This is a genomic window from Shigella dysenteriae (assembly GCF_022354085.1).
Lineage (GTDB): Bacteria > Pseudomonadota > Gammaproteobacteria > Enterobacterales > Enterobacteriaceae > Escherichia > Escherichia coli.
The window spans coordinates 4,142,469-4,199,298 of the sequence record NZ_CP055055.1 but is presented as its reverse complement, the minus strand read 5'-3'; the positions used below and the strand labels follow the sequence as shown (position 1 = coordinate 4,199,298).

Below are 56,830 nucleotides of genomic sequence, written 5' to 3'. Positions count from 1 at the left end.
AAAAGCGATTTCACCCGGCGTTGCCACAATGTACACCGCATCGACACGACCGCCATTATTGGTGAACTGGTCATCGGTTGGCGTGGTTTGCAGCGTTGGATTGTTGGTCGTCATGCCGGAGTCGGTTGTCGCTCTGGGAGTAATCGGGGTACCCGTTAAAGCGATACCAGAACCGCCGTTAACACCCGCGCGTAATTCGCTGGTGGAACCAAATTTTTGTTGCAGAACGGTGCCGCCGCCCAGTTTCTGCCACTCTTGCGCAAACGCATTGGCTACGCGATCGCCCAATGAACTGCGTGGGATCAGCACCAGCGGCGCTTGTTTACCCTGGTCACGAATATGACGCGCTGCATCGCGCGCTTCGTCTTCCGGTGAAAGCGCGAAGTAACAAATATTGACGCGATTTTCGATATTCTCCGGCTGGTTCAGTGCCAGTACGTTCAGCGGAGTGTTGCTCTTCAGCAACTCTTCAACGTTATTTTTCAGCAACGGACCGACCACAATACTCGCGCCATCCTGCTGAACCTGGCTTAAGATCTGGCTAAGTGGTTGTGATGAGGTATCGTAGATTTTCAGCTCAGCGGATGGATTTGCGGGTGCGCTTACCGCTGCGGTGCTTGTCGCCGGGGCGCTTACAGGCACCGGCTGGGCTGCAGGCTGTTCACCGGTCAGATCGCTAACCGAGGCTTGTGCCGGGCTGGCAACGCCATCCACGGTTTGAGGTTGAGGTTGTTCTGCTACGTCTGCGGCAGGTGCGGCAGCTACCTGAGCTGCCACTGGCTGAGTGCCGATATTTTTCGCCGCTTCAAAGCCTTGCTGAATAGTGCGACCAAATACCGCTGCCTGGCCATTCAGTGGCAACAGCAGGGCGATTTTGTTGGTCGAGGCTGGTTTAAACGCTTTTACGTTAACCAACTGCGTTGGCAGCATTTTCGCGCCCGGGTTGTTCGGATAACGTTTCTCCCAGTCGGCGATCCCGGCTTTCATCATGTCGGGATCGTTACGGTTATCAAACCAGACGCGCTGCAGATCCAGCCAGCCTTGCAGAATATTTTCGTCGGCGTTGATCACCAGCGTATTCGCCTGTTCCTGAGTCATGGAGGAGAGCGCCTGCCAGGTGGCATCAATATTCTGCTGTTTTTCTTTCGCGCCAAGCAGCGGTTCCTGAGCAATTAACGCGCGCAGTAAATCAATGGAAGGACGCCCCTGGCTGGCATCGATTTTTGCCTGCCAGTAACGGACTTGCTGGTTTTGTTCTAAATCGGCGGGTGTAATTTTCGCCAGCAAGTTTTGCGCGCCAGCAAAATCTTTCTGCGCCAGTTTAATCTCTACCGCCAGCAGTGTTTTCTCGAGACGCTGAGAATCATTCAGTTCTTGCGGTAGTTGGTTAAACAACTCAACCGCCTGCCCGGTTTTACCTTCTTTCACCAGTGCACGAATGGCGAGTAATTGCCAGTTGATCCTGGTATCATCAGAGCTTTGCTGCATCTGCTGAAGATAAAAGGCAGAATCAGCCTGCGCCGTGCCCTGCATATAAGCAGTGGACTGATCGGGAGTATGGGTGCCACAACCGGCGAAAATCAGGGCTGCCAGAACAACAGGCAGACAACGCGCGGCTTTCAAACGAGAAAATGTTGAGGGTACCATAATGTATCCAGTGATATTTTTTTTACGCAATGCTCAATATTAAATCGGCAATACGGACGACACAATGAAACAACACCAATCGGCGGATAATTCTCAGGGCCAGCTTTACATTGTACCGACGCCAATCGGCAATCTGGCGGATATCACCCAGCGTGCGTTAGAGGTATTACAGGCCGTTGATCTGATTGCCGCCGAGGATACTCGTCACACCGGTTTATTGCTGCAACATTTTGGGATTAATGCCCGGTTGTTTGCGCTGCACGACCATAACGAACAACAAAAAGCCGAAACGCTGCTGGCGAAGCTGCAAGAGGGGCAAAACATTGCACTGGTTTCCGATGCCGGAACGCCGCTAATTAACGATCCTGGCTACCATCTGGTGCGTACCTGCCGTGAAGCGGGGATTCGTGTGGTGCCGCTACCCGGACCGTGTGCTGCTATCACTGCGTTAAGCGCCGCGGGTTTACCCTCTGACCGTTTCTGTTACGAAGGCTTTTTACCTGCCAAATCAAAAGGCCGCCGTGATGCGCTAAAAGCCATTGAAGCGGAGCCGCGCACGCTGATTTTTTATGAATCTACCCACCGTCTGTTAGATAGCCTGGAAGATATCGTTGCGGTATTAGGCGAATCCCGCTACGTGGTTCTGGCACGTGAGCTGACCAAAACCTGGGAAACCATTCACGGCGCGCCCGTTGGCGAACTGCTGGCGTGGGTAAAAGAAGATGAAAACCGTCGCAAAGGCGAAATGGTGCTGATTGTCGAAGGTCATAAAGCACAGGAAGAAGACTTACCCGCCGATGCCCTGCGCACGCTGGCGCTGTTGCAGGCAGAACTGCCGCTGAAAAAAGCGGCGGCGCTGGCAGCAGAAATTCACGGCGTGAAGAAAAATGCGCTATATAAGTATGCGCTGGAGCAGCAGGGGTAAGAGTGCCGAAGCGTTGCGTTAATCAAAACGCAACGTCTTCTTTTACCGCACGATGACGGTAATGGTGGCTGTGCCCTGAAATTTTCCTGTTTCCAGCTCACCACCGACCAGATTAACTGGCCAGGCGCGCATATTGACGGTGCCATGCCCGGAAGGATCAACGGGAAGGATACCGTTCTGAAAAGGAATATTTGCAACTCCGCCGCCGAGATTTTCAATACGAATACCGACATCGGGCACATTGTCTGAACTTCTTCGCCTGGCGACCAGGTTGTACTGGTCTACTACCCCAGTTGTACCGTCGATGCGCATTTGCAACGAGTTTTTAATCTTTGAAGTATCACCACAGTCATAAGTGATATCAAAGTCTACTGGAGTAAAACCGTCTGGCATGGCATTGCGGGTGGTAAACTTCTGACCATTGATGAATCCAAAATTAACCTTAATAACATCGCCCTGATTAATTTTGCACGACTGTGGGGCGGTGAGATTTCCCTGTATCGATAACTTAACTAAATCATGGAAGTCACCTGTAGACGGGCTTCCCATTCCATCGACCCACGCGCCTTTAATGACGGCAATATCCGTTTTCGGAATGGTCATCGAGCCGAGAAATGGCTTGGTGACATACAGGGTAAAGGTGGTGTTCGCACCAATATTAACGGGTCCATAACGAGACGTGTCACCCTGGCAAACACCCGTTTGGGTTGCAGCAGAATATACGGTGCTGCTTTTTATCTGTGTGAATCGGGTGTTAACAGAGACAACCTGGTCGGTTGTGAGTCCTGGAATGTCGTTTGCCTGTAATGTGGTTTTAATATCCAGGCTGTCATTGAGTTTGTAATATCCTGTCTGATGTCCAGTGGTGGTAAGTACGGGGCTGACCATATAGACAAGTTTAACTGCCTTACCCGCAGAGCAGGAACAGGCGTATTGCCAGTTAGTGCTACTTAGCGTTGCAGAGGTAAACTCCCGTCCTGTCACGTTATCTGTCTGGTTCACCGTAACATCATCAACCACACTGCTGTAATTTGTCGCACCGCTAGTGCTGTCGGCTCCACACCCTCCTGAGGAGGCATAAGCGCAGGATGTGGATATCAACAAAAGTCCTGTCATAAGAGGCGCTCTTTTCATTTTTTTATCCTTAATGGCACTGCGCCGTGCCTTGTAATACAGAGGTTGTTGGTTCTGAATCCGGTGTACTAAAAGCAAACTGACATTGTTGATCAGCCTGATTTCCCCAGCGTACAGTCCAGCTTTGTGATTTACTCGATATCCCAGAGAGATATAGTATGCCGCCCTCATCGACGATACTTTGTTGCCCCGTCTCATCGTTGCTGGCAAGAGCGCCAAAGGGCAACGGTTTACCGTTGCGATCGCTGACTGTAACAAGTACGCGATAACCGATATTGGCGTTGAAACGCGCCGCTACCATTGCACCTCTATTGGGCACCACAAACTGTGTTGTTTGTTCAAGATCGACGTTATCGGGCAGCTGCGTAGTATCTACCGAGAGACGGTTTTCCTGATAAGTTGTGAGATAAGGAACCACTGCATAGCCAAAGGGATCGGTAGCAATCCCCGGATAGTTTTGTATCCTCACGCCAGATGCCCCGTTAGCATCGATAAGCGCAAAAGCGTTGCCCAGATATTGCGAGAGCGTCACGCCATGAGGATGGATAACCACGCCGCCGGTAACGCCGTAATTGTATTGGCTGCTGTCATTACCGTAACTGTATCCGGCACTGAAGGTTCCATAAGGTGAACGGTAACTGGCGTTCAGGCTACTGTTATGGTTGTTATCGTCATCCAGACTTTGTTCCAGGCTATAGCTCAGGCGACCATCATCCAGCAGTGAGCCATCAAGACGCATTTCATGTTGGGTTGGGCGATCTTTCTGGCTGGTCATCTGATAGGAAACCCGGCTACGCGGTAACCAGCGTTCTAACGGAATACTGAGATTCAAAGAGAGTGCGCGGTCATTATTTTGATCAGTGTAGCGGCTGTATTGATAATTCAGGCTGTAACCAATTCCCCATTGCTGGCCGGAAACCCCAACAGAGATATTCCTGTTTTTCTCGTTATTGCCCCAATAGTCTTGCTGCGAACCGGAGGCATACAGACTTACCCCATCAAATATTGTCTGGCTGATGTTGAATTGAATTTCACTTTTTTGGCGACTGTTATAGTCCCAATTGCGGGTATTGGCTTCATCAAAACTAAAATAGCCATCGTTGGTATAGCGATAGTAGCTGACAGCGATATTGGTGTTGGTTTCCGGGATATCTTTGATGTACTGCGTACGCCATTGATAGCCATGAAAAGAGTGCTGGTTATCGAATTGGGTGTCAGCTCTGTTGATATCCATCGACAACGCGCCCAGTGCGCCAAGTGTGCCGCCGATACCGATCCCCAGCGCATAATAATCTTCAGAACCGAGCAGGCCGCCATACAGCGTAAAAGTATTATTCAAACCATATATTGCCGTGGCTTCAGCAAATTCGGGTTCCTTGCTATCACTGTTTGCATCAGCGCGATAGCGTCCAGCGGTCGCGCTATACTTTAGATGCCCAGGTCGCTGCATCATGGGTAATGAAGAATAAGGCTGGATAAAGCGACGTTGTGTACCGTCACTTTCTTCAATCGTGACTTCTAAATCGCCGCTGTTGGAAGAGGGGTAGAGATCGTTAATTTCAAAGGCACCCGCTGGCACGTTGCTTTGATAGATCACATAACCATTTTGCCTGATAGTCACGATTGCACTACTGTTTGCGATACCGCGTACCGTTGGGGCAAATCCGCGCTGGCTGTTTGGCAACATATTATCGTCGGAAGCGAGTTGCACGCCAGTAAAGGTGTAGCTGGAAAAAATACTGCCGCTGGTGGCGCTTTCTCCCAGAAGCAACTGAGACTTCAACGCCTTGATATCACGTTGTAAATAACTACTGATAGTGTTCCAGCTTGACGCCTGATCGTTGCGTGTCCACGTAGAATAGTTACGTAATCGCCAGGGGCCAAAATTGGCACCATTTTGCATATTTAGGTACTGTCGTTGGCTACGATTGCCCTGGCGGTAACGGTTATCAGAACCTGTAAACGAGTAGTTGGTAAACAGCGTTGGTATACCATCGTCCCAACGAGAAGGGGAGACGTAACCTCTTGCATCACGGTACAGTGCAATTTGGGGAATGCTCAAATTAAGTCGCTGATGATTGAAATCAAATTCAGCAGCTGTACCGGGAATGATTTGTTCAAGCGAGTTGATCACGCTATCGTCATCTTTTTCAGCCAGCGCCGGGATTTCATCCACCTTAATACCCAGCTCACGTAGTTGTTCTACCGTAAACTGTGGCTGCAGAAGTTGCTCTGCATTGGCGGTAAATGTAATTTTTTTCTGTGAAACCTTCTTTTTATTCAGCCAGATATCAACCTGATAAGTTCCTGGTAGTTGTGCGTATTTTTTTGAAAAACGTGACAGATCGGTTGTTTGCATACCACTTTTTGTGGTTTCCAGCATAATGGGGTCGAAATAATACTCTTCGGCGTTAGCGGTAGTGCAAAGCATGCCGCTGCCAGTGAGCACCATCGGCAAACAGCGTTTGATAATGAGCGCCAACTGTTTCGGTGTGCGTTTATGTCCCTGGTGGTGTCGTTGTGGCATTCCCTGATGACCTGTGTTTTTATATTTGTTATTGCAGTGGACGAGTTTCTGTCCCGGAACTGCCGCCATAATCATTGATCGCAGCCCATTTCACGTTCTTTCCGCCAGATGCTGGAAGTGGTAACTGTTTATGTTCTCCGGGCGCGATATATTCAATTTTGCTTGTGAGATCGGCTTTATCGACTGCCAGTCCGGCAAATACGACGTAATATTCAGTTGGGTTATATATATTGAGTGAATGATCACTACGTTTAAATTCCAGTGATTTCCACGCATCGCTTACCCGTCCCTTCAGGTGTGCGGGGCGATAAAACATTTTGATCCGTGTTTTAAATACCAGCGTCAACTCGTTAGCATTAACATCATCTGATTTTTTCTTTGCTGGAATGGCACGAACATTAATGTAGAACAGCGACTCTTTATTTTCAGGCAGGTTATCAGCTGTTTTAATAATTCGCAGTGATGAATCATCGCCAGCTTCAAGACGAAATAGCGGTGGGGTTATAATAAATGGGGCACGGCTTGTACCATCTATATTATCTACCCATGATTGCAGTAAATAAGGCGTTTCTGCGCCTTTGTTTGCGACAGGTAACGCAGCCTCTTTGCGGCTGGCATCATAGATCACTCGCGTTCGCTGTAAAACGATACCCCCTGCAAGCGCCTGGCCGATACAGAAGCTACACAACAAGGTTATTATCACCGCGAATGTTCGTTTTGACATAGTTATTTTTCAACCTGATACAACGAGAAAGAGGAAGGAAAAGGGCGTTATCTGAAAGGTCAGATAACGCCGTAACGTATTAACGGTAATCCAGCGTTACGTTAACGACAGCGTCTGCTTCCCCTGGGGTGATTTCTGATGCTTCAACGGTTGATACGTAGTAAGCGATGAGGTCAACATTAACAACTCCAGCGGAGTCCGCAGGGATCTGATAAACCGTGTTATCATTGCCCATAGCATTTAGTGGCATAAGATTTCCGCTTTCCGCATCGTCAATACGGATACCCACACCTGTTGCTGCTGTGCCAGCAAAAGAGCCCACTTTTGCCAAGTTAGGGAAGTTAGGGACGGTACCATTATCCCGCGTTTCCAGCCATAAACGGAAAGACGCTTCAACGTTGCCGTTATCGTGCTCCCACCCAGTCACTGGGCAGTTAACTAAAGGAATAGTGAATGGAATTTTTGGGCTACGATCGCCTACAGAACGAAACTGTTCGGCATTATAGTGACCAAGAGCAACTTCAATTTTCTTATCAGAGTCATTGATTTCACAAGCGGATTTTAAAATCTCGCCATCAAAAACTATTTCACCATCGGTTGCAGCGGCATTACCTGCGAAAAGCGCAAGTAAGCCCGCAATAGCTGTTTTTGTAACTTTATTCATTTATAACCTTATCCTTGTAACAAGTACATAATCATATTTAATGTGAATATATGTTCAACATCTTTAAAGATTATACAGGTAGAAATATTTCATTGAACATTAAATAGACTAAACTTTAAGATTATATTTATATGCAAATATTTGATATTTTCATTATATTGATATCAATTTTCTATGTATTCAAAAGAGTATAAGTGCATGACTTTGCTGCGCCAGGGGGCGAGTCAGAATACGAGATGGTTTATTAATAGAACAAGTTATATGTATATCTAAAATTAAATTGTTGAACATAACTCCTTTTGCTATTGGCGTTATGTTCAACCCAGTCAAATGTTATTTAATATAATGCGTGACTGTTGCATAAGTTAATTTAAACATTTTGAGCAAATTTTTCATCTGGTTAGGTATTAATTAAACAAATAAAGTTACTGTGCAGCCACAAAAACGAAGCCGGGATAGAGGTAGAGACTTTAGCCGTGAGAAAACGTTCTGTCGCATCCTGCTTTCCTTCGCCAGTCACCAGTAACAAAACCTCGCGGGCATTGAGAATATCCTTCAGGCCTAAGGTGATCCCACGAGTCACGGGGCGACCCGCGGTTTTTAACATCTCATGTTGCTGTGTTCTGGCATCAAGTTGACTGATATGGCAGGCCGGTTGCAGGTTTTCTCCCGGTTCGTTCAGCCCAAGATGACCGTTTTTCCCCAATCCGAGAACGCATAAATCCAGACCGCCTTTGCGCGCAATCAGGTTCGTTACCCGTTCGCACTCTGTCTCATTTATCTCTTCGGAGCGAAAGCTGATGAGCTGGTCTTCACGTAGCCCCAGCGGCTGCACGATATGCTGTTGCAGGAAAGTTTCGCAGGTGCCAGGCATAGTTAATGGCAGATCCACCCATTCGTCGAGCTTGACGAAGGTCAGCAGGCTGACATCAACCTGCTGCTGGTGGATTTTTTCTACCAGATAATGATACGTCAGTAATGGCGTGGCTCCGGTCGCCAGGCAAATCACGGCATCCGGTTTGCTACGGATCACGGCCAATAAATATTCGCTGGCACGTTCACTTAACGCCGTATAGTTTTCAACTTGCTGAAGGGTTTGCACAGGATGAAATTCCTTAAGTAAAGAGGCACCGCCAGACGCAGTGCCTCGTTCCATTTACAAAATGCCGAATGCGGAACAAACAATAGAGAGCACAAAAGTCACGCCGATTAACAGCACCGGATGCGCTTTTTTCACCCGCAGGAAGTAATACATCAGCAGGGTGTAGGCCATCGGTAAAATGTTCGGGAAGACTTTATCGAAGAAATCCTGTTGCAGCGCGACGCTGTGGGTACTGTCGATGGCAAACGATGTCACCACGTTAATATGCACATACGAAGCGATCAGCCCGCCGATTACCGTGATCCCGAGGATGGTTGCCGAGCGAGCAATCATCTGCGAGTTCTCTCGCACTTTATCGATCGCCTTCACGCCGACTGAATAACCGACGTGGGTCCAGCCGACGCGCAGGAAAAAGATAAGCAGGTAAACGGCGAAAAATAGAATCGGCCCCAGCAGGTTTCCCTGGCTGGCAAATGATGAGCAAATTCCCGCCATAATCGGCAACAAAGTAAACCAGAAAATCGCATCGCCAATCCCGGCGATTGGGCCAAACAGTGCCACTTTGAGGCCTTTAATGGTGTCGCGGTTTTCTCCTTTTTCTTCCATCGAAATTAATAACCCCATCAGGAATCCGACCAGATTCGGGTGGGTATTAATAAATTCGAGGTTATCTTTCATCGCTGCGCTTAGGCCCGGTTTGTCATCCTTATAAATCTTTTTCAGGATCGGCAACATCGCCCAGGTAAAACCGCCCGCTTGCATCCTTTCGTAGTTAAAGCTCGCTTGCAGCAGCGACGAACGAAAGCCCAGACGGGTGATATCTTTTTTACTGATTTCAGATCCCATTGCTGTAGTCCTCTTCTTCATTTTTACTGGCAACGGGCTGCGGTTGCGCTTGCTGCCGGGATTTCGCATTGAAAAACTCATACACCGCAAAGCCTGCGCCCAGTACGGCAACCGGCAACAGGTTGCTGACCTGGATGTAGCAAACAAACAGGAAACCGGCGATCAGGTAAGGGATATATTGTGCTTTGAACATCACGCGCAGCAGCAAGCCAAAACCAACGGCAGGCAGAATACCGCCAGCCACTTCAAAGCCGTGGGTCAGCCAAGCGGGCATCGCTTTCACCAGCGCCTGCATCGCCCCTTGTGCCAGGTAAGTACAGAGGAAAGCAATCACCGCATACGCTGAAGCGACGATGAGCATCGTTGTCCAGTTAAGTCGGGAAAACGCTGCCGTATCCGCCTCTTTCGCGCATTTATCGGCTTTGGTCATAAATAATGAGAAAGCAGAATAGAAGAACAGAATGACGTACTGCATTAACAAACTAAACGGCAGGCCAAGACCAATTGCCGTTTTGGCATCAACGCCCGTAGACCATGCAATGACGGTGGTCATCAGACCCGCCATAATCGGGTTGGGCGGCTGAACACCACCTGCAGGGGTTAATCCGGCGAAAGCCAACTCTGTCAGACCACCGGTAATTAAGCCAGTCTGAATATCACCGAGAATAGCGCCAGTTAGGGTACAAACGATTATCGGGCGGAATAAAAATAAGGCTTCCAGCCAAAAATCAATCCCCAGAACGAAAACTAACGCCGCCAGGGATAATCCCTGAAGTAGGGTTATTTCATGCATTTTTATTACCTCAAACCAATATTAAGGCGATTTTAGATTTAGTCAGGGATTTGTTCTTTTTGATCGCCAGGGACGTCCTGAATGAAAACATTCACGCCACGTTGTTTAATAAAACGTAAGTCCGTGAGATCCTGGTCATCGACATAAACTTTACTGCTGATTTGCTTTTTCCCTTCCGAGAAATGCATATTGCCGACGTTGACATCTTTCAGGTCAATGCCACCTTCTACCAATTTACGTACCGTTTGTGGCGTACGGCAAATCAGGAAGATCTTCTGATGCGGTGCAGCTTTGCCGATGACGTTAATGGTTTTTTCGATAGTAAAGAAACGAATGCCAAAGCCGTAGGTTTCTGCGGTAATACCCATTAATTTCTGTTGAATATCATCGTTAGCGACAACATCATCCACGACTACCAGCAGATTCGCACCGATGGTGGATGTCCAGGTCACGCCAACCTGACCGTGAACCAGACGGTTATCAATACGGGTTAAGAGAATATTTGGACTGCTCATTGTGTAATCCTCACCATAAAGTTGAATAATATAATTTTTTTAAATATATTATTGTTGCGATATTGTACTGATCTATTTATTAAGGTTTAGTCATCTCCTTTTCCATTAAGGCACTCCCCGATATTAATCGGGAAGTACATTGGGATAAATCATAAAAAACTAATGATTATGCTGAAATTCGATTCGCTGAACCACAGACATTAATTTTATTTCTGACAACTTCTTTCATCGCATCCATTCCGACGCGCATATAATAACGAGGATCATTACCCTGCGGATTTTCCGCAAACCAGGCTTTAACCGCGCCGGCGAAGGCTATTTTTAATTCTGTGGCAACGTTCACTTTTGTGACGCCAAGTTCAATAGTGCGACGGACAAATTCATCCGGAACATCGCTGGCACCATGTAGCACCAGAGGAACATCCACCACTTCACGAATTTCCGCCAGCCGCTGGAAATCAATCTTCGGCGTTTTGCTGTATAAGCCGTGCGCCGTACCAATCGCTACCGCCAGGCTGTCGACGCCAGTCAGTTCGACAAAGCGTTTAGCTTCTTGTGGATCGGTCAGGAATGCACTTTCGGCGTCAACGCTCATGTCATCTTCAACACCGCCCAGGCGGCCCAGTTCTGCTTCCACGCTGCAATCCTGTGAGTGGCAGAAGTCAACAACCGATTTCACCAGCTTCACGTTCTCGGCAAACGGGAAGTGGCTGCCGTCGATCATTGCACTGCGCACACCTGCGTGGACTTTACGGCGAATATCATCCAGCGATTCGTGGTGGTCGAGATGCAGCGCCAGTGGCATGTTGTAGGTTGTGGAATAGGCGCTGCACAGGGCGTAGATCTCTTCCAGCGCGATATGTTTAAAGGTCCCCGGCGTTCCGGCGAGGATCACCGGCGATCGCATTTCACTGCACACTTCGAGGATCGCCTGGATCGTCTCGGCGTTATGAATGTTAAAAGCAGGCACCGCGTAGCCATTGGCCTGGGCGTCCTGTAACAGATATTTGGTGGAGATAATGCTCATAATGCGATCCTCTTATGCCTGCCACGGATGAATGATTACGCCTTGCACCACGCGGTTAACGGTGCCACTGGCTGATGGGGTATCCGGCGTATTGCCCATGTGCAGCGACTGCATCAGTGCAAACGTCTGGGCGTACATCAGGAAGCAAAATGCCTGCTCAACGTCGATAAAGTGACGTGACGGTGGCAGGATGATATGTGGACCGGCAGCGACGATGTCGCTGCTTTCCGCGGCGATGGCGATTACACGCATTGCCTGGTTGTCACGGCGAAGTTCAGCCAGCAGATCAAGATCATACTGACGGGTGTAAGGGTGGCTGGAGACAAATACCACCACCAGCGTTTCGTCATCGACCAGCGATTTTGGTCCATGACGGAATCCGGTTGGAGAATCATAAAAGGCCGCCAGTTTACCCGCCGTCAGTTCCAGCACTTTCAGCGCCGACTCGCGTGCTGCGCCCTGTAAGCCACCGCTGCCGAGATAAACGATCCGTTTCCACGGTGCGTAACCAAACACACCTTCGCTGAAATCGCCCAGTGAGGTCAGGATCGCCTGGCAACGATCCGCCACGTCGCGGAAGGTTTGGCTGTTGATCGTCTCAGGTGCGAAAACCGCGAGGCAGCTGGCCATCATGGTGGTAATGCTGCTGGTCATCGCAAAGCCGCGATCGTGCGTTTCTGCGGGCATCAGCAGGGCAAACGCGTTATCGCTATTGATCGCGTTTTGGTAAAGAGCGCCCGCTTCGTTGCAGGTGATCGGCAGGTGATAGCATTCAGGTACAAATTGATTTGCCAGTTCCACGGCTGCGACGCTTTCCGGGCTGTTGCCGGATCGACCGAAGGAGATCAACAGCAGCGGATGGGCTGGGTTCAGGTAGTCCATCGGATTAGTGACCAGATCGGTGGTCGGTACGGCGCTGAAGTTTTTACCGGTATGGCTGGCGAGCCACGGCGCGATGATGTCACCGATAAATGCCGAGGTTCCGGCTCCGGTCAGGATGATCCGCAGATTCTCTTTGCGCAGTAACGGTTCAAGGAAGTTATTGAGCGCGGAACGTAGCGCGTCGATGTTGGTGAGTGAACGGATCCATGCGCGAGGCTGTTGGCGGATCTCTTCTTCAGTCCATGTACCGGTTGCGGCGGCAGCAGGGGTGTAATTTTCTGGCATAACTCAATCCTTAGTCTGATGAACTTGACGTCGGGCGTTGTCGCTTTCGCTTGCCTTTCGTTTCATTTCACTTGGTGATGTCTTTCGTTGATTAAAATCTATAGAAAAGAAACCGAAAGTTCAATGGAGAAAAAGGAAATAAAACGAAATCTGTGATCATTGAAAGAAAAGACAAGGGAAGATTAAAGAATTGCGTAATGACGTCGCTATGTTCACCGATTGCCGGATGCGGCGTATCGTAGGTCGGATAAGACGCGTTAGCGTCGCATCCGACACCGCTGCACAGATCAAAAAGAAAGAAAAAGAAAGGCCTTACGGGGGAAGTGAAGGCCCAATAAAGGAGCAAACTATCAAAACGAAGCTAATTGACCCTGAATCCAGATTTGTTGCACATGCAGCCCGCTATCCAGCGCAACGACGCTGGCGCGTTTGCCCGGTTTAAGCGATCCCAGAACACCATCAACACCCAGCATTCGCGCCGGATGCAGCGATGCCATATGAATGGCTTCCGCAGGCGTTACGCCCGTCAACTCGACCATGTTGCGCACTGCCGCATCAACAGACAGCGTACTGCCCGCCAGCCCACCGGACGCGGTACGGACAACGCCACCGTGCATCTGCACTTCTTCGCCACATAACGTATAGCGACCATCCGGCATCCCGGCTGCTTGCATCGCGTCGGTGATCAGCACGATTCTCTCTTTCGCACAGCAACAACACAGCGACATCGCCGCCGGATGCACATGATGACCATCGGCTATCAGTTCCAGCCAGGCGCGCTTGTCCGTTAATCCCGCGCCAACCATTCCCGGTTCGCGGTGATGTAAACCTGTCATCCCGTTATAGCAATGCACCAGGCCGTCGGCACCAGCATCAAACGCGGCGCGAGTTTGTTGCCAGGTCGCCGCGCTATGCCCCAGCATCACTCGTACATTTTGCTGTTTAAGATGGCGGATGGCCTGCAATGCCCCCTCTTTTTCCGGTGCCAGCGCTACCACGCGTAAGGTGTGCTGAGAAACGGCAATCAATTGATCCAGCTCGGCAATTTCAAGCTCGCGAAACAACTCCGGCGGATGCGCGCCTTTATTCTGCGGCGTGAAGTACGGTCCTTCGAGATAACTCCCCAGCACTTGCGCACCAGGTCCGCCACGTTGGCAACGTTGAGCAATACGTTTCAGCGCCGCATGAATGGTATTAAGCGGCGCGGTTACGGTGGTCGGTAACCAACTGCCGACACCTTCGCGTGCCTTGTGCATTGCCAGCTTGTCGAGTACATCCGGCGCGTCATCCATTACATCAACGCCCGCACCACCATGTACATGGGTGTCGATGTAAGCAGGGCAGAGCAGTTCCGCATCGCGTTCAGTCACGCCCACTGGAATCGGTTCGATTGCTGCGATGACACCGTCAGCAATACGCAACTGATGGTCATCGAGCCATCCCTCTTCAGTCAGCAGCCTTCTGGCGCGCAGAACGTGTGTCATATCCCTTCCTCGACCGGACATTCTTCATGGCAGCGGCCTAACTCGTCCACCAGACTGGTCAGCCCACGATGTCCACACTCCAGCGCCTGTACACGGAATTCTTCACCGCTTAACCCTTCGCGCTCCAGCACCATCTCCAGTAGCAGTTGCAAATTGGTGCCGGTGATCACTTCACAGCCCGGTTTTTGCATCGCCAGCGTTGAAGCTACGCGAAACGGCGTGCCGCCCAGCAAATCCGTCAGAAAAACAATGCCGTCTTCACAATCCAGTTGGGCGATGGCCTCTTCAAGCTGCGATGTAAGCAGCGCGGTGCTTGAGGTTTCCGGAAAATCGATGGCGATAAACTGCGATTGCTCACCGAGAATTTGCTTCATTGCTTTTTCCATGCCGCTGGCAAACCCGCCATGCCCTGTCAAAATAATACTTAACATCTAATACCTCATTGTATTTAAAGGAAATGGCAGAATTTACCGACGATGCCGAGAACCACGGTAACTGCAATCAGACGCAGCGGACTCCAGCCGCGGCGTACCAACCAAAACATGGTCAGGGTGTAGACCAACGGTAAGAAGGCAGGCATCAGTTTGTCGATAACATCAGCCTGTAACTTAACCACTGCGTCGCCCGCTGTGATTTCCAGCGTGGTGCTTAAACGAACATAGGTTGCCACCAGCGCACCGATTACCGTCATCCCAACGATAGACGCAGCATGGCCGACTTTTTTGGTATTTGCTTTAATGAGTGGAATCGCCGCCACGCCCATGCGGTAAGCATAATGCGCCAGACCAAAACGCAGCCCCAGGTGTACCACGTTGAACAGCACAATAAAGACGACTGCGCCAAGAATGGAGCCTTGCAATGCCAGACTGGCTCCAATCCCGCCACAAATCGGCAGTAGCGTTAGCCAGAACATTGCATCGCCAATCCCGCCGAGCGGCGCACCGACGGCAATTTTGGTGCTCTGAATACTGTTAACGTCCTGCTTAGAACGCTCCATCGCAAGGATAATGCCGATAACAAATGTCACCAGAAACGGATGGGTATTGAAGAAACCCATATGCCCCTTCATGGCGCGCGCCAGGTCGCGTTTATTAGTGTGGATCTTTTTCAGAGCAGGCAGCAGACCGTACAACCAGCCAGAAGCCTGCATACGTTCGTAGTTAAAAGACGCTTGTAACAGCATGGAACGCCAGGCGACGCGGTTGATATCTTTTTTCGTCAGCTCCGCGCCAATGCTCTGATCTTCATACACGTTTTCATTGACGCCAGTCAGCAATGTTTCTTCGTTTTCACTGACGTTCGGCAGGGTGGTTTGATTAGATGCCATCTTCAAATTCCTCTTTCTGTGCCGCAGGTTGAGTCGGTTCAGGAGATTTACGCAACAGATCGATCAGCGCCATCGCCAGCGCGGCGGCAGCAATAGCCAGCACCGGTAACTTGAGCCAGGCTGCGGCAACAAAGCCCAGGATGAAGTAGGGGATGTAGACGTTTTTCATCATGATTTTCAGCAGCACGGCAAAACCGATTGCTGGCATGATGCCGCCCGCGACGCCGAGGCCGTCGATTAATCGTTGCGGCAGGACATCAATGATGGTTTTTGCATGTTCCGCGCCGAAGTAGATAGGCAGGAAAGCGCAGAGAAAATAGAAAGTGCCGAGTGCCAGCAGTGCCAGATAGTTTACGCGTTCAATGCCGCGAGTATCGGCGTTCTCCGCCATCCGGTCGCAGCGAGACATCACGCCAGACATCACCGAGAACAGGAAGGTAATCCCCATCTGTACTGCGACAGCGAAAGGTACGGCGACACCGACTGCGACATCGGGTTTCACGCCAGTAGTAATGGCAAACGCCGTGCCGACGATAGTACCGATAATCACGTTAGGCGGCTGTGCGCCCGCCAGCGGGGCCAGCCCCATCCACACCAGTTCCAGCGTACCGCCGGTTAAAATACCGGTATGCAGATCGCCAAGTACCAGCCCGACTAACGGGCCGAGGACCACCGGGCGGTGCATATGGGTTAAGCCGTTAAACATATCCAGGCCAGCGATAAAGGCGATAATGCCCAACGCGAATGCCTGCAACAGACTGATTTCCATGATGAATCCCTCAAAGTAATTTAAAGAGGTCCACAGCAGGCTCTGTCGGGACGCCCTGAACGAAGCATTCCACCCCAGCGGCTTTCAGGTCGTTAAATGCTGCGATATCGCCCGCATCCACAGAAACCGTTTTGGCGATTTGTTGCTTGCCATTGGCGTAGTGCATATTGCCAACGTTAATGCGATTCACCGGAACGCTACCTTTCACCAGCGTCAGGAAATCGGCAGGTGTTTTACATACCAGCAGGATTTTCTGTCGATCGGCGGCGCGATGAATGTTGTCGATAACTTTTTGCAGCGTCCAGAAACGTACGGCGATCCCTTCTGCCAGTACCATTTCCATCAGGTTTTGCTGTACCGGATCTTCGGCAACCTCATCGTTGGCTACCAGCACCAGATTTGCCCCCGCAAATCCGACCCACTGAACGCCGACCTGACCGTGAATCAAGCGTTCATCAATCCGGCTTAAAACAATATTTGGCATAGCGTGTTCCTCTTTGTTTTGCTTATTGGCCTTCACAGGCTGTGTGGTACTGCGCCAGGATGTCCTGAATATGGTTGATAATGAGTTCCCGTGGCGTTGGCTGCAGCTCGCCGGAGCGAACTTTCACGTACTGCAGCGGCAGATACTGGCTGATCAGCGGCAGCGGAATTGGTGAATCCGCCAGATTACGTACCAGATGAGCGAAAGCGTCATCAATCTGGCTGTCCGGCCAGTAATAGCGCACGCGATCCGAGTAGCTATAACCACGCGCCAGACGACGTGCGTTGCCGTCACCGTGGTAGTGGCTTTGCCAGTATTCCGGGTGGTCGAGCATCACGTTTTCCAGCACCTGACGCAGACCAGAACAGGCTTTTGCTGGCACCAGTTCTTCTTCAATCGCTGCCAGAGAGAACAGAGCTTCACGCAGGGCGAAGGTCAGCGCCGGGCCAACTTTCAGAATGGCAAAGTGGTCAATCACCAGCTGGCGCAGCGATTGCGGCGTTTGATAATCGGTAGAGTGCGCTTCGAAAATCAGCGTTTCGTAGTTTTCGACCATCTGGCTTAAGGCGGTCGCTTTGGCGGGCTGATAATCAATAACGTTGGTGTGATCGAATTCGACGCCGGGTTGAACCACCAGGGCAATGATGCGTGGCCAGATGGCATTCAAACCTTGCTTTTCAAAGGCGTGACGATGGGCTTCCAGCGTGGCGCGGGCGGCATCCGGCGTGGTGACCGCCAGCTCGCTTAAGGTTTCATGCGCGCCGCCAGGTACCGGCACTTCGGTACCAATGACATACTCCAAATCGGCTTCGCCAAAGTGTTCGCGACAGGTTTCTTCCGCCACTTTCGCCAGACGGGCGGCGCGTTCAGCCACGATGTCATCAGTTAAGGGAATCGGATCGTCCTGACAGGACATGCTGCAATCAAGGTGGATTTTTTTGAATCCTGCCGCAACGTAGCTTTTAATCAAATCATCGGCATTGGCCATTGCCTGAGCGGCCGGCAGGTTTTGCCAGCGGTTTGGCCCCAGATGGTCACCACCCAGAATCAACGCATCCTGCGGGAAATTCAACGAGTCGGCGAGCTGACAAACAAAGCCGCGAAAATCGGCGGGCGTCATTCCGGTATAACCGCCGAACTGGTCTACCTGATTGGAGGTTGCTTCAATCAGTAACGGCGTTTGGTTTGCACTGGCGTAGCGGATTGCAGCCTCCAGCACCAGCGGATGTGCGGAACAAACGGCATAAATTCCATTTGTTTTGCCCGCTTTGTGCTGTCTCACCATTTCTGTCAGATGTTTCACTTTCCTCTCCAGTTCAGATTACTGCGATATTAATCTTTCGTTTTGTTTCACTTGATACTGCGTCATGGTGAGATAAAAATAAAACGAAAGATAATAGTTTTCTGATCTGATTCACAAAAGAAACATAATGAAAGCCACTGAAACGAGAGTAGCTTGCGTCAATGGGCAAGGTGGGCTTGCATTTGCTTAATAGAAAGGCGTTAATAGGCAAAACGAAATGAAACGAAAGTTTTACGAAAGGACTTACTATGAGTAATACCGACGCTTCAGGTGAGAAGCGAGTGACAGGCACCAGCGAGCGACGAGAACAGATCATTCAGCGTCTGCGACAGCAAGGGAGTGTGCAGGTTAACGATCTGTCGGCATTGTATGGCGTATCTACTGTGACGATCCGCAACGATCTGGCGTTTCTGGAAAAGCAGGGGATCGCTGTGCGTGCCTATGGTGGCGCGTTGATCTGCGATAGCACGACGCCGTCAGTCGAGCCATCAGTGGAAGATAAAAGCGCACTGAACACCGCGATGAAACGCAGCGTTGCGAAAGCTGCCGTTGAGTTGATTCAGCCAGGTCATCGGGTGATCCTCGATTCCGGGACCACCACTTTTGAGATTGCTCGTCTGATGCGCAAGCACACTGACGTAATTGCGATGACCAACGGTATGAACGTGGCTAATGCTTTGCTGGAAGCGGAAGGCGTTGAGCTGCTGATGACCGGCGGGCATTTGCGCCGTCAGTCGCAATCTTTTTACGGCGATCAGGCTGAACAATCGCTGCAAAATTACCACTTCGATATGCTGTTTCTTGGTGTAGATGCGATCGATCTGGAGCGCGGCGTCAGCACGCATAATGAAGATGAAGCCCGTTTAAACCGCCGGATGTGCGAAGTTGCGGAACGGATCATCGTGGTCACCGATTCCAGTAAATTCAATCGTTCCAGTTTACATAAGATCATTGATACTCAACGTATCGACATGATCATTGTTGATGAAGGCATTCCTGCGGATAGTCTGGAAGGACTGCGAAAGGCTGGGGTTGAAGTGATTCTGGTCGGGGAGTGAGAAAGGGTGCCCGCTGGTCAACACGAATGCGTTCGGCGGGCATTGTGAACACCATCAATGGGTTTCTTCTGTCTCTTGGGTGAGGCTTTCCCAGTCGGCAGGAGGATGTCCTCTTTTTAACATTTTACTGAATACGGTATAGGCATCTGTTTTTTTACCGTAGGTGCGCAGCGTGTTTTCATCGTTCATCCATCCCAGAATGATGACTTTCTCTTTTTCACTATAACGAAAGAAGAGACGATAACGACCAGCATCAAATTTTACCCGTGACCAGTCTTTATTTTTCCCAGAGCCTAACGACTTGCCATGACGGAATGCCGGTGATGATGGATTGACCGTGATATGCTCCTCAATCACTTTATGGACTACCGCCAATAACTTTGTGGCGGCTTTTCTCTGATAATTTTCAGGATCTTTTCCCTTTAATGTCTCGACTTCGGCAACTAAAGCGTCGTAGGTTTCCTGAAAACAGGGATGAGCATATAGCGCCCAACCATTAACCCTTTGTGGAAAATCCATTATTCGTCGTCGCCAATCTCATCATCAATGTTGACGTCCATGCCAGCGACAAGTTTCTTTCCTTGTTGAATGTTGAATGGACGAGTTTTTTGCGGGTTGTTCTGGATATCTGCATCCAGAAAACGCAAAAATGCATTCATAGTATGATCCTCCTGTTCATTTCCCAGTCGGCACATAAATACTTGCCCACCAGGCAGAATTTCGTAATGAATGCTGTCCTGGCCTGGCTTCAGTTTTAAAGCCTCACGCACTGGCGCGGGGATAGTTGTTTGTCCGCGTATCGTGACCTTTGATTCAGTGGTCAGTACAGCGTGAGAGCGAGCATTAGCGGGCATGATTCACTGTCCTTTTACAGCCTGTTTTCTGCTCAAATTATAAGCTTGAACTAAGGTAATGCAAATGCATTATTAATGGACGTGGGGGCTTTAAACAATAAAAACATGGCACTAAGGCCATGTTTTGCGAGGGACGTTCCAAAAGAAATCAGGTCACCGGTGCCGGGTTAAACACTGCCAGCTGGTTATGCAGCCCCCATTGATCCGAGAAGGTTTTCTTCTTCCCGCTGGCGACGTCGAGAATAAAGTGGAACAACTTCCAGCCCACCTCTTCAATGGTTTCTTCGCCGGTGGCGATAGTGCCCGCGTTAATATCCATTAAATCAAACCAGCGGTTCGCCAGCTCGGTGCGGGTCGCCATTTTAATGACGGGTACCGCCATCAGGCCGTACGGCGTACCACGACCGGTCGTAAACACTTGCACGGTGATACCCGAAGCCACCTGTTGCGTGCCACAGACAAAATCGCTGGCTGGCGTCGCGGCGTAAATTAATCCGCGTTTAGTCGGGCGTTGACCGGGCGACAGCACTTCAACAATTGCGCTTTTACCCGATTTAGCAATGGAGCCGAGTGCCTTCTCTACCACGTTTGCCAGACCGCCTTTCTTGTTGCCCGGCGAAGGGTTGGCGCTGCGGTCGGTTTTTCCCATATTGAGATAGTTATCGTACCACTCCATCTCCTCCAGCAGCCGTTTGCCGACCTCTTCGTTCACTGCGCGTGGTGTCAGCAGATGGATCGCGTCACGCACTTCCGTGACTTCTGAGAACATCACCGTTGCGCCGCAGCGCACCAGTAGATCAGACGCATACCCAACCGCCGGGTTTGCCGTTACGCCAGAAAACGCATCGCTGCCGCCGCACTGCATGCCGACAACCAGTTCTGAAGCCGGACAGGTTTCTCGCTGCCGTTGATTCAGTTTGTGCAAATGGCGTTCGGCGACCTGCAAAATATCCTCGACCATGGACTGAAAACCGACATGCTTTTCATCCTGCAAACTGACAATGCTGGCGCTTTCTACTGGAATAGCTTGCACATCATCCGTTCCAGTCAGCAGGCGCTCAGGCTGCAACTTTTCACAACCCAGGCCAATCACCATTACTTCGCCGCCAAAGTTAGGGTTCAGCGAAATATTGTGAATGGTACGAATAGGAACAACTGCCGCCGGTGCGTTAATCGCCACGCCACAACCGTACAAATGATTCAGCCCCACCACGCCATTGACGTTCGGGTATTTCGGTAGCAGATCGCGTTCAATGATTTTTACTACGTAGTCCACCACGCCTGCCACACAGTGGACGCTGGTGGTGATGCCGAGCAGGTTTTTGGTGCCCACGCTGCCATCGGCATTGCGATAGCCCTCAAAGGTGTATCCTTCCAGCGGCGGTAAGGGTTCCGGGACTTTGGTTGCCAGTGGCAGCGTGTGTAACGGCGGCGCTTCCGGTAGTACAACCATTGATTCGTCGATCCAGCTTCCGCGTGGGATTGCACGCACGGCGTAACCAATCACTTCGCCATAACGAATAATTTCACCATTAGCCGGAATGTCCAGCAATGCGACTTTATGCCCCTGGGGAATATGTTCAATTAATTCCAGCCCATCCGGAAAACGCGTTCCTGCTTTCAGGCCATTATCATTAACAATAATTGCCACATTATCTGTGTCGTGAACTTTTATATAAAACGCAGTTGGCGTTTCTTGTCTGATTTCGATGTTGGCCATTGTGCAATATTCTCCAGCCAGGGGTTATTAAAATGAGGACCTGGTCTCATTTAAAAATAAATGACTTCATTGGGTGAAATAAGAATGTCAGGAGTTTAAACGCAGAAATGTGATCAATGTCAATCATTTCAGGGATTGCAGCGCCGCCCGGCAAGGTAAAGCGCAAATCTGTGCTTTAGCGCGCAACCTTATGTGCATATGCTCAAAATAATATTTAAATAGCATTAATTAAATTAGCATTTGCACAATGATTATTATTCTCGCGCTGCTTATACTAATTCCCGAGTTCATTGCCGTTACGGCATAAATGAAACTCATAAATAACACCTTCCCCATAATAATAAAAATCAGCATAAGTACCCGAGGTAAATAAAATGATTCTGGACACCGTTGACGAAAAAAAGAAAGGCGTGCATACCCGCTATTTAATATTACTGATTATTTTTATTGTTACCGCCGTTAACTACGCCGATCGTGCAACGCTGTCTATTGCTGGTACCGAAGTGGCAAAAGAGTTGCAGTTAAGTGCGGTTTCGATGGGTTACATCTTCTCTGCTTTTGGCTGGGCCTACTTGCTGATGCAAATCCCCGGCGGCTGGCTGCTTGATAAGTTTGGCTCGAAAAAAGTTTACACCTATAGCCTCTTTTTCTGGTCGCTATTCACCTTCCTACAAGGCTTTGTTGATATGTTCCCGCTGGCCTGGGCAGGGATCTCCATGTTCTTTATGCGCTTTATGCTGGGGTTTTCGGAAGCGCCATCATTCCCGGCGAACGCCCGTATTGTCGCCGCCTGGTTCCCGACGAAAGAACGTGGTACTGCCTCCGCCATCTTTAACTCGGCGCAATATTTCTCGCTGGCGCTCTTTTCGCCGCTGCTTGGCTGGCTGACTTTCGCCTGGGGCTGGGAGCACGTCTTTACCGTTATGGGGGGGATTGGTTTTGTGCTGACGGCGCTGTGGATAAAGTTGATTCATAACCCGACAGATCACCCACGTATATCTGCGGAAGAGCTGAAGTTTATCTCTGAAAATGGCGCGGTGGTCGATATGGACCACAAAAAGCCGGGCAGTGCGGCAGCAAGCGGACCCAAACTGCATTACATCAAGCAATTGCTCTCTAACCGCATGATGCTTGGCGTATTTTTCGGACAATATTTTATCAACACCATCACCTGGTTCTTCCTCACCTGGTTCCCGATTTATCTGGTGCAGGAAAAAGGTATGTCGATTCTGAAAGTGGGTCTGGTCGCCTCGATTCCAGCACTGTGTGGTTTTGCGGGCGGCGTGCTGGGAGGTGTCTTCTCGGATTATCTGATCAAACGCGGTTTATCCCTGACCCTGGCACGTAAGCTACCGATTGTGCTGGGAATGTTGCTGGCTTCCACCATCATCTTATGTAACTACACCAACAACACCACGCTGGTGGTCATGCTGATGGCGCTGGCTTTCTTTGGCAAAGGATTTGGTGCGCTGGGCTGGCCGGTGATTTCTGACACCGCGCCGAAAGAGATTGTTGGCCTCTGCGGCGGCGTCTTTAACGTCTTTGGCAATGTTGCCTCCATTGTCACTCCACTGGTGATTGGCTACCTGGTAAGTGAACTGCACTCCTTCAATGCAGCACTGGTTTTCGTGGGATGTTCAGCGCTGATGGCGATGGTCTGCTACCTCTTCGTAGTTGGCGACATTAAACGTATGGAATTGCAGAAATAAGCAAAGGTATAAGCGATGAATAACGATGTTTTCCCGAATAAATTCAAAGCCGCACTGGCTGCGAAACAGGTACAAATTGGTTGCTGGTCAGCACTCTCTAACCCGATTAGCACTGAAGTTCTTGGTTTGGCTGGGTTTGACTGGCTGGTGCTGGATGGCGAACATGCGCCAAACGATATCTCCACGTTTATTCCGCAGTTAATGGCCCTGAAAGGCAGCGCCAGCGCGCCAGTAGTACGAGTGCCGACCAACGAGCCGGTAATTATTAAGCGTCTTCTGGATATCGGTTTCTATAACTTCCTGATTCCTTTTGTAGAAACAAAAGAGGAAGCAGAGCAGGCGGTGGCATCGACGCGTTATCCGCCAGAAGGCATTCGCGGCGTCTCCGTTTCTCACCGCGCCAATATGTTTGGCACCGTGGCGGATTATTTCGCTCAGTCAAACAAGAACATCACTATTCTGGTCCAGATAGAAAGTCAGCAGGGCGTAGATAACGTCGATGCTATTGCCGCTACCGAAGGCGTAGACGGCATCTTCGTCGGCCCCAGCGATCTGGCCGCGGCATTAGGCCATCTCGGCAATGCATCACACCCGGATGTACAAAAAGCAATTCAGCACATTTTTAACCGTGCCAGCGCGCACGGCAAACCCAGCGGTATCCTCGCGCCGGTCGAAGCCGATGCGCGTCGTTATCTGGAATGGGGCGCGACGTTTGTGGCTGTCGGCAGCGATCTCGGCGTCTTCCGCTCTGCCACTCAGAAACTGGCTGATACCTTTAAAAAATAACCACCACCGCAACAAGAGAGATGATTGATATGACTATGAAAGTTGGTTTTATTGGCCTGGGGATTATGGGTAAACCAATGAGTAAAAACCTTCTGAAAGCAGGTTACTCGCTGGTGGTTGCTGACCGTAACCCAGAAGCTATTGCTGACGTGATTGCTGCAGGTGCAGAAACAGCGTCTACGGCTAAAGCGATCGCTGAACAGTGCGACGTCATCATAACCATGCTGCCAAACTCCCCTCATGTGAAAGAGGTGGCGCTGGGTGAGAATGGCATTATTGAAGGCGCGAAGCCAGGTACGGTATTGATCGATATGAGTTCTATCGCACCGCTGGCAAGCCGTGAAATCAGCGAAGCGCTGAAAGCGAAAGGCATTGATATGCTGGATGCTCCGGTGAGCGGCGGTGAACCGAAAGCCATCGACGGTACGCTGTCAGTGATGGTGGGCGGCGACAAGGCTATTTTCGACAAATACTATGATTTGATGAAAGCGATGGCGGGTTCCGTGGTGCATACCGGGGAAATCGGTGCAGGTAACGTCACTAAACTGGCAAATCAGGTCATTGTGGCGCTGAATATTGCCGCGATGTCAGAAGCGTTAACGCTGGCAACTAAAGCGGGCGTTAACCCGGACCTGGTTTATCAGGCAATTCGTGGTGGGCTGGCGGGCAGTACCGTGCTGGATGCCAAAGCGCCGATGGTGATGGACCGCAACTTCAAACCGGGCTTCCGCATTGATCTGCATATTAAGGATCTGGCGAATGCGCTGGATACTTCTCACGGTGTCGGCGCGCAACTGCCGCTCACAGCTGCGGTTATGGAGATGATGCAGGCACTGCGTGCAGATGGTTTAGGAACGGCGGATCATAGCGCCCTGGCGTGCTACTACGAAAAACTGGCGAAAGTTGAAGTTACTCGTTAATGACGTCGTGCCCGGATGGCGTATTGCAATCCGGGCCTGGAATCCAGGCCGAATAAGAGAAACGCCCTCCGGCGTCATGTGGTAACAGGCATAGGTATGAAAATCGTAATCGCCCCAGACTCTTATAAAGAAAGTTTATCTGCCAGCGAGGTTGCGCAGGCGATAGAAAAAGGATTTCGGGAAATTTTTCCTGATGCACAGTACGTTTCTGTTCCTGTTGCCGACGGTGGCGAAGGAACGGTGGAAGCGATGATTGCAGCCACCCAGGGTTCCGAACGTCACGCCTGGGTTACAGGGCCGCTGGGCGAGAAAGTGAATGCCAGTTGGGGGATCTCCGGCGATGGCAAAACCGCGTTTATTGAAATGGCGGCGGCCAGTGGGCTGGAGCTGGTACCTGCGGAAAAACGCGATCCACTCGTGACCACTTCACGCGGCACAGGCGAGTTAATCCTGCAGGCGCTGGAGAGCGGCGCGACAAACATTATTATCGGCATTGGCGGCAGCGCTACAAATGATGGCGGCGCAGGCATGGTACAGGCGCTGGGGGCGAAATTATGCGACGCCAACGGCAATGAAATTGGTTTTGGCGGCGGTAGTCTTAATACTCTGAATGATATTGATATTTCCGGCCTCGATCCGCGCTTAAAAGATTGCGTCATTCGCGTCGCTTGTGATGTCACCAATCCGCTGGTGGGCGATAACGGCGCATCGCGCATCTTTGGCCCACAAAAGGGAGCCAGTGAAGCGATGATTGTTGAGCTGGACAATAACCTCTCTCACTATGCCGAGGTCATTAAAAAAGCGCTACATGTTGATGTGAAAGATGTCCCCGGCGCAGGAGCTGCTGGCGGTATGGGAGCGGCGCTGATGGCGTTTCTTGGTGCGGAACTGAAAAGTGGTATTGAAATCGTCACTACGGCACTGAATCTGGAGGAACATATTCACGATTGTACGCTGGTGATCACCGGTGAAGGGCGTATTGACAGCCAGAGTATTCACGGCAAGGTACCGATTGGTGTCGCAAACGTGGCGAAGAAGTACCATAAACCGGTGATTGGCATTGCGGGTAGCCTGACCGATGATGTTGGCGTTGTACATCAGCATGGCATTGATGCGGTCTTCAGCGTATTGACCAGCATAGGTACGTTGGACGAAGCATTCCGCGGGGCTTATGACAATATCTGCCGTGCTTCACGTAATATCGCCGCGACACTGGCGATTGGAATGCGCAACGCGGGGTGACAAGGGCGCGCAAACCCTCTATACTGCGCGCCGAAGCTGACCAGACAGTCGCCGCTTCGTCGTCGTCCTCTTCGGGGGAGACGGGCGGAGGGGAGGAAAGTCCGGGCTCCATAGGGCAGGGTGCCAGGTAACGCCTGGGGGGGAAACCCACGACCAGTGCAACAGAGAGCAAACCGCCGATGGCCCGCGCAAGCGGGATCAGGTAAGGGTGAAAGGGTGCGGTAAGAGCGCACCGCGCGGCTGGTAACAGTCCGTGGCACGGTAAACTCCACCCGGAGCAAGGCCAAATAGGGGTTCATAAGGTACGGCCCGTACTGAACCCGGGTAGGCTGCTTGAGCCAGTGAGCGATTGCTGGCCTAGATGAATGACTGTCCACGACAGAACCCGGCTTATCGGTCAGTTTCACCTGATTTACGTAAAAACCCGCTTCGGCGGGTTTTTGCTTTTGGAGGGGCAGAAAGATGAATGACTGTCCACGACGCTATACCCAAAAGAAAGCGGCTTATCGGTCAGTTTCACCTGATGTACGTAATAAACCGTTCCGGCGGGTTTCAGATTGTTGAGTGCGCTTTATTCATGCCGGATGCGGCGTGAACGCCTTAGCCTGCCTACAAAAGCACGCAAATTCAATATATTGCAGAGATGGTGTAGGCCTGATAAGCGTAGCGCATCAGGCATTTTTGCGGTTGCCATCAGTTTCAAACCCGCGTCGATAAGTTTTTGCTTTTGGTGCACAGGGTAAGATGCATGAATATCTACGGTATTAATAATAGACTTTGTAAGAAGTTATTAAGTCTATATTGCGTTTAAAAGGTCGTAATCATACGTATAGTCCTCTCTGGTAAAATATTGATTCTCTGAGTTATATGCTTCATATGTGTTATATTCCCCGACCTCAAAGTAATTGTCAGAAGAATTATCGTCTTTCTCGATACCATTATCTGAAAGTAACTCTTCTGAGCTAGAGTCTTCTATGTTTAAATCCATAGTATAATTAATTTGGGGAATGACCAGATAAGCATTTTCTTTGATATTTTCATAATCTTCAATGATTATGTCGATATAATCAGGTATTTTTTCTGATGAGAAATCTATCATCTCTGGTAATTTAATTCTGTTCAAGCAATTATTGATTTTCGATGAGCTTTTATATATTTCTTTTGTTAATTCATTTTCTAATTTATCTGTGAGAGTTGCTCTTGGTATAGATTTTATAATTGCAAATCTCATGATTTTTAATTGTTCTTCGGTAATATCTCCAAGCTCATTTAAACAACTTTCGACAAACTTAATTTTTTCTTCAGAATACATATCGCTAATGCTTGTTAAAACAGGCGTTATTTTTAGTAAATAATCCCAGGAGATTGTGGCGTTTTGTGTTGAACTAACAAAATTAACCTGAAACATGTTGGCATTAGTAAAATTTGTTGAATTCAATTTAAAAGGATTTAAAATAGTATTAGCCATATGTTTATCTGTAAAATCGTAATAATCTAAATCGACATTACGTAAGTCCAGAGAGGATAGATCAACGATATCTCCAGTCCCACAACTAAAAATCACGTTTAACCTCCTGATTTCATTGTAAATATCTTTTAATGGGCAATTAATATTGATATTGCCTGTGGATATTTCCTGGTTTTTTAACGGTTCATTAATGGTAAGTTCACAAGTATTGTCCGATCGTTGAATAATTTGGGCGTTATAACCTAAAAAATCCAGACGAAGAGACGAGTCATTATAAAGAATTACATTTTGTAAGTACGCTAATTCTTTTTGAAAATCACCAGTGATAATGCATTTTCCACCAGGTTGTAACGTGTTAAGTAAAGTGACCATTTCAATAGAGGTCTGTTTTAGTTTTTCTATACCTGGTGCTAGAGCTTCGAGGTTATTTTCTATGGGGCTTTCAGGAAGATCATTCATTTTTCGACGGACTAAATCACTACTAATATCATTACCAATTGATGAAACAGGGAACATTATTTTATCCTTTATAAATAATCAATAAAAATCATTATTAAAATGATCGGGTGAAAAAAAGAGAATTTGCCAACAATCTGAAGTAATGCTGGTTTTATTAAAGTGCACAAGGGGTGTTAAGATGGCTTCTTTTCGGGTGAATTTTGCGCAATACTTAGAAATCGTCTCCTTAATACATTCCAGCTCTTTTTTATTGACGGCTGAGCAAGTACATTTTTCGCCAAAAGGTGCAAAAGTGCCTACATCTAATGTTTGTATGATATAATCGTCATGTTCTCCTGTAGAAATATCTATGATGAATGGACTCATATTTTCCGGTTGGATTCGGATCATGACAGAAGGAACATCGCCTTGATAGAAATTCAATGCAGTAATTGCAGATAATACTCTCCGCAGTTCATTACTTATACTGTAAATTTTATTAACGTCATTGGTGGAGACAATTTCTGCAAACTTTCTTTTTACCGTCCAATAATCAATATTTCTATTGTGATTGTTAACCACTGCGTGCATTGGCGGGATTGAAGGGTGAAAAATATGTGCAATTGGGAAGCCTTTCATTGATGCCTGCCTTGTCGTCATGACAAACAATAATAGATGCTTATTTTGCTCGCAGGGTTCTTTCGCACTATCAAAAAACGCTCATTTACCCGGCGTTACAGTAAACGAAGCAACATTCTGTGGCCTACGCCGATCAAAAGCTCTGTGAAAATTTCCCTTGTTGTCTTTGTCTGACCTTATCGCGGCGATCAGCAATTATTCGTTTTGTGATCCTCAACACAAAATGCTATTCGTCGCCTATGAGGGGAGAAGAATTTATGGAAAACGATTGCATTCACAAAATGACGTCCTGTCAGAAGAGAAAAAGTTGACGTTAATCAATTGTTCGAGATGATCAATACCTGTATTCGAAATTTTAAAATATTGATAAAATAAATGTTTATTCTCCAACAAATAGCGTAAAAAAATGTGACGTGTCGCATTATTTATCGCTGAAAATGGTTTATTTATAATAAAATTTTAGAACTTGCTCATTAAATTTAACTCAAATTTTGCCTGGTAATTATCCGGTAATTGCTTGAAATATGGTCTCAGCCCCTTTTTTGTATTAACCACATAACGAATGATGTTATCGCCATAAAATATGGTTATCCCCGTCATTTTTTTTGACAAAAATCAGGGTTTATGCTGATTTTTATACTTTAACTTATTGATATTTAAAGGTATTTAATTGACATAACGATACCCTGAAAAGTATTGAAAGTTAATTTGTGAGTGGTCGCACATATCCTGTTCATTTCATTTTGATACACTTCATGCCGTCAATGAGGTAATTAACGTAGGTCGTTATGAGCACTATTCTTCTTCCGAAAACGCAGCACCTGGTAGTCTTTCAGGAAGTCATTAGAAGTGGTTCTATCGGCTCGGCTGCAAAAGAATTAGGGTTAACTCAACCGGCCGTCAGTAAAATCATTAACGATATTGAAGATTATTTTGGTGTGGAATTAGTGGTGCGGAAAAATACCGGTGTAACATTAACACCTGCCGGTCAATTGTTGCTCTCTCGTTCCGAATCCATTACCCGTGAAATGAAAAATATGGTTAATGAGATAAGCGGTATGTCTTCTGAGGCGGTGGTGGAAGTCTCATTTGGTTTTCCTTCATTGATTGGTTTTACTTTTATGTCAGGGATGATCAACAAGTTCAAAGAGGTGTTCCCGAAAGCGCAGGTTTCTATGTATGAAGCGCAACTGTCTTCGTTCTTACCGGCAATCCGCGACGGTCGACTGGATTTTGCGATTGGTACGTTAAGTGCAGAAATGAAGCTTCAGGATTTACATGTTGAGCCGCTGTTTGAGTCCGAGTTTGTACTGGTAGCCAGTAAGTCCCGAACATGCACCGGCACCACCACGCTGGAGTCGTTGAAGAACGAACAGTGGGTGTTGCCACAAACCAATATGGGGTACTACAGCGAACTGCTTACTACGTTACAAAGAAATGGCATCAGTATTGAAAACATCGTTAAAACCGACTCAGTCGTGACAATTTATAATCTTGTTCTCAATGCTGATTTCTTAACTGTAATTCCTTGTGATATGACGTCACCTTTTGGTTCTAATCAATTTATTACTATTCCGGTTGAAGAAACATTACCTGTGGCACAATATGCCGCGGTATGGTCGAAAAATTATCGTATTAAAAAAGCAGCATCGGTTTTGGTGGAATTAGCCAAAGAGTATTCATCTTATAATGGGTGTAGACGAAGGCAATTAATAGAAGTTGGTTAGTTATTTGTTTTTATTTAAACATAAATAATCCACCTGTCTGTCTTGCAGGTGTCGGTTACGGTTACCTACATATTTAATTCAGGCGAAGAGGTTTTATAATGCATATTACATACGATCTGCCGGTTGCTATTGATGACATTATTGAAGCGAAACAACGACTGGCTGGGCGAATTTATAAAACAGGCATGCCTCGCTCCAACTATTTTAGTGAACGTTGCAAAGGTGAAATATTCCTGAAGTTTGAAAATATGCAGCGTACGGGTTCATTTAAAATTCGTGGCGCATTTAATAAATTAAGTTCACTGACCGATGCGGAAAAACGCAAAGGCGTGGTGGCCTGTTCTGCGGGCAACCATGCGCAAGGGGTTTCGCTCTCCTGCGCGATGCTGGGTATCGACGGTAAAGTGGTGATGCCAAAAGGCGCGCCGAAATCCAAAGTAGCGGCAACGTGCGACTACTCCGCAGAAGTCGTTCTGCATGGTGATAACTTCAACGACACTATCGCTAAAGTGAGCGAAATTGTCGAAATGGAAGGCCGTATTTTTATCCCACCTTACGATGATCCGAAAGTGATTGCTGGTCAGGGAACGATTGGCCTGGAAATTATGGAAGATCTCTATGATGTCGATAACGTGATTGTGCCAATTGGTGGTGGCGGTTTAATTGCTGGTATTGCGGTGGCAATTAAATCTATTAACCCGACCATTCGTGTTATTGGCGTACAGTCAGAAAACGTTCACGGCATGGCGGCTTCTTTCCACTCCGGAGAAATAACCACGCACCGAACTACCGGCACCCTGGCGGATGGTTGTGATGTCGCCCGCCCGGGTAATTTAACTTACGAAATCGTTCGTGAATTAGTCGATGACATCGTGCTGGTCAGCGAAGACGAAATCAGAAACAGTATGATTGCCTTAATTCAGCGCAATAAAGTCGTCACCGAAGGCGCAGGCGCTCTGGCATGTGCTGCATTATTAAGCGGTAAATTAGACCAATATATTCAAAACAGAAAAACCGTCAGTATTATTTCCGGCGGCAATATCGATCTTTCTCGCGTCTCTCAAATCACCGGTTTCGTTGACGCTTAATTAATTCGTTGAGGATAGGATATGAGTACTTCAGATAGCATTGTATCCAGCCAGACAAAACAATCGTCCTGGCGTAAATCAGATACCACATGGACGTTAGGCTTGTTTGGTACGGCAATCGGCGCCGGGGTGCTGTTCTTCCCTATCCGCGCAGGTTTTGGCGGACTGATCCCGATTCTTCTGATGTTGGTATTGGCATACCCCATCGCATTTTATTGCCACCGGGCGCTGGCGCGTCTGTGTCTTTCTGGCTCTAACCCTTCCGGCAACATTACGGAAACGGTGGAAGAGCATTTTGGTAAAACTGGCGGCGTGGTTATCACGTTCCTGTACTTCTTCGCGATTTGCCCACTGCTGTGGATTTATGGCGTTACTATTACCAATACCTTTATGACGTTCTGGGAAAACCAGCTCGGCTTTGCACCGCTGAATCGCGGCTTTGTGGCGCTGTTCCTGTTGCTGCTGATGGCTTTCGTCATCTGGTTTGGTAAGGATCTGATGGTTAAAGTGATGAGCTACCTGGTATGGCCGTTTATCGCCAGCCTGGTGCTGATTTCTTTGTCGCTGATCCCTTACTGGAACTCTGCAGTTATCGACCAGGTTGACCTCGGTTCGCTGTCGTTAACCGGTCATGACGGTATCCTGATCACTGTCTGGCTGGGGATTTCCATCATGGTTTTCTCCTTTAACTTCTCGCCAATCGTCTCTTCCTTCGTGGTTTCTAAACGTGAAGAGTATGAGAAAGACTTCGGTCGCGACTTCACCGAACGTAAATGTTCCCAAATCATTTCTCGTGCCAGCATGCTGATGGTTGCAGTGGTGATGTTCTTTGCCTTTAGCTGCCTGTTTACTCTGTCTCCGGCCAACATGGCGGAAGCCAAAGCGCAGAATATTCCAGTGCTTTCTTATCTGGCTAACCACTTTGCGTCCATGACCGGTACCAAAACAACGTTCGCGATTACACTGGAATATGCGGCTTCCATCATCGCACTCGTGGCTATCTTCAAATCTTTCTTCGGTCACTATCTGGGAACGCTGGAAGGTCTGAATGGCCTGGTCCTGAAGTTTGGTTATAAAGGCGACAAAACTAAAGTGTCGCTGGGTAAACTGAACACTATCAGCATGATCTTCATCATGGGCTCCACCTGGGTTGTTGCCTACGCCAACCCGAACATCCTCGACCTGATTGAAGCCATGGGCGCACCGATTATCGCATCCCTGCTGTGCCTGTTGCCGATGTATGCCATCCGTAAAGCGCCGTCTCTGGCGAAATACCGTGGTCGTCTGGATAACGTGTTTGTTACCGTGATTGGTCTGCTGACCATCCTGAACATCGTATACAAACTGTTTTAATCCGTAACTCAGGATGAGAAAAGAGATGAATGAATTTCCGGTTGTTTTGGTTATTAACTGTGGTTCGTCTTCGATTAAGTTTTCCGTACTCGATGCCAGCGACTGTGAAGTATTAATGTCAGGTATTGCCGACGGTATTAACTCGGAAAATGCATTCTTATCCGTAAATGGGGGAGAGCCAGCACCGCTGGCTCACCACAGCTACGAAGGTGCATTGAAGGCAATTGCATTTGAACTGGAAAAACGGAATTTAAATGACAGTGTGGCCTTAATTGGCCACCGCATCGCTCACGGCGGCAGTATTTTTACCGAGTCCGCCATTATTACCGATGAAGTCATTGATAATATCCGTCGCGTTTCTCCACTGGCACCCCTGCATAATTACGCCAATTTAAGTGGTATTGAATCGGCGCAGCAACTATTCCCGGGCGTAACTCAGGTGGCGGTATTTGATACCAGTTTCCACCAGACGATGGCTCCGGAAGCTTATTTATACGGCCTGCCGTGGAAATATTATGAAGAGTTAGGTGTACGCCGTTATGGTTTCCACGGCACGTCGCACCGCTATGTTTCCCAGCGCGCACATTCTTTGCTGAATCTGGCGGAAGATGACTCCGGCCTGGTTGTGGCGCATCTTGGCAATGGCGCGTCAATCTGCGCAGTTCGCAACGGTCAGAGTGTTGACACCTCAATGGGAATGACGCCGCTGGAAGGCTTGATGATGGGTACCCGCAGTGGCGATGTCGACTTTGGTGCGATGTCCTGGGTCGCCAGCCAAACCAACCAGAGCCTGGGTGACCTGGAACGCGTAGTGAATAAAGAGTCGGGATTATTAGGTATTTCCGGTCTTTCTTCGGATTTACGTGTTCTGGAAAAAGCCTGGCATGAAGGTCACGAACGCGCGCAACTGGCAATTAAAACCTTTGTTCACCGAATTGCCCGTCATATTGCCGGACACGCAGCTTCATTACGTCGGCTGGATGGAATTATATTCACCGGCGGAATAGGAGAGAATTCAAGTTTAATTCGTCGTCTGGTCATGGAACATTTGGCTGTATTAGGCGTAGAGATTGATACAGAAATGAATAATCGATCTAACTCTTTGGGAGAGCGAATTGTTTCCAGTGAAAATGCGCGTGTCATTTGTGCCGTTATTCCGACTAACGAAGAAAAAATGATTGCTTTGGATGCCATTCATTTAGGCAAAGTTAACGCGCCCGCAGAATTTGCATAATTTAGTTGAAGTATTGTAGAGAGATTATTTTTCATGAAGGTAGATATTGATACCAGCGATAAGCTGTACGCCGACGCATGGCTTGGCTTTAAAGGTACGGACTGGAAAAACGAAATTAATGTCCGCGATTTTATTCAACATAACTATACACCGTATGAAGGCGATGAATCTTTCCTCGCCGAAGCGACGCCTGCCACCACGGAATTGTGGGAAAAAGTAATGGAAGGCATCCGTATCGAAAACGCAACCCACGCGCCGGTTGATTTCGATACCAATATTGCCACCACAATTACCGCTCATGATGCGGGATATATTAACCAGCCGCTGGAAAAAATTGTTGGCCTGCAAACGGATGCGCCGTTGAAACGTGCGCTACACCCGTTCGGTGGCATTAATATGATTAAAAGTTCATTCCACGCCTATGGCCGTGAAATGGACAGTGAATTTGAATATCTGTTTACCGATCTGCGTAAAACCCATAACCAGGGCGTATTTGATGTTTACTCACCGGATATGCTGCGCTGCCGTAAATCTGGCGTACTGACCGGTTTACCAGATGGTTATGGACGTGGGCGCATTATCGGTGACTATCGCCGCGTAGCGCTGTATGGCATTCGTTATCTGGTGCGTGAACGCGAACTGCAATTTGCCGATCTCCAGTCTCGTCTGGAAAAAGGCGAGGATCTGGAAGCCACCATCCGTCTGCGTGAGGAGCTGGCAGAGCATCGTCATGCGCTGTTGCAGATTCAGGAAATGGCGGCGAAATATGGCTTTGATATCTCTCGCCCGGCGCAGAATGCGCAGGAAGCGGTGCAGTGGCTCTACTTCGCTTATCTGGCGGCAGTGAAATCACAGAACGGCGGCGCGATGTCGCTGGGTCGCACGGCATCGTTCCTGGATATCTACATTGAGCGCGACTTTAAAGCTGGCGTACTCAATGAGCAGCAGGCACAGGAACTGATCGATCACTTCATCATGAAGATCCGTATGGTGCGCTTCCTGCGTACGCCGGAATTTGATTCGCTGTTCTCCGGCGACCCAATCTGGGCGACGGAAGTGATCGGCGGGATGGGGCTGGACGGTCGTACGCTGGTGACCAAAAACTCCTTCCGCTATCTGCACACCCTGCACACTATGGGGCCGGCACCGGAACCTAACCTGACCATTCTTTGGTCGGAAGAATTACCGATTGCCTTCAAAAAATATGCCGCGCAGGTGTCGATCGTCACCTCTTCCTTGCAGTATGAAAACGACGATCTGATGCGTACTGACTTCAACAGCGACGATTACGCGATTGCCTGCTGCGTCAGCCCAATGGTGATTGGTAAGCAAATGCAGTTCTTTGGTGCACGCGCTAACCTGGCGAAAACGCTGCTGTACGCAATTAATGGCGGGGTGGACGAGAAGCTGAAGATTCAGGTCGGGCCGAAAACAGCACCGTTGATGGACGATGTGCTGGATTACGACAAAGTGATGGACAGCCTCGATCACTTCATGGACTGGCTGGCGGTGCAGTACATCAGCGCGCTGAATATCATTCACTACATGCACGACAAGTACAGCTACGAAGCTTCGCTGATGGCGCTGCACGATCGTGATGTCTATCGCACCATGGCGTGCGGCATCGCGGGCCTGTCGGTGGCAACGGACTCCCTGTCTGCCATCAAATATGCCCGCGTGAAACCAATCCGTGACGAAAACGGCCTGGCGGTGGACTTTGAAATCGACGGTGAATATCCGCAGTACGGCAACAACGACGAGCGCGTAGACAGCATTGCCTGCGATCTGGTTGAACGTTTTATGAAGAAAATTAAAGCGCTGCCAACCTATCGCAACGCCGTCCCTACCCAGTCGATTCTGACTATCACTTCTAACGTGGTGTACGGCCAGAAAACCGGTAATACGCCGGACGGTCGTCGCGCCGGAACACCGTTCGCGCCGGGCGCTAACCCGATGCATGGTCGTGACCGCAAAGGTGCCGTGGCCTCATTGACGTCGGTGGCGAAACTGCCGTTCACCTACGCCAAAGATGGGATCTCGTACACCTTCTCAATCGTCCCTGCGGCGCTGGGCAAAGAAGATCCAGTACGTAAAACCAACCTTGTCGGCCTGCTGGATGGGTATTTCCACCACGAAGCGGATGTCGAAGGCGGTCAACACCTCAACGTCAACGTAATGAATCGGGAAATGCTGCTGGATGCCATCGAGCACCCGGAAAAATATCCTAACCTGACAATCCGTGTCTCTGGCTACGCCGTGCGCTTCAACGCACTGACCCGTGAACAGCAGCAGGATGTTATTTCACGTACCTTTACCCAGGCGCTCTGACGCCGGAGGATGTATGAAAAAGATTATCGAAACGCAACGTGCCCCAGGCGCAATCGGCCCTTATGTTCAAGGCGTTGATTTAGGCAGCATGGTCTTCACCTCCGGTCAAATTCCGGTTTGCCCACAGACCGGTGAGATCCCGGCTGATGTGCAAGATCAGGCGCGTTTAAGCCTCGAAAACGTCAAAGCGATCGTGGTTGCTGCCGGGCTGAGCGTGGGCGATATCATCAAGATGACCGTGTTCATCACCGATCTGAATGATTTTGCCACCATCAACGAAGTCTATAAGCAGTTCTTCGATGAGCATCAGGCGACCTACCCGACCCGGAGCTGTGTACAGGTCGCGCGTTTGCCGAAAGATGTGAAGCTGGAAATTGAAGCTATCGCAGTACGTAGTGCGTAAAGCCTCGTGAGCGGGACGGTCGTAAGGTCGTTCCGCTCCACTTCACTGAACGGCAATCCGAGGGTGTGGATATGATTAGTGCATTCGATATTTTCAAAATTGGGATTGGTCCCTCCAGTTCGCATACCGTGGGGCCAATGAATGCCGGAAAAAGTTTTATTGATCGGCTGGAAAGTAGCGGCTTATTAACCGCGACGAGCCATATTGTGGTCGATCTGTACGGGTCGTTGTCACTGACGGGCAAAGGCCATGCCACGGATGTCGCCATCATCATGGGACTGGCAGGAAACAGTCCGCAGGATGTTGTCATTGATGAGATCCCTGCATTTATAGAGTTAGTAACGCGCAGCGGGCGGCTGCCAGTGGCATCTGGTGCGCATATTGTTGATTTTCCTGTAGCAAAGAACATTATCTTCCATCCCGAAATGTTGCCTCGCCATGAGAACGGAATGCGGATCACTGCCTGGAAGGCACAGGAAGAGCTATTAAGTAAAACCTATTACTCTGTCGGCGGCGGGTTTATTGTCGAAGAAGAACACTTCGGCCTGTCGCACGATGTCGAAACGTCCGTACCTTACGATTTCCACTCAGCAGGTGAACTGCTGAAAATGTGTGATTACAACGGCCTGTCTATTTCTGGCCTGATGATGCACAACGAGCTAGCGCTGCGCAGTAAAGCGGAAATTGACGCCGGTTTTGCCCGTATCTGGCAAGTGATGCATGACGGTATTGAACGCGGGATGAACACTGAAGGCGTGCTGCCTGGTCCGCTCAATGTGCCGCGCCGTGCCGTAACGCTGCGTCGTCAACTGGTTTCCAGCGATAACATCTCTAACGATCCGATGAATGTCATCGACTGGATCAACATGTACGCGCTGGCGGTTAGTGAAGAAAACGCAGCTGGCGGGCGCGTGGTAACGGCACCGACTAACGGTGCGTGCGGCATTATTCCGGCAGTGCTGGCTTATTACGATAAGTTCCGTCGTCCGGTAAACGAGCGGTCAATTGCCCGCTATTTTCTTGCAGCCGGGGCTATTGGCGCGCTGTATAAAATGAACGCCTCCATCTCTGGCGCGGAGGTCGGCTGTCAGGGGGAGATTGGCGTGGCCTGTTCAATGGCGGCGGCAGGGTTAACTGAACTACTGGGCGGCAGTCCGGCGCAGGTATGCAATGCGGCGGAAATCGCGATGGAGCATAACCTTGGACTGACCTGCGATCCGGTTGCCGGACAGGTACAAATCCCGTGCATTGAACGTAATGCCATTAATGCCGTGAAAGCAGTAAACGCCGCGCGGATGGCGATGCGCCGCACCTCGGCACCGCGTGTTTCACTCGATAAAGTGATCGAGACGATGTATGAAACCGGCAAAGATATGAACGATAAATACCGCGAAACATCACGCGGAGGACTGGCCATTAAAGTGGTCTGCGGCTGACATTGCTGTCAGCTTTCATCCTTGGGTGCACAAATGTGCACCTTTTTTTTGTGATCTGCCGCAAATAGAGAATGAATATTCTCTTGCGATTAATTTAGTAGAAAATTCTTATCCATCTCCGTTATTTCAAAGTCTTGATTGTGAAGATTTTCTCTGACCTCGCGCGTATCATTTCTTTATTCTAATAACTCGCCTGCAAAAACGTAGACCGCATATCGCCTTGATGCGGCTCGGAAAAAAATAATAAGCCCTACAAAATATTGAGCGAGAAATTATGGAAATTGCATCGAATAAAGGCGTCATTGCAGACGCTTCGACCCCGGCGGGTCGTGCTGGAATGAGTGAGAGCGAGTGGCGAGAAGCGATCAAATTCGACAGTACTGACACCGGCTGGGTGATTATGAGTATCGGGATGGCGATTGGCGCGGGGATTGTTTTTCTCCCGGTGCAGGTCGGTTTGATGGGATTGTGGGTATTTTTGCTCTCATCGGTGATTGGTTACCCGGCAATGTATCTGTTTCAGCGGTTGTTTATTAATACGCTGGCAGAATCACCAGAATGTAAAGATTACCCGAGCGTCATTAGCGGTTATTTAGGTAAAAACTGGGGCATCCTGTTAGGTGCACTCTATTTCGTAATGCTGGTGATTTGGATGTTCGTCTATTCCACCGCCATCACCAACGATAGTGCTTCCTACCTGCATACCTTCGGCGTGACGGAAGGGTTGCTGTCAGACAGTCCCTTTTATGGTCTGGTACTGATTTGCATTCTGGTGGCGATCTCTTCACGCGGCGAGAAATTGTTATTCAAAATTTCGACTGGCATGGTGCTGACCAAGCTGCTGGTGGTCGCGGCGCTGGGCGTGTCGATGGTGGGAATGTGGCATCTGTATAACGTCGGTTCGCTACCGCCGCTGGGGCTGCTGGTGAAAAACGCCATTATTACGCTGCCGTTTACCCTGACGTCGATTCTGTTTATCCAGACGTTAAGCCCGATGGTGATCTCTTATCGCTCGCGGGAAAAATCGATTGAAGTGGCGCGGCATAAAGCATTGCGGGCAATGAATATCGCGTTTGGCATTTTGTTTGTCACCGTCTTTTTCTACGCCGTGTCGTTCACGCTGGCGATGGGACATGACGAAGCGGTAAAAGCCTACGAGCAGAATATTTCCGCGCTGGCGATTGCCGCACAGTTTATTAGCGGTGACGGCGCAGCGTGGGTGAAAGTGGTCAGCGTCATTCTCAATATCTTTGCTGTCATGACTGCATTCTTTGGCGTCTATTTAGGCTTTCGCGAAGCAACGCAAGGGATCGTAATGAACATCCTGCGTCGCAAGATGCCTGCCGAGAAGATTAACGAAAATCTTGTTCAGCGCGGCATCATGATTTTCGCCATTTTGCTGGCCTGGAGCGCCATCGTACTGAACGCACCGGTGTTGAGCTTCACCTCTATCTGTAGCCCGATTTTCGGCATGGTAGGGTGCCTGATCCCGGCGTGGCTGGTTTACAAAGTACCGGTATTGCACAAATACAAAGGGATGTCTCTGTACCTGATTATCGTCACTGGTTTGTTGCTTTGTGTTTCTCCGTTCCTGGCATTTTCTTGATTTACCTGAAATTTTAAGGTTTTTAATATGTTTGATTCGACTTTAAATCCGTTATGGCAGCGTTACATCCTCGCCGTTCAGGAGGAAGTAAAACCGGCGCTGGGATGTACTGAACCGATTTCACTGGCGCTGGCGGCGGCGGTTGCTGCGGCAGAACTGGAAGGTCCGGTTGAACGTGTAGAAGCCTGGGTTTCGCCAAATCTGATGAAGAACGGTCTGGGCGTCACCGTTCCCGGCACGGGAATGGTGGGGCTGCCGATTGCGGCGGCGCTGGGGGCGTTAGGTGGAAATGCCAACGCCGGGCTGGAAGTGCTGAAAGACGCAACTGCGCAGGCAATTGCCGATGCCAAAGCACTGCTGGCGGCGGGGAAAGTCTCCGTTAAGATCCAGGAACCTTGCAATGAAATCCTCTTCTCACGCGCCAAAGTCTGGAACGGTGAGAAATGGGCGTGTGTCACTATCGTCGGCGGGCATACCAACATTGTGCATATTGAGACGCACGATGGTGTGGTGTTTACCCAGCAGGCGTGTGTGGCAGAGGGCGAGCAAGAGTCTCCGCTGACGGTGCTTTCCAGAACGACGCTGGCTGAGATCCTGAAGTTCGTCAATGAAGTCCCGTTTGCGGCGATCCGCTTTATTCTCGATTCTGCGAAGCTAAATTGTGCGTTATCGCAGGAAGGTTTGAGCGGTAAGTGGGGGCTGCATATTGGCGCGACGCTGGAAAAACAGTGCGAGCGCGGTTTGCTGGCGAAAGATCTCTCTTCATCCATTGTGATTCGTACCAGCGCGGCATCCGATGCGCGTATGGGCGGCGCTACGCTTCCGGCTATGAGTAACTCCGGCTCGGGTAACCAGGGGATCACCGCAACAATGCCTGTGGTGGTGGTAGCAGAACACTTCGGAGCGGATGATGAACGGCTGGCGCGTGCGCTGATGCTTTCGCATTTGAGCGCAATTTACATCCATAACCAGTTACCGCGTTTGTCTGCGCTGTGTGCCGCAACGACCGCAGCAATGGGGGCCGCCGCCGGGATGGCATGGCTGGTGGATGGGCGTTATGAAACCATCTCGATGGCGATCAGCAGTATGATCGGCGATGTCAGCGGCATGATTTGCGATGGTGCGTCGAACAGCTGCGCGATGAAGGTTTCGACCAGTGCTTCGGCTGCGTGGAAAGCGGTGTTAATGGCGCTGGATGATACCGCCGTGACCGGCAATGAAGGGATTGTGGCGCATGATGTTGAGCAGTCGATTGCCAACCTGTGTGCATTAGCAAGCCATTCGATGCAGCAAACGGATCGGCAGATTATCGAGATTATGGCGAGCAAGGCCAGATAAACGCCAGGTTTTGGGTATCGTGCCGGATGCGATGCTGGCGCATCTTATCCGGCCTACGGGTTGTTTAATTCGTTAATGTTGTTGGATTTTGTAGGCCGGATAAGGCGTTTTCGCCGCATCCGGCAACCTGTCTTTACGCGGTAGCTTCATCCTCGGCTAAACGCGTTTCAGCATCCGCGACGATGGCTTCCAGCTCGCTCAACATCTCTTCATAGCCAAAATTTTTGGCGGTGCGAGCAGGTTCTTTCGCCACCACGGGCTTCGCTGGCTGGCGCTTTTTGGCCGATTTTTTACTCATCATCATCTCCCTGTAAAAACAACTAGACAGGCAAATCTATCAGCAAAGCGCGCAGTGGGGAATCGGCAACCAGCGTAATGTTAGCCTCGTCACGAATAAACGCCCCATCACCGCAGGTCAGCGCCGCTTTCTCTTCATGATGCGTAAGCGCATGAAATTTCCCGTGAATCGATTGCAAATACGCGCGTGGCCCATGCAACTGGAAATTCGCACTTTCGCCTTTGTCGAGCACGATATGGTGCAGCCACACTTGCTGGCGTAATTGCAGGCTTCCCATCGCACCCTCTGGCGAGGCGATTAATTGCTGCTTGCCCATATTAAGCGCCAGTTTTTGAATCAGCGGATTCTCTCGCTGCGGGCAGGCGTCCAGCCAAAGCTGCATTCGTGTTAACGGTTTGTCTTTGCTGAGATTGTGTTCGCTGTAGCTGACACCCGGCTGGGTAGAGAGCAGCAACGCCTCACCGGCGCTGGCCTGAACATGATTGCCTTCGCTGTCGCGATACTCTGCTTCTCCATCCAGAATCACATTTAAAATATCGACTTTGGGATAGGTTCGCGGCTGAAAGGCGGCACCTGGGGCCAGCACTTCCTGGTTAAGCACACGCAGGGAGGCATAGCCTAACAATTTCGGGTCGAAGTAGTGTCCAAAGGAAAAAGTATACCGGGCCTGCAACCATCCGTAGTCTGCTTGTCCACACTGCCTGGCAGTTCGGGTAGTAATCATAATTCTTGACCTCTCTTTACTTCCTTTTATGGTAAGGGGCTGGACGCTACATTGTTAGCCAGATATTCTGCCCGGTATGTTCAAATTTCCTGAATGAGAACGAAATGGCCAAAGAAAGGGCATTAACGCTGGAAGCACTACGGGTTATGGATGCGATCGATCGCCGGGGCAGTTTTGCGGCGGCAGCGGATGAGCTGGGACGCGTGCCTTCGGCACTTAGCTACACCATGCAAAAACTGGAAGAAGAGCTGGATGTGGTGCTGTTTGACCGCTCGGGCCATCGCACCAAATTCACCAATGTCGGGAGGATGTTGTTGGAGCGAGGGCGCGTTTTGCTGGAAGCCGCAGATAAACTGACTACTGATGCGGAAGCTCTCGCGCGCGGTTGGGAAACGCATCTCACCATTGTGACCGAAGCGCTGGTACCGACACCTGCCTTTTTCCCGTTAATCGACAAACTGGCGGCAAAAGCCAATACCCAACTGGCAATCATCACAGAAGTGCTGGCGGGGGCGTGGGAACGGCTGGAGCAGGGGCGGGCGGATATTGTTATCGCGCCGGATATGCATTTTCGTTCCTCGTCGGAGATCAACTCGCGCAAGCTCTATACGTTAATGAACGTCTACGTTGCCGCGCCTGATCACCCGATTCATCAGGAGCCGGAACCGTTATCTGAAGTGACGCGTGTGAAATATCGTGGAATTGCGGTGGCGGATACCGCTCGTGAGCGCCCGGTGTTGACCGTACAGCTGCTGGACAAACAGCCGCGCTTAACGGTGAGCACGATTGAAGATAAACGTCAGGCATTACTGGCGGGGCTTGGCGTGGCGACGATGCCGTATCCGATGGTCGAAAAAGATATTGCGGAAGGGCGGTTGCGTGTCGTCAGCCCGGAATCGACCAGCGAGATCGATATTATTATGGCCTGGCGTCGTGACAGTATGGGGGAAGCGAAATCCTGGTGTCTGCGGGAAATTCCCAAACTTTTTAACGGAAAATAATATTTATTATTGTTAATAAAAAGGGGCGAAATATCGCCCCAATTCTAAGATTAATTTGAACCAAACTTCGGATCGTTTCCGTAACGATTGCTGCCAGAAGTACCTTCTGTGCAGAAAAAAACCAGAAGCACGAGCCAGCCAATAAACGGAACAAAAAAGAGCAAGGCCCAGGCACCTGAACGGTCGGTATCGTGTAAGCGACGGATAGCAAGCGCAAGGACGGGAAGGAAGGTTGCCAGCAAATAAAGCATAGACAGATATGGAAGCTCCAGACCTAAAATCAATTGAATGACATTGATAATAGCGCCGACGATGGCGTTAATCAGAGTAAACATCCAGTACTCTTTACGACGTGCGCGACCAGAGAAACCAACATAATTTTTTAATACGGATAAATACCACTGCATAAAAACATCCCTTTAATTAAAAGTGACGAAAGTCTATTCCGGGTATTGTGTAAATGCTATTCGTATCTTTCTTTTTCGGATGTTATAAAGGTTTTGATATTTAAGATAAATACATGGTTATTTTTTATAGGTAATTTATATAACGACATTGAAATATTTTAAATAAACATTAGTAAATTATTCATTCATCAACATGATGATAAAAGCCGGATGAGTCAGACATCCGGCGAGCAGATTTGTTTTAAGGTTCCAGTTTTGGATCAGGTCCAAAGCGGTTTTCGCCTGGCGTACCCGCCTGGCAGTTAAAGACGATGATAATAAGCCAGCCGATAAACGGGATTAAGAATAGCAGTGCCCACCACGCCGAGCGGTCGGTGTCGTGCAGGCGGCGGAACTGAACTGCCCACCACGGTAAAAACACCAGAATACCGTAGATTGTCGTCAGGATGCCTTCGCCACCAGCGCGTTGCCAGCCTAACATTTTATCCAGCAGCCCCAGCACGAACGTAAAGATGATGTTGACCAGAATAAACATCCAGTACTCTTTGCGCCGCGCACGACCCCGGAAACCGACATAATTTTTTAGTACTTTCAGATACCAGTCCATTTTTGCCTCAATTTTGCTCAATCACTTGTTTTTAAAGCAGCAAATTAAGAATAGACGTGAATGAAATGGCAGTAAATATTCGTTCAAGGAATTAATAAAGTGCTGTGAAGGCGCGCTAAGACTGATGACAAGCGCAAAATCGCCAGATGCGCTACGCTTATCTGGCCTGCGCGGTCATTGCAACATATTGAATATAAATGTTTTGTAGGTTTGATAAGGCGTTCACGCCGCATCCGACATGAACAACATGCACTTAGCCAATTATCAGAGGCACCTCGTAAGGTGCCTTTTTTTAACCGAAGCGAACATCTCGTCCATGCGGTTCATCGAGATCCTGCCACGGACCAATTGAAATAATCCCCGTAGGGTTGATGGTCTTATGGCTGCGGAAGTAATGATTACGGATGTGATCGAAATTGACTGTTTCGGCAATTCCCGGCATCTGGTAGATATCACGCAGGAAGCCATACAGATTAAGGTAATCGCTGATGCGGTGCTTATCACACTTGAAGTGGGTCACATATACTGGATCAAAACGGACCAGCGTGGTCCACAGGCGAATATCGGCTTCGGTTAGCTGGTTGCCGGTCAGGTAACGATGCTGACCTAAAATCTGTTCCAGTCGCGCCAGCGATTCAAACACTTTCTCCACCGCTTCGTCGTAGGCTTGCTGGCTGGTGGCAAAACCAGCTTTATACACGCCGTTGTTAACGGTGTCATAAATCCAGCCGTTAAGTTCGTCAATTTTCGTTTGCAGGGCTGGTGGGTAGTAATCACCAGCTTTCGCGCCCAGCGCATCAAACGCGGTATTAAACATGCGGATGATTTCTGCTGATTCGTTGCTGACGATGGTGTGGTTCTTTTTGTCCCACAGCACGGGAACAGTAACTCGTCCGCTGTAGTGTGGATCGGCGTGGAGATAAAGCTGATACAAAAATTCATGTTGATAGAGCGTGTCTCCGGTTGCTCCCGGAAAACTGTCATCAAAGGTCCAGCCGTTTTCCAGCATCAGCGGGTTCACTACGGAAACGGAAATAAACGGTTCCAGTCCTTTGAGTTTGCGCATGAGCAGCGTGCGGTGCGCCCACGGGCAGGCGAGTGAAACATAGAGATGATAACGATCTTTCTCTGCGATAAAACCGCCTGTGCCAGTGGGGCCAGGAGCGCCATCGGCAGTGAGCCAGTTACGAAATGCGGAAGCTGAACGTTGAAATTTACCGCCGGTAGATTTGGTATCGTACCAGGTGTCATGCCAGACGCCGTCAATCAGTTGACCCATTTTTCTCTCCTCCAATAGCAAAAACGAGGAGCTTCCTCCTCGTTTTTTATCGTTAAGTATAGCGCGTGTTTACCACTTTTTATTCAGCAGGCGGTCGATGCTATACGCGCCCGGACCGGTAATTGCCAGCAGCAGGAATCCGCCAGAAATTGTCAGGTTTTTCATGAACATCAGCGAGTTGACGCCTTCAGCAAAGTTGCTGTGAAATAAAAATGCCGTCAGCAGCGTAAAGCCCGCAGTAAACAGGGCTGTGGTGCGAGTCAGGAAACCGAACAGGATTGCCAGACCACCACCAAACTCAAGCAGAATCACCAGCGGCAGCATAAAACCCGGGACGCCCATCGCTTCCATATATTGTTGGGTACCCGCGTAACCAGTAATTTTTCCCCAGCCTGCGGTAATAAACAGAATCGGCATTAAAATGCGCGCTACCAGTACACCAACATCTTCTAATTTTTTCATCATACTCTCCACTGCGCCACTCAGGCTGCTGATTGTTTTTTTGTGCAAGGGCGCGGTATTAGCGTCGTTGCTGTCGATGGAGAGAATCATAAACGTGGTGAATGATGATTGTTAGCAAGGAAAACTGTCAAAAATCTTCAAAAAATTTGATGGGTAAGGCCGGAATGGCTCCGGCCAGAGGGAAGTTAACCGCGAAGCTGTTGCTGCTTGAGGGTCGTTTTAACCAGACGCCAGGCGCTCCATACGCCAAAACCGCGTCTGGCCCAGCGGACCAGCATATTAGGATGGCGAATCGTCCAGATCGCCATCACGCTACTGCCAACCAGCGCCCAGGAGCGCAGACTGAGCAGCATATTCCAGCGACGATCGTAAGCGCCTGTTGCCTCCAGCCATTCACGACGACTGGCAGAAAGATCCAGCCGTTGTTGCTGGATCTGGCTAAGCAGTTGCGCCTTACGTCGTTCACGTTCGACTTTACTGCTCACGGGACTCCTCCTCGAGCAGCTGCCGATCGTTTGCCAGCTCATGGCGTGTATGGCGCAGCAAGGTGGATTTACGCGATTTACGTAACGTCCAGATACCGCCAATCAGTGCCAGTAGCAGCAACACCACGGTGGTGGCAATCATCGCATTCAGGCGATATTGCGGATCAACCGCCCAAATAATTAGCACCATCAGGCTCATAAGACCAAATGCAGCGAAAAGCATCGTCAGGCCCAGCATCAGTAAAAGTTGAAAGAGATTAGCTTTTTCCTCTTCCAGCTCAACCACCGCCAGCCGCAGACGTGTTTCCACCATTTCAACCATGATGGAAACAATTCGCTGCCCGATGCCCAGAACGCTTTTACCGGGCCCTTGCGCGTGATGAGTGTCCGCCATAATTAACGACGCGACAGCAGAACGCCGAGCACTACACCGATTGCAGCGCCAATGCCCACGCCCGTCCATGGATTTTCACGCACATACTCATCGGCACGCGCCGCCGCGACACGGGTTTGTTTGGCGATGGCATCACCGGTTTCACCCAGGCGATAACGGCTCTGTTTCAGTGCCTGCTCCGCTTTGCTACGAATCTTACTCAACTCTTCTTTCGACTTCTCGCCAGATGAGCTAAGCACCTCTTCCAGCGTATCGGAAAGGGATTTCAACTCAGCACGCAGATGTTCCGTAGTGTGTTCTTTCGACATAGTTTTCTCCAGGTGAGTAAGTAGTGACTATTGTGAGTTAGTAGTCGCGCGCTTCCAGCTTTTTCAGCTCTTCCTGCGCTTCTGCCAGTTTCCGTTCGCGTTTGGCAATCTTATCGGCATCGCCTTTTTGCTTCGCCTCGGCTAAATCTTGCTGGCGTTCCGCCACCTCATCTTTCTGCTTTGCGATTTTCTTCTGATGATCGGCACGCAGCTGGCTATCTGAACAGTTGGCCCGGACTTCACTCAGGGCTTTATTCAGACCGTCAATACGATTCTGGTTTTGGTGTTTTTCGGCATAGCTGATCTCCTTAAGGATATTTTGCTCCTTTTCCTGACACAGGGTAGTGGCATAACTACCGGCACTAAGAGCAAAAAGAGAAACAGCTAAAGCGATGCGGTATTTCATTCTTGAACCTTCCATTGTGATTCGGACCTATTACAAAGGAACGATTGTCCAGACAACGAAGCGGTAGTGTTAACCACCGCCTCATTAATCATAGACAGTTACGGTGAAATCACCAAAGTGAGTGATCTGTTTCGGATAACAGGAAGTTATCCGAAGCGATGAGAGTTATCCCGTAGCCGGGTCAGCCACTGCATAGCCTGACTGTTATTGTCCTGCTGCGCAATGATGTAGCCTTGGGGCAATGTTCTGTCGAGGACCGCTTTTGCAGCGGCGCTCTGGTCGCTGGAGTCAAAGGTAATTAACAGAGTGTCGTTTTTGGGGGTGATACTTTTGAAAGGAATGCCATGAGCGTCAAGGTGATGCCAGATTGAAAAACCGTCTGGCATCGTTGTGCCTTGATGAACGGCACGAATCGCCAGCGTAGACTCTTGCTGGCGAACCGCGGACCAGGCCAGCAACAGCGTGCCGACCAGAAGTAAAACAGCGCCGGACCAGGCTAGCTGGCGAAGCGACATGCGAGGTATTTGCATCCCTTACCCCCGATTTCCATATTTCTTTTTCCATAACACGACCAGAGAACCTGCCAGGCCAAACACCAGCAGCACCACCGGGAGCAGCATCAGGCATGACATCAGCTGGTCCTCGTACTTTAAAAATACCGGCGTTTTGCCGAGCATGTAACCCAGAGTTGTCAGGATCAATACCCACAGCAGACCGCTCATCCAGTTGAAAAACTGAAAGCGCGCGTTATTCAGCCCTGATAACCCGGCAATCGTCGGCAGCAGTGTTCTGACAAACGCAATAAAGCGACCAATTAACAGCGCCGATAAACCGTGTTTATGAAAAAGATGGTGTGCGCGTTGATGATAATGCGCGGGTAAATGAGATAGCCAGTTTTGTACGGTGCGGGTATTGCCCAGCCATCGCCCTTGAATATAGCTGACCCAGCAGCCGAGGCTGGCGGCAACGGTCAGCAGCAGAATCGTTTGCGGATAGCCCATCGCGCCTTTCGCAATCAACACGCCGACCAATACCAGTAAACTGTCGCCCGGTAAAAAGGCCGCCGGAAGCAAGCCGTTTTCAAGGAACAAAATTACAAACAAGACAAAATACAACATGCCAATCATCGATGGATTGGCCAGGGTTTCAAAATCCTGCGCCCACAGGGCTTGCAGCAATTGGGTCAAAAGTTCCATTCATTATTCCTGGTGAATCGGTTAACGCCACGCTGGTTTTAAAAGATGCACTACCGCAATGTTATTGCTGTTTTGGTATGTTCTGCGGGTTTGATACATCAACACAGCCTGAACTATTCCCTGTTAAATCGTGAGATAAGAAAGCATTCAAAAACATAAATTCAAATTGAATCTAATTGTAACAAAGGTCAACGTTGTTCGTTATCAAAATTACATGTCCGTGGAGTCTGATTTTGCTGAATGCAGGGGAGGGTGGCGAGAGGATTTACACAGGCTGACACTTTATACTTTTCGCTTACCGACGAGACAAACAGGCGCATTGCAGCGCCTGTCGGACAGGAATTTCATTTACTGCCGCTGGTGGCTGTATCGAGATGCACCACCGGGTTTTCGGCGAATAGATAGCGGTCGGCATTGAACTCGAAGTCGTCGCTGGTTTCGTTGAATAACATGATCTTGGTGTTTTCCAGGTGCTGCCACATTGCCAGCTTAGCAGCATGAGGATCTTTGCGAATCAGCGCCTTGAGGATTTGATCGTGGTCATCACACCAGTTATCGACGGTACGGGAATCAATATGTTCGTGCAGTTTTTTCCAGTACGGGTTATGGCTACGCTGGGTCCACATTTTTTCAACGATAGCCGCCAGGGCGGAGTTCTGCGTCGCCAGGGCTACCTGAATATGGAACTGCAAATCCCACTCGGAATCACGGAAGCATTGTTCACCGCGCGCCTGCTCCTGGATGGCCATCAATTTCATGATGTCCTGTTTCGTTACCTGAGTTGCTGCGAACTCGGCAATATTACTTTCGATGAGTTGGCGAGCCTGGAGTAACTCAAACGGACCGTAATTGGCGAATTCCATGTTATTGTCCGCAGCCTGCTGATGGCGCGGCTGGTTGGAAACCACGTGAATACCTGAACCTTTACGCACTTCGACATAGCCTTCAACTTCCAGCATGATGATGGCTTCACGAACTACCGTACGGCTGACGTTCTTTTCATCGGCAATAAAGCGCTCGGCAGGCAGTTTATCACCCACCAGATAGACGCCCTGTTCGATGCGCTCTTTCAGGTCAGCGGCAAGTTGTTGATACAAACGGCGTGGTTCAGTGATTTCCATATGCGCTCCAGGCATGATACGGCAGACTATATTTGTTATACCACTTTTGCGAGTTTAGCTCTACTCGCAGTGATGAAAAAGCCGCCTGAGAAGGCGGCTTTGAAGGGAAACTAAAACTTACACGAAGCGTTAATGTTGCGGCGTGGGATCGTTATGTGTTTCCTGCGCCACCTCAATCGCCGGTTTGTTCTGCAACACGGTCCAGATAACCAGCGCACCCAGCAGGTCAAATACTGCCAGAACTGCGAACAGCGGGCTGAAGCCGATGGTGTCAGCCAGTGCACCGACAACCAGCGCAAACAGCGTACTTGCCAGCCATGCGGACATCCCGGTTAAACCGTTCGCCGTCGCCACTTCGTTACGACCGAACACGTCAGAAGAGAGCGTAATCAGCGCGCCAGACAGTGCCTGGTGAGCAAAACCACCGATACACAGCAGCATAATTGCGACATACGGGTTGGTGAACAAACCGATCATACCCGGGCCAATCATCAGCACTGCACCCAGCGTTACGACCATCTTACGGGAAACGATCAGGTTCACACCAAACCAACGCTGGAACAGCGGCGGCAGGTAACCACCGAGGATACAACCGAGGTCAGCAAACAGCATCGGCATCCAGGCGAACATCGCGATCTCTTTCAGGTTAAAGCCGTAAACTTTAAACATGAACAGCGGGATCCACGCGTTAAAAGTACCCCAGGCTGGTTCTGCCAGGAAACGCGGCAGCGCGATACCCCAGAACTGACGGTTACGCAGGATCTGACCAACGGACATTTTCTTCGCCGTGCTCACCTGGTGCTGGGCTTCCTGACCATTAATAATATAGTCGCGTTCTTCATCGGTCAGATGCTTCTGGTCGCGCGGATGTTTATAGAAAATCAGCCATGCCATCGCCCAGATAAAGCTCAATGCACCGGAGATGATAAATGCCATCTGCCAGCTGTGCATCACGATTGCCCATACCACCAGCGGCGGCGCAATCATCGCACCAATCGAAGAACCTACGTTAAAGTAGCCTACTGCGATGGAACGCTCTTTCGCCGGGAACCATTCGGAGCTGGCTTTCAGACCCGCCGGGATCATCGCTGCTTCCGCGGCACCGACCGCACCACGAGCAACAGCCAGGCCACCCCAGCTACCTGCCAGCGCGGTTGCACCACAGAACACGGCCCACAGCACAGCAAACATTGCATAACCGATTTTCGTACCCAGCACATCCAGTACATAACCCGCTACCGGCTGCATGACCGTATAAGCAGCAGAATAGGCTGCGATGATATAGGAATACTGTTGGGTGGAGATGTTTAACTCTTCCATCAGAGTTGGCGCAGCTGCCGCCACAGTGTTACGCGTCAGGTAACCAAGCACGGTGCCGAGCGTCACCAGTGCGATCATATACCAACGTAACCCTTTAATTTTACGCATGTAAAACCTCATCGTTTTGTTATATCCGCAGGAAGCGCGGCCATCATCCCGCCAGAGGCTGAAGATGTTAGTTACGACCGGGTAACCGAAAAAAAACCGGCACGCCCCGAACGTTGCCATGAAAGTTTCGTGCTAATTCGGCTTCCGTACCGGTTAACCCGATTCATCTAACAAATGAGTGAATCGGCAATTTGCATTCCGTCGACTTATGATTTGCGACGGCAGAAAGATAACTTGTCATACAACTTTAAAAGGTGAGAGCCATCACAAATGTGCGAATATTTGTAGGGACATTACCTGACGACAGCGAGGCCAGTACTGGCGCGGCCTGCAGCGAGATTTACCACTTTAAGAGTAATTTTTTTAACTACGTTTATTGATCTAACTCACGAAAATATCTTCGGACTCTGGAAATTGGTGTGATAACTTTGTCAGCATCGCACCATAAGCAAGCTAGCTCACTCGTTGAGAGGAAGACGAAAATGACTCCGTTTATGACTGAAGATTTCCTGTTAGATACCGAATTTGCCCGCCGTCTGTATCACGACTACGCAAAAGACCAGCCGATTTTCGATTACCATTGCCATTTGCCGCCGCAGCAGATTGCGGAAGACTATCGTTTTAAAAACCTGTATGACATCTGGTTGAAGGGCGATCACTACAAATGGCGCGCTATGCGTACCAACGGTGTGGCTGAGCGTCTGTGTACTGGTGATGCGTCTGACCGTGAAAAATTTGACGCCTGGGCGGCGACTGTTCCGCACACTATCGGCAACCCGTTATACCACTGGACGCACCTCGAACTGCGTCGTCCGTTTGGTATCACTGGCAAATTGCTTTCTCCGTCAACTGCCGATGAAATCTGGAACGAATGTAACGAACTGCTGGCGCAGGATAACTTCTCCGCGCGCGGCATCATGCAGCAGATGAACGTGAAAATGGTCGGCACCACCGATGACCCGATCGATTCTCTGGAGCATCACGCAGAGATCGCCAAAGACGGCTCTTTCACCATCAAAGTGCTGCCGAGCTGGCGTCCGGACAAAGCCTTTAACATCGAACAGGCGACCTTTAACGACTACATGGCGAAGCTGGGCGAAGTTTCCGATACCGACATTCGCCGCTTTGCTGACCTGCAAACTGCCTTGACCAAACGTCTGGATCACTTCGCCGCTCACGGCTGTAAAGTGTCTGACCACGCGCTGGATGTGGTGATGTTTGCTGAAGCGAACGAAGCGGAACTGGACAGCATTCTGGCGCGTCGTCTGGCTGGCGAAACCCTGAGCGAGCACGAAGTGGCACAGTTCAAAACTGCGGTGCTGGTGTTCCTTGGTGCCGAATATGCACGTCGCGGCTGGGTACAGCAGTACCACATTGGCGCGCTGCGTAATAACAACCTGCGTCAGTTCAAACTGCTGGGGCCGGATGTAGGCTTTGACTCCATCAACGACCGTCCGATGGCGGAAGAGCTGTCTAAGCTGCTGAGCAAGCAGAACGAAGAAAACCTGCTGCCGAAAACCATTCTCTACTGCCTGAACCCGCGCGATAACGAAGTGCTGGGCACCATGATCGGTAACTTCCAGGGCGAAGGTATGCCGGGCAAAATGCAGTTCGGTTCCGGCTGGTGGTTTAACGATCAGAAAGACGGTATGGAACGTCAGATGACCCAACTGGCGCAGCTCGGTTTGCTGAGCCGCTTTGTCGGTATGCTGACTGACAGCCGTAGCTTCCTGTCATACACCCGTCACGAATACTTCCGCCGCATTCTGTGCCAGATGATCGGTCGCTGGGTGGAAGCGGGCGAAGCACCGGCGGACATCAACCTGCTGGGCGAGATGGTGAAAAATATTTGCTTTAACAATGCGCGTGACTACTTCGCCATTGAACTGAACTAAGGTCTGGGGTTGATATGCAATACATCAAGATCCATGCGCTGGATAACGTCGCGGTCGCTTTAGCAGATTTGGCGGAAGGCACAGAAGTCAGTGTCGATAACCAGACTGTTACGCTGCGCCAGGATGTTGCTCGTGGACATAAATTTGCGTTAACGGATATCGCAAAAGGGGCCAACGTCATCAAATATGGCCTGCCGATTGGTTATGCATTGGCGGATATTGCGGCGGGGGAACACGTTCACGCCCACAATACGCGCACGAATCTGAGCGATCTGGATCAGTATCGCTATCAACCTGATTTTCAGGATCTGCCTGCGCAAGCGGCAGATCGTGAAGTGCAGATCTATCGTCGCGCTAACGGCGATGTCGGGGTGCGTAATGAGCTGTGGATCCTGCCAACCGTGGGCTGTGTCAACGGCATCGCGCGGCAGATCCAGAACCGTTTCCTGAAAGAGACCAACAACGCCGAAGGTACCGACGGCGTGTTCCTCTTCAGCCACACCTACGGCTGCTCACAGCTGGGCGACGATCACATTAATACCCGCACCATGCTGCAAAACATGGTGCGCCACCCGAACGCAGGCGCAGTGCTGGTGATTGGCCTGGGCTGTGAAAACAACCAGGTTGCCGCATTCCGTGAAACGCTGGGCGATATCGATCCTGAACGCGTTCATTTCATGATCTGCCAACAGCAGGATGATGAGATCGAGGCCGGGATCGAGCATTTGCATCAGTTGTATAACGTGATGCGCAACGATAAACGCGAGCCAGGCAAACTCAGCGAACTGAAGTTTGGTCTGGAGTGCGGTGGTTCTGACGGTCTTTCTGGTATTACTGCTAACCCGATGCTGGGGCGTTTCTCTGACTACGTGATTGCTAACGGCGGTACTACCGTACTGACCGAAGTGCCGGAGATGTTTGGCGCAGAGCAGTTGCTGATGGACCATTGCCGCGACGAAGCAACGTTTGAAAAACTGGTCACTATGGTCAACGACTTCAAACAGTACTTTATTGCCCATGACCAGCCGATCTATGAAAACCCATCGCCGGGGAACAAAGCGGGCGGTATCACCACGCTGGAAGACAAATCACTTGGCTGTACCCAGAAAGCGGGTTCCAGCGTCGTGGTTGACGTGCTGCGTTACGGCGAGCGTCTGAAAACGCCGGGGCTGAACTTGTTAAGTGCGCCGGGTAACGATGCCGTAGCGACCAGCGCCCTGGCGGGTGCGGGCTGCCATATGGTGCTGTTCAGTACTGGTCGTGGCACGCCGTATGGTGGATTTGTGCCGACGGTGAAAATCGCCACCAACAGTGAACTGGCGGCGAAGAAAAAACACTGGATCGACTTTGACGCGGGTCAGCTGATCCACGGTAAAGCGATGCCGCAGTTGCTGGAAGAATTTATCGACACCATCGTTGAGTTTGCCAACGGTAAGCAAACCTGTAACGAGCGTAACGACTTCCGCGAACTGGCGATCTTCAAAAGCGGCGTAACGCTATAAAGTCGAAATGAGTTGTTAATAAAAAACGGCGTTTCATAATGTGAAGCGCCGTTTGCTTTTCCATACCTGCTAAGGATTTATCATGACCGCGTATTGGCTGGCCCAGGGCGTGGGTGTCATCGCCTTTCTGATTGGTATCACAACATTTTTCAATCGTGACGAACGTCGCTTCAAAAAGCAGCTTTCGGTCTATAGCGCCGTTATTGGCGTACATTTTTTTCTTCTGGGCACCTATCCCGCTGGTGCCAGTGCCATCCTTAATGCCATTCGTACATTGATTACCTTACGCACGCGCAGCTTATGGGTAATGGCGATTTTTATTGTGCTGACTGGCGGAATTGGCCTCGCGAAGTTCCATCATCCTGTCGAACTATTGCCGGTTATCGGTACGATTGTCAGTACCTGGGCGCTGTTCCGCTGTAAAGGGCTCACCATGCGCTGCGTGATGTGGTTTTCAACGTGTTGCTGGGTGATTCACAACTTCTGGGCGGGGTCGATAGGCGGCACGATGATTGAGGGTAGTTTTCTGCTTATGAATGGCCTGAATATCATCCGTTTCTGGCGGATGCAGAAAAGGGGAATTGATCCATTTAAAGTAGAGAAAACCCCTCCCGCCATAGACGAAAGGGGTTAAACAATTAATTACGCAGGGCGCTATTTGCCAGACGATCGTCTTCTGCCTGGCAAGCTGCCGCAGTGAATAGCACGTCAGTTGAAGAGTTCAGCGCGGTTTCGCAAGAGTCCTGCAATACGCCGATGATAAAGCCGACGGCAACCACCTGCATGGCGATATCGTTCGAAATACCGAACATATTACAGGCCAGTGGGATCAGCAGCAGAGACCCCCCCGCCACGCCGGATGCGCCACAGGCACACAGAGAAGCAACTACGCTCAACAGCAGCGCTGTGGGCAGATCGACCGGAATACCCAGCGTATTAACCGCAGCCAGCGTCAACACGGTAATGGTGATTGCTGCGCCCGCCATATTGATGGTGGCACCCAGCGGAATAGAAACGGAATAGGTATCGCGATCCAGATTCAGCTTTTCACACAGCGCCATATTCACCGGAATGTTAGCTGCAGAGCTGCGGGTGAAGAAGGCATACACGCCGCTTTCGCGCAGGCACAGCAGCACCAGCGGGAACGGGTTACGACGAATTTTCCACCACACCAGCAATGGGTTAACCACCAGCGCCACCAGTAACATACAGCCAACCAGCACGACCAGCAGTTGCGCGTAGCCCCACAGTGTGGAGAAACCGGTGGTTGCCAGGGTAGAAGAAACCAGCCCAAAAATACCGATCGGTGCGAAGCGAATGACCAGTTTCACCATAAAGGTGACGGCATTCGACATATCGTTGACCAGGTTTTTGGTGGTTTCGTTACCGTGACGCAGTGCGAAACCGAGGCCAATTGCCCACACCAGGATCCCGATGTAGTTACCTTTCAGCAGCGCGTCAATGGGGTTGGAAACCATGCTCATTACCAGTCCACGCATCACTTCGACAATGCCTGACGGCGGCGAAATATC

58 protein-coding genes and 1 other RNA gene (2 of these 59 only partly in view) are annotated in these 56,830 nt (G+C 49.8%); 20 read left to right on the top strand and 39 right to left on the bottom strand.

Annotated elements, in window-relative coordinates; all coding sequences use genetic code 11:
* Positions 1-1,647: the 5' portion of a penicillin-binding protein activator LpoA gene (lpoA, locus tag HUZ68_RS20000; protein WP_033814989.1), read on the bottom strand. The gene continues 390 nt to the left of window position 1, outside the view; 1,647 of the gene's 2,037 nt are visible here — the first part of the coding sequence; the start codon lies at positions 1,645-1,647; its stop codon lies off the left edge, out of view.
* A 64-nt stretch (positions 1,648-1,711) separates the two neighbouring features.
* Between lpoA and rsmI the strand changes: the two genes are divergently transcribed.
* On the top strand, positions 1,712-2,572 hold the full coding sequence (gene rsmI, locus HUZ68_RS19995; RefSeq protein ID WP_000809262.1) for a 16S rRNA (cytidine(1402)-2'-O)-methyltransferase: 861 nt from the start codon (positions 1,712-1,714) through the stop codon (positions 2,570-2,572).
* 42 nt (positions 2,573-2,614) lie between these two features.
* On the opposite strand, the gene HUZ68_RS19990 is transcribed toward rsmI, so the two are convergent.
* The 16 genes from HUZ68_RS19990 to kbaZ form a co-directional block, all read right to left on the bottom strand.
* Positions 2,615-3,706 carry a fimbrial protein gene (locus HUZ68_RS19990; protein WP_033814990.1) on the bottom strand — a complete coding sequence of 364 codons (1,092 nt, stop codon included), beginning with the start codon at positions 3,704-3,706 and terminating at the stop codon, positions 2,615-2,617.
* 10 nt (positions 3,707-3,716) lie between these two features.
* Positions 3,717-6,233, bottom strand: a complete 2,517-nt coding sequence (locus tag HUZ68_RS19985) for a fimbria/pilus outer membrane usher protein (protein ID WP_024257849.1) — start codon at positions 6,231-6,233, stop codon at positions 3,717-3,719.
* Positions 6,234-6,261: 28 nt separating this feature from the next.
* On the bottom strand, positions 6,262-6,957 hold the full coding sequence (locus HUZ68_RS19980) for a fimbrial biogenesis chaperone (RefSeq protein WP_000044769.1): 696 nt from the start codon (positions 6,955-6,957) through the stop codon (positions 6,262-6,264).
* Positions 6,958-7,036: 79 nt separating this feature from the next.
* Positions 7,037-7,621, bottom strand: coding sequence for a fimbrial protein (locus tag HUZ68_RS19975; RefSeq protein WP_001045435.1), 585 nt, complete (start codon positions 7,619-7,621; stop codon positions 7,037-7,039).
* 400 nt (positions 7,622-8,021) lie between these two features.
* Positions 8,022-8,777: a galactosamine-6-phosphate isomerase gene (locus HUZ68_RS19970; RefSeq protein ID WP_001313322.1), complete on the bottom strand. Its 756-nt coding sequence runs from the start codon at positions 8,775-8,777 to the stop codon at positions 8,022-8,024.
* The gene (gene agaD / locus HUZ68_RS19965) at positions 8,778-9,569 is read right to left on the bottom strand and encodes a PTS galactosamine transporter subunit IID (RefSeq protein ID WP_000534351.1); all 792 of its coding nucleotides are present in this window, start codon (positions 9,567-9,569) and stop codon (positions 8,778-8,780) included.
* Positions 9,559-10,362, bottom strand: a complete 804-nt coding sequence (agaC, locus tag HUZ68_RS19960; protein ID WP_000544489.1) for a PTS galactosamine transporter subunit IIC — start codon at positions 10,360-10,362, stop codon at positions 9,559-9,561. The genes agaD and agaC overlap by 11 nt, the downstream gene beginning before the upstream one ends.
* 38 nt (positions 10,363-10,400) lie before the next feature.
* The gene (gene agaB, locus HUZ68_RS19955; RefSeq protein WP_000098025.1) at positions 10,401-10,877 is read right to left on the bottom strand and encodes a PTS galactosamine transporter subunit IIB; all 477 of its coding nucleotides are present in this window, start codon (positions 10,875-10,877) and stop codon (positions 10,401-10,403) included.
* A gap of 166 nt (positions 10,878-11,043) precedes the next feature.
* Positions 11,044-11,904: a tagatose-bisphosphate aldolase subunit KbaY gene (kbaY, locus tag HUZ68_RS19950; RefSeq protein WP_000022766.1), complete on the bottom strand. Its 861-nt coding sequence runs from the start codon at positions 11,902-11,904 to the stop codon at positions 11,044-11,046.
* A gap of 12 nt (positions 11,905-11,916) precedes the next feature.
* Positions 11,917-13,071: an AgaS family sugar isomerase gene (locus tag HUZ68_RS19945; RefSeq protein WP_044186557.1), complete on the bottom strand. Its 1,155-nt coding sequence runs from the start codon at positions 13,069-13,071 to the stop codon at positions 11,917-11,919.
* A 350-nt stretch (positions 13,072-13,421) separates the two neighbouring features.
* Positions 13,422-14,555 (bottom strand): N-acetylglucosamine-6-phosphate deacetylase, encoded by a 1,134-nt coding sequence (gene nagA / locus HUZ68_RS19940; protein ID WP_001307408.1) that lies wholly within the window; start codon positions 14,553-14,555, stop codon positions 13,422-13,424.
* Positions 14,552-14,986, bottom strand: coding sequence for a PTS galactosamine/N-acetylgalactosamine transporter subunit IIA (agaF, locus tag HUZ68_RS19935; protein WP_000948824.1), 435 nt, complete (start codon positions 14,984-14,986; stop codon positions 14,552-14,554). Before agaF ends, nagA begins: the two co-directional genes overlap by 4 nt.
* A 17-nt stretch (positions 14,987-15,003) precedes the next feature.
* A complete protein-coding gene (gene agaE, locus HUZ68_RS19930; protein WP_001295548.1) occupies positions 15,004-15,882 on the bottom strand; it encodes a PTS N-acetylgalactosamine transporter subunit IID in 879 nt (292 codons plus the stop codon).
* Positions 15,872-16,651: a PTS N-acetylgalactosamine transporter subunit IIC gene (gene agaW / locus HUZ68_RS19925; RefSeq protein ID WP_000406214.1), complete on the bottom strand. Its 780-nt coding sequence runs from the start codon at positions 16,649-16,651 to the stop codon at positions 15,872-15,874. Before agaW ends, agaE begins: the two co-directional genes overlap by 11 nt.
* 10 nt (positions 16,652-16,661) lie before the next feature.
* Positions 16,662-17,135: a PTS N-acetylgalactosamine transporter subunit IIB gene (gene agaV, locus HUZ68_RS19920; RefSeq protein WP_001362195.1), complete on the bottom strand. Its 474-nt coding sequence runs from the start codon at positions 17,133-17,135 to the stop codon at positions 16,662-16,664.
* A 22-nt stretch (positions 17,136-17,157) separates the two neighbouring features.
* The gene (gene kbaZ, locus HUZ68_RS19915) at positions 17,158-18,438 is read right to left on the bottom strand and encodes a tagatose-bisphosphate aldolase subunit KbaZ (protein WP_239593966.1); all 1,281 of its coding nucleotides are present in this window, start codon (positions 18,436-18,438) and stop codon (positions 17,158-17,160) included.
* A 248-nt stretch (positions 18,439-18,686) separates the two neighbouring features.
* On the opposite strand from kbaZ, the gene agaR reads away from it, so the two are divergent.
* Positions 18,687-19,496, top strand: coding sequence for an aga operon transcriptional regulator AgaR (gene agaR, locus HUZ68_RS19910; RefSeq protein ID WP_000072187.1), 810 nt, complete (start codon positions 18,687-18,689; stop codon positions 19,494-19,496).
* Positions 19,497-19,550: 54 nt separating this feature from the next.
* On the opposite strand, the gene yhaV is transcribed toward agaR, so the two are convergent.
* The 3 genes from yhaV to garD all read right to left on the bottom strand — a co-directional run bounded on the left by yhaV (position 19,551) and on the right by garD (position 22,070).
* Complete coding sequence (gene yhaV, locus HUZ68_RS19905; RefSeq protein ID WP_062882798.1) at positions 19,551-20,015, bottom strand: type II toxin-antitoxin system ribonuclease toxin YhaV; 465 nt, start codon at positions 20,013-20,015, stop codon at positions 19,551-19,553.
* Positions 20,015-20,350, bottom strand: a complete 336-nt coding sequence (gene prlF / locus HUZ68_RS19900; protein WP_021568806.1) for a type II toxin-antitoxin system antitoxin PrlF — start codon at positions 20,348-20,350, stop codon at positions 20,015-20,017. The genes yhaV and prlF overlap by 1 nt, the downstream gene beginning before the upstream one ends.
* A gap of 148 nt (positions 20,351-20,498) precedes the next feature.
* Complete coding sequence (garD, locus tag HUZ68_RS19895; RefSeq protein ID WP_096840150.1) at positions 20,499-22,070, bottom strand: galactarate dehydratase; 1,572 nt, start codon at positions 22,068-22,070, stop codon at positions 20,499-20,501.
* A gap of 374 nt (positions 22,071-22,444) precedes the next feature.
* Between garD and garP the strand changes: the two genes are divergently transcribed.
* The 5 genes from garP to rnpB all read left to right on the top strand — a co-directional run bounded on the left by garP (position 22,445) and on the right by rnpB (position 27,136).
* Entirely contained in the window at positions 22,445-23,779 is a 1,335-nt protein-coding gene (gene garP, locus HUZ68_RS19890) for a galactarate/glucarate/glycerate transporter GarP (protein ID WP_096840151.1), read from the top strand.
* 15 nt (positions 23,780-23,794) lie between these two features.
* The gene (garL, locus tag HUZ68_RS19885) at positions 23,795-24,565 is read left to right on the top strand and encodes a 2-dehydro-3-deoxyglucarate aldolase (protein ID WP_001058227.1); all 771 of its coding nucleotides are present in this window, start codon (positions 23,795-23,797) and stop codon (positions 24,563-24,565) included.
* A gap of 29 nt (positions 24,566-24,594) precedes the next feature.
* On the top strand, positions 24,595-25,485 hold the full coding sequence (gene garR / locus HUZ68_RS19880; RefSeq protein ID WP_001303675.1) for a 2-hydroxy-3-oxopropionate reductase: 891 nt from the start codon (positions 24,595-24,597) through the stop codon (positions 25,483-25,485).
* Between the two features lie 96 nt (positions 25,486-25,581).
* Positions 25,582-26,727 carry a glycerate 2-kinase gene (garK, locus tag HUZ68_RS19875; RefSeq protein ID WP_001301934.1) on the top strand — a complete coding sequence of 382 codons (1,146 nt, stop codon included), beginning with the start codon at positions 25,582-25,584 and terminating at the stop codon, positions 26,725-26,727.
* A gap of 32 nt (positions 26,728-26,759) precedes the next feature.
* Positions 26,760-27,136: RNase P RNA component class A (gene rnpB, locus HUZ68_RS19870), an RNA gene on the top strand.
* Positions 27,137-27,523: 387 nt separating this feature from the next.
* On the opposite strand, the gene HUZ68_RS19865 is transcribed toward rnpB, so the two are convergent.
* From HUZ68_RS19865 to tdcR, 3 genes are all read right to left on the bottom strand, one after another.
* Positions 27,524-28,711, bottom strand: a complete 1,188-nt coding sequence (locus HUZ68_RS19865; RefSeq protein ID WP_096840152.1) for a YhaC family protein — start codon at positions 28,709-28,711, stop codon at positions 27,524-27,526.
* A 21-nt stretch (positions 28,712-28,732) separates the two neighbouring features.
* Entirely contained in the window at positions 28,733-29,272 is a 540-nt protein-coding gene (gene yhaB, locus HUZ68_RS19860; protein WP_000675738.1) for a protein YhaB, read from the bottom strand.
* A gap of 255 nt (positions 29,273-29,527) precedes the next feature.
* The gene (gene tdcR / locus HUZ68_RS19855) at positions 29,528-29,725 is read right to left on the bottom strand and encodes a transcriptional activator TdcR (RefSeq protein ID WP_239594233.1); all 198 of its coding nucleotides are present in this window, start codon (positions 29,723-29,725) and stop codon (positions 29,528-29,530) included.
* A gap of 335 nt (positions 29,726-30,060) precedes the next feature.
* Here tdcR and tdcA point away from each other — a divergent pair, with 335 nt between their 5' ends.
* From tdcA to cyuA, 9 genes are all read left to right on the top strand, one after another.
* Positions 30,061-30,999 carry a transcriptional regulator TdcA gene (gene tdcA / locus HUZ68_RS19850; protein ID WP_000104211.1) on the top strand — a complete coding sequence of 313 codons (939 nt, stop codon included), beginning with the start codon at positions 30,061-30,063 and terminating at the stop codon, positions 30,997-30,999.
* Positions 31,000-31,097: 98 nt separating this feature from the next.
* A complete protein-coding gene (tdcB, locus tag HUZ68_RS19845; protein WP_000548345.1) occupies positions 31,098-32,087 on the top strand; it encodes a bifunctional threonine ammonia-lyase/L-serine ammonia-lyase TdcB in 990 nt (329 codons plus the stop codon).
* Positions 32,088-32,108: 21 nt separating this feature from the next.
* Positions 32,109-33,440 carry a threonine/serine transporter TdcC gene (tdcC, locus tag HUZ68_RS19840; RefSeq protein WP_000107723.1) on the top strand — a complete coding sequence of 444 codons (1,332 nt, stop codon included), beginning with the start codon at positions 32,109-32,111 and terminating at the stop codon, positions 33,438-33,440.
* A 25-nt stretch (positions 33,441-33,465) separates the two neighbouring features.
* Positions 33,466-34,674 (top strand): propionate kinase, encoded by a 1,209-nt coding sequence (gene tdcD / locus HUZ68_RS19835; protein ID WP_047623789.1) that lies wholly within the window; start codon positions 33,466-33,468, stop codon positions 34,672-34,674.
* Positions 34,675-34,707: 33 nt separating this feature from the next.
* Positions 34,708-37,002 (top strand): 2-ketobutyrate formate-lyase/pyruvate formate-lyase, encoded by a 2,295-nt coding sequence (gene tdcE, locus HUZ68_RS19830; RefSeq protein ID WP_000861720.1) that lies wholly within the window; start codon positions 34,708-34,710, stop codon positions 37,000-37,002.
* Between the two features lie 13 nt (positions 37,003-37,015).
* Complete coding sequence (locus HUZ68_RS19825) at positions 37,016-37,405, top strand: enamine/imine deaminase (RefSeq protein ID WP_000719990.1); 390 nt, start codon at positions 37,016-37,018, stop codon at positions 37,403-37,405.
* Positions 37,406-37,476: 71 nt separating this feature from the next.
* On the top strand, positions 37,477-38,841 hold the full coding sequence (tdcG, locus tag HUZ68_RS19820) for an L-serine ammonia-lyase (protein ID WP_096840153.1): 1,365 nt from the start codon (positions 37,477-37,479) through the stop codon (positions 38,839-38,841).
* Between the two features lie 274 nt (positions 38,842-39,115).
* Positions 39,116-40,447, top strand: a complete 1,332-nt coding sequence (locus HUZ68_RS19815) for an SLC5/6 family protein (RefSeq protein ID WP_100031617.1) — start codon at positions 39,116-39,118, stop codon at positions 40,445-40,447.
* Between the two features lie 27 nt (positions 40,448-40,474).
* Positions 40,475-41,785, top strand: coding sequence for a cysteine desulfidase (gene cyuA / locus HUZ68_RS19810; RefSeq protein WP_000460515.1), 1,311 nt, complete (start codon positions 40,475-40,477; stop codon positions 41,783-41,785).
* Positions 41,786-41,918: 133 nt separating this feature from the next.
* On the opposite strand, the gene yhaL is transcribed toward cyuA, so the two are convergent.
* Both yhaL and HUZ68_RS19800 read right to left on the bottom strand, forming a co-directional pair.
* Positions 41,919-42,083 carry a protein YhaL gene (gene yhaL / locus HUZ68_RS19805; protein WP_021577985.1) on the bottom strand — a complete coding sequence of 55 codons (165 nt, stop codon included), beginning with the start codon at positions 42,081-42,083 and terminating at the stop codon, positions 41,919-41,921.
* 22 nt (positions 42,084-42,105) lie between these two features.
* Complete coding sequence (locus tag HUZ68_RS19800; RefSeq protein WP_000633576.1) at positions 42,106-42,807, bottom strand: pirin family protein; 702 nt, start codon at positions 42,805-42,807, stop codon at positions 42,106-42,108.
* A 104-nt stretch (positions 42,808-42,911) separates the two neighbouring features.
* Between HUZ68_RS19800 and yhaJ the strand changes: the two genes are divergently transcribed.
* Positions 42,912-43,808, top strand: coding sequence for a DNA-binding transcriptional regulator YhaJ (gene yhaJ, locus HUZ68_RS19795; protein ID WP_001041009.1), 897 nt, complete (start codon positions 42,912-42,914; stop codon positions 43,806-43,808).
* A gap of 50 nt (positions 43,809-43,858) precedes the next feature.
* On the opposite strand, the gene HUZ68_RS19790 is transcribed toward yhaJ, so the two are convergent.
* The 13 genes from HUZ68_RS19790 to exuT form a co-directional block, all read right to left on the bottom strand.
* A complete protein-coding gene (locus tag HUZ68_RS19790; protein ID WP_001198807.1) occupies positions 43,859-44,215 on the bottom strand; it encodes a DUF805 domain-containing protein in 357 nt (118 codons plus the stop codon).
* Between the two features lie 241 nt (positions 44,216-44,456).
* Positions 44,457-44,822, bottom strand: a complete 366-nt coding sequence (locus tag HUZ68_RS19785) for a DUF805 domain-containing protein (protein WP_000384145.1) — start codon at positions 44,820-44,822, stop codon at positions 44,457-44,459.
* Positions 44,823-45,114: 292 nt separating this feature from the next.
* Positions 45,115-46,101, bottom strand: coding sequence for a glutathionyl-hydroquinone reductase YqjG (gene yqjG / locus HUZ68_RS19780; RefSeq protein ID WP_047670553.1), 987 nt, complete (start codon positions 46,099-46,101; stop codon positions 45,115-45,117).
* 69 nt (positions 46,102-46,170) lie between these two features.
* Positions 46,171-46,563: a DoxX family protein gene (locus tag HUZ68_RS19775; RefSeq protein WP_000732240.1), complete on the bottom strand. Its 393-nt coding sequence runs from the start codon at positions 46,561-46,563 to the stop codon at positions 46,171-46,173.
* Between the two features lie 185 nt (positions 46,564-46,748).
* On the bottom strand, positions 46,749-47,048 hold the full coding sequence (locus HUZ68_RS19770; RefSeq protein ID WP_000096086.1) for a YqjK-like family protein: 300 nt from the start codon (positions 47,046-47,048) through the stop codon (positions 46,749-46,751).
* On the bottom strand, positions 47,038-47,442 hold the full coding sequence (locus HUZ68_RS19765) for a phage holin family protein (protein WP_000785722.1): 405 nt from the start codon (positions 47,440-47,442) through the stop codon (positions 47,038-47,040). Before HUZ68_RS19765 ends, HUZ68_RS19770 begins: the two co-directional genes overlap by 11 nt.
* Before the next feature lie 2 nt (positions 47,443-47,444).
* Entirely contained in the window at positions 47,445-47,750 is a 306-nt protein-coding gene (locus tag HUZ68_RS19760; protein ID WP_000031415.1) for an ElaB/YgaM/YqjD family protein, read from the bottom strand.
* A gap of 37 nt (positions 47,751-47,787) precedes the next feature.
* The gene (gene yqjC / locus HUZ68_RS19755) at positions 47,788-48,156 is read right to left on the bottom strand and encodes a DUF1090 family protein YqjC (protein WP_001295543.1); all 369 of its coding nucleotides are present in this window, start codon (positions 48,154-48,156) and stop codon (positions 47,788-47,790) included.
* 146 nt (positions 48,157-48,302) lie between these two features.
* On the bottom strand, positions 48,303-48,686 hold the full coding sequence (gene mzrA, locus HUZ68_RS19750) for an EnvZ/OmpR regulon moderator MzrA (RefSeq protein ID WP_001166761.1): 384 nt from the start codon (positions 48,684-48,686) through the stop codon (positions 48,303-48,305).
* A gap of 3 nt (positions 48,687-48,689) precedes the next feature.
* Positions 48,690-49,352 (bottom strand): DedA family general envelope maintenance protein YqjA, encoded by a 663-nt coding sequence (yqjA, locus tag HUZ68_RS19745; protein ID WP_000422149.1) that lies wholly within the window; start codon positions 49,350-49,352, stop codon positions 48,690-48,692.
* Between the two features lie 21 nt (positions 49,353-49,373).
* Positions 49,374-49,457: a protein YqiM gene (gene yqiM, locus HUZ68_RS19740; RefSeq protein ID WP_211180508.1), complete on the bottom strand. Its 84-nt coding sequence runs from the start codon at positions 49,455-49,457 to the stop codon at positions 49,374-49,376.
* A 239-nt stretch (positions 49,458-49,696) separates the two neighbouring features.
* Complete coding sequence (gene exuR / locus HUZ68_RS19735; protein WP_000406488.1) at positions 49,697-50,473, bottom strand: transcriptional regulator ExuR; 777 nt, start codon at positions 50,471-50,473, stop codon at positions 49,697-49,699.
* A 129-nt stretch (positions 50,474-50,602) separates the two neighbouring features.
* On the bottom strand, positions 50,603-51,901 hold the full coding sequence (gene exuT, locus HUZ68_RS19730; RefSeq protein ID WP_033815080.1) for a hexuronate transporter ExuT: 1,299 nt from the start codon (positions 51,899-51,901) through the stop codon (positions 50,603-50,605).
* A 482-nt stretch (positions 51,902-52,383) separates the two neighbouring features.
* Here exuT and uxaC point away from each other — a divergent pair, with 482 nt between their 5' ends.
* The 3 genes from uxaC (at position 52,384) to HUZ68_RS19715 (ending at position 55,932) form a co-directional block, all read left to right on the top strand.
* Positions 52,384-53,796, top strand: coding sequence for a glucuronate isomerase (uxaC, locus tag HUZ68_RS19725; RefSeq protein ID WP_000187442.1), 1,413 nt, complete (start codon positions 52,384-52,386; stop codon positions 53,794-53,796).
* 14 nt (positions 53,797-53,810) lie between these two features.
* The gene (uxaA, locus tag HUZ68_RS19720; RefSeq protein WP_001199376.1) at positions 53,811-55,298 is read left to right on the top strand and encodes an altronate dehydratase; all 1,488 of its coding nucleotides are present in this window, start codon (positions 53,811-53,813) and stop codon (positions 55,296-55,298) included.
* Between the two features lie 82 nt (positions 55,299-55,380).
* Positions 55,381-55,932: a YgjV family protein gene (locus HUZ68_RS19715; protein WP_000128136.1), complete on the top strand. Its 552-nt coding sequence runs from the start codon at positions 55,381-55,383 to the stop codon at positions 55,930-55,932.
* 4 nt (positions 55,933-55,936) lie between these two features.
* On the opposite strand, the gene sstT is transcribed toward HUZ68_RS19715, so the two are convergent.
* A protein-coding gene (gene sstT, locus HUZ68_RS19710; RefSeq protein WP_000211655.1) for a serine/threonine transporter SstT crosses the window boundary here: on the bottom strand, positions 55,937-56,830 show its 3' portion. Its footprint extends 351 nt past the window's final position; only the last 894 of its 1,245 coding nucleotides appear in the window; its start codon lies beyond the right edge, outside the window; it ends in the stop codon at positions 55,937-55,939.

What these genes read in the sequence shown, in the direction of transcription:
- rsmI (WP_000809262.1), top strand. Translation starts at nt 1,712, where the DNA reads ATGAAACAACACCAATCGGCGGATAATTCTCAGGGCCAGCTTTACATT.
- HUZ68_RS19990 (WP_033814990.1), bottom strand. Translation starts at nt 3,706, where the DNA reads ATGAAAAGAGCGCCTCTTATGACAGGACTTTTGTTGATATCCACATCC.
- HUZ68_RS19985 (WP_024257849.1), bottom strand. Translation starts at nt 6,233, where the DNA reads ATGCCACAACGACACCACCAGGGACATAAACGCACACCGAAACAGTTG.
- HUZ68_RS19980 (WP_000044769.1), bottom strand. Translation starts at nt 6,957, where the DNA reads ATGTCAAAACGAACATTCGCGGTGATAATAACCTTGTTGTGTAGCTTC.
- HUZ68_RS19975 (WP_001045435.1), bottom strand. Translation starts at nt 7,621, where the DNA reads ATGAATAAAGTTACAAAAACAGCTATTGCGGGCTTACTTGCGCTTTTC.
- HUZ68_RS19970 (WP_001313322.1), bottom strand. Translation starts at nt 8,777, where the DNA reads ATGGAACGAGGCACTGCGTCTGGCGGTGCCTCTTTACTTAAGGAATTT.
- agaD (WP_000534351.1), bottom strand. Translation starts at nt 9,569, where the DNA reads ATGGGATCTGAAATCAGTAAAAAAGATATCACCCGTCTGGGCTTTCGT.
- agaC (WP_000544489.1), bottom strand. Translation starts at nt 10,362, where the DNA reads ATGCATGAAATAACCCTACTTCAGGGATTATCCCTGGCGGCGTTAGTT.
- agaB (WP_000098025.1), bottom strand. Translation starts at nt 10,877, where the DNA reads ATGAGCAGTCCAAATATTCTCTTAACCCGTATTGATAACCGTCTGGTT.
- kbaY (WP_000022766.1), bottom strand. Translation starts at nt 11,904, where the DNA reads ATGAGCATTATCTCCACCAAATATCTGTTACAGGACGCCCAGGCCAAT.
- HUZ68_RS19945 (WP_044186557.1), bottom strand. Translation starts at nt 13,071, where the DNA reads ATGCCAGAAAATTACACCCCTGCTGCCGCCGCAACCGGTACATGGACT.
- nagA (WP_001307408.1), bottom strand. Translation starts at nt 14,555, where the DNA reads ATGACACACGTTCTGCGCGCCAGAAGGCTGCTGACTGAAGAGGGATGG.
- agaF (WP_000948824.1), bottom strand. Translation starts at nt 14,986, where the DNA reads ATGTTAAGTATTATTTTGACAGGGCATGGCGGGTTTGCCAGCGGCATG.
- agaE (WP_001295548.1), bottom strand. Translation starts at nt 15,882, where the DNA reads ATGGCATCTAATCAAACCACCCTGCCGAACGTCAGTGAAAACGAAGAA.
- agaW (WP_000406214.1), bottom strand. Translation starts at nt 16,651, where the DNA reads ATGGAAATCAGTCTGTTGCAGGCATTCGCGTTGGGCATTATCGCCTTT.
- agaV (WP_001362195.1), bottom strand. Translation starts at nt 17,135, where the DNA reads ATGCCAAATATTGTTTTAAGCCGGATTGATGAACGCTTGATTCACGGT.
- agaR (WP_000072187.1), top strand. Translation starts at nt 18,687, where the DNA reads ATGAGTAATACCGACGCTTCAGGTGAGAAGCGAGTGACAGGCACCAGC.
- yhaV (WP_062882798.1), bottom strand. Translation starts at nt 20,015, where the DNA reads ATGGATTTTCCACAAAGGGTTAATGGTTGGGCGCTATATGCTCATCCC.
- prlF (WP_021568806.1), bottom strand. Translation starts at nt 20,350, where the DNA reads ATGCCCGCTAATGCTCGCTCTCACGCTGTACTGACCACTGAATCAAAG.
- garD (WP_096840150.1), bottom strand. Translation starts at nt 22,070, where the DNA reads ATGGCCAACATCGAAATCAGACAAGAAACGCCAACTGCGTTTTATATA.
- garP (WP_096840151.1), top strand. Translation starts at nt 22,445, where the DNA reads ATGATTCTGGACACCGTTGACGAAAAAAAGAAAGGCGTGCATACCCGC.
- garL (WP_001058227.1), top strand. Translation starts at nt 23,795, where the DNA reads ATGAATAACGATGTTTTCCCGAATAAATTCAAAGCCGCACTGGCTGCG.
- garR (WP_001303675.1), top strand. Translation starts at nt 24,595, where the DNA reads ATGACTATGAAAGTTGGTTTTATTGGCCTGGGGATTATGGGTAAACCA.
- garK (WP_001301934.1), top strand. Translation starts at nt 25,582, where the DNA reads ATGAAAATCGTAATCGCCCCAGACTCTTATAAAGAAAGTTTATCTGCC.
- HUZ68_RS19865 (WP_096840152.1), bottom strand. Translation starts at nt 28,711, where the DNA reads ATGTTCCCTGTTTCATCAATTGGTAATGATATTAGTAGTGATTTAGTC.
- yhaB (WP_000675738.1), bottom strand. Translation starts at nt 29,272, where the DNA reads ATGAAAGGCTTCCCAATTGCACATATTTTTCACCCTTCAATCCCGCCA.
- tdcA (WP_000104211.1), top strand. Translation starts at nt 30,061, where the DNA reads ATGAGCACTATTCTTCTTCCGAAAACGCAGCACCTGGTAGTCTTTCAG.
- tdcB (WP_000548345.1), top strand. Translation starts at nt 31,098, where the DNA reads ATGCATATTACATACGATCTGCCGGTTGCTATTGATGACATTATTGAA.
- tdcC (WP_000107723.1), top strand. Translation starts at nt 32,109, where the DNA reads ATGAGTACTTCAGATAGCATTGTATCCAGCCAGACAAAACAATCGTCC.
- tdcD (WP_047623789.1), top strand. Translation starts at nt 33,466, where the DNA reads ATGAATGAATTTCCGGTTGTTTTGGTTATTAACTGTGGTTCGTCTTCG.
- tdcE (WP_000861720.1), top strand. Translation starts at nt 34,708, where the DNA reads ATGAAGGTAGATATTGATACCAGCGATAAGCTGTACGCCGACGCATGG.
- HUZ68_RS19825 (WP_000719990.1), top strand. Translation starts at nt 37,016, where the DNA reads ATGAAAAAGATTATCGAAACGCAACGTGCCCCAGGCGCAATCGGCCCT.
- tdcG (WP_096840153.1), top strand. Translation starts at nt 37,477, where the DNA reads ATGATTAGTGCATTCGATATTTTCAAAATTGGGATTGGTCCCTCCAGT.
- HUZ68_RS19815 (WP_100031617.1), top strand. Translation starts at nt 39,116, where the DNA reads ATGGAAATTGCATCGAATAAAGGCGTCATTGCAGACGCTTCGACCCCG.
- cyuA (WP_000460515.1), top strand. Translation starts at nt 40,475, where the DNA reads ATGTTTGATTCGACTTTAAATCCGTTATGGCAGCGTTACATCCTCGCC.
- yhaL (WP_021577985.1), bottom strand. Translation starts at nt 42,083, where the DNA reads ATGAGTAAAAAATCGGCCAAAAAGCGCCAGCCAGCGAAGCCCGTGGTG.
- HUZ68_RS19800 (WP_000633576.1), bottom strand. Translation starts at nt 42,807, where the DNA reads ATGATTACTACCCGAACTGCCAGGCAGTGTGGACAAGCAGACTACGGA.
- yhaJ (WP_001041009.1), top strand. Translation starts at nt 42,912, where the DNA reads ATGGCCAAAGAAAGGGCATTAACGCTGGAAGCACTACGGGTTATGGAT.
- HUZ68_RS19790 (WP_001198807.1), bottom strand. Translation starts at nt 44,215, where the DNA reads ATGCAGTGGTATTTATCCGTATTAAAAAATTATGTTGGTTTCTCTGGT.
- HUZ68_RS19785 (WP_000384145.1), bottom strand. Translation starts at nt 44,822, where the DNA reads ATGGACTGGTATCTGAAAGTACTAAAAAATTATGTCGGTTTCCGGGGT.
- yqjG (WP_047670553.1), bottom strand. Translation starts at nt 46,101, where the DNA reads ATGGGTCAACTGATTGACGGCGTCTGGCATGACACCTGGTACGATACC.
- HUZ68_RS19775 (WP_000732240.1), bottom strand. Translation starts at nt 46,563, where the DNA reads ATGAAAAAATTAGAAGATGTTGGTGTACTGGTAGCGCGCATTTTAATG.
- HUZ68_RS19765 (WP_000785722.1), bottom strand. Translation starts at nt 47,442, where the DNA reads ATGGCGGACACTCATCACGCGCAAGGGCCCGGTAAAAGCGTTCTGGGC.
- HUZ68_RS19760 (WP_000031415.1), bottom strand. Translation starts at nt 47,750, where the DNA reads ATGTCGAAAGAACACACTACGGAACATCTGCGTGCTGAGTTGAAATCC.
- yqjC (WP_001295543.1), bottom strand. Translation starts at nt 48,156, where the DNA reads ATGAAATACCGCATCGCTTTAGCTGTTTCTCTTTTTGCTCTTAGTGCC.
- mzrA (WP_001166761.1), bottom strand. Translation starts at nt 48,686, where the DNA reads ATGCAAATACCTCGCATGTCGCTTCGCCAGCTAGCCTGGTCCGGCGCT.
- yqjA (WP_000422149.1), bottom strand. Translation starts at nt 49,352, where the DNA reads ATGGAACTTTTGACCCAATTGCTGCAAGCCCTGTGGGCGCAGGATTTT.
- exuR (WP_000406488.1), bottom strand. Translation starts at nt 50,473, where the DNA reads ATGGAAATCACTGAACCACGCCGTTTGTATCAACAACTTGCCGCTGAC.
- exuT (WP_033815080.1), bottom strand. Translation starts at nt 51,901, where the DNA reads ATGCGTAAAATTAAAGGGTTACGTTGGTATATGATCGCACTGGTGACG.
- uxaC (WP_000187442.1), top strand. Translation starts at nt 52,384, where the DNA reads ATGACTCCGTTTATGACTGAAGATTTCCTGTTAGATACCGAATTTGCC.
- uxaA (WP_001199376.1), top strand. Translation starts at nt 53,811, where the DNA reads ATGCAATACATCAAGATCCATGCGCTGGATAACGTCGCGGTCGCTTTA.
- HUZ68_RS19715 (WP_000128136.1), top strand. Translation starts at nt 55,381, where the DNA reads ATGACCGCGTATTGGCTGGCCCAGGGCGTGGGTGTCATCGCCTTTCTG.